Annotated in this window: 39 protein-coding genes (1 of these 39 running past the window's edge); 14 read left to right on the top strand and 25 right to left on the bottom strand. The window is 45.1% G+C overall.

All coding sequences use genetic code 11. The features are described 5' to 3' along the window. Together gyrB and JGK20_RS07360 are read right to left on the bottom strand one after the other, a co-directional pair. On the bottom strand, positions 1 to 1,561 hold the 5' end (the start) of the coding sequence (gene gyrB / locus JGK20_RS07365; RefSeq protein WP_293184901.1) for a DNA topoisomerase (ATP-hydrolyzing) subunit B. Its footprint begins 1,685 nt before the window's first position; the window shows 1,561 of its 3,246 coding nt (coding positions 1–1,561); its start codon is at positions 1,559 to 1,561; the stop codon falls past the left edge of the window. A gap of 236 nt (positions 1,562 to 1,797) precedes the next feature. Beyond that, a complete protein-coding gene (locus JGK20_RS07360; protein WP_293184900.1) occupies positions 1,798 to 3,033 on the bottom strand; it encodes an ATP-binding protein in 1,236 nt (411 codons plus the stop codon). Positions 3,034 to 3,320: 287 nt separating this feature from the next. Here JGK20_RS07360 and miaA point away from each other — a divergent pair, with 287 nt between their 5' ends. Next, positions 3,321 to 4,232, top strand: coding sequence for a tRNA (adenosine(37)-N6)-dimethylallyltransferase MiaA (gene miaA / locus JGK20_RS07355; protein WP_293229929.1), 912 nt, complete (start codon positions 3,321 to 3,323; stop codon positions 4,230 to 4,232). A 277-nt stretch (positions 4,233 to 4,509) separates the two neighbouring features. Here miaA and JGK20_RS07350 read toward each other — a convergent pair whose 3' ends face one another. Both JGK20_RS07350 and msrP read right to left on the bottom strand, forming a co-directional pair. Next, the gene (locus JGK20_RS07350) at positions 4,510 to 10,689 is read right to left on the bottom strand and encodes an AAA family ATPase (RefSeq protein WP_293229927.1); all 6,180 of its coding nucleotides are present in this window, start codon (positions 10,687 to 10,689) and stop codon (positions 4,510 to 4,512) included. Positions 10,690 to 10,968: 279 nt separating this feature from the next. Then, positions 10,969 to 11,952, bottom strand: a complete 984-nt coding sequence (gene msrP, locus JGK20_RS07345) for a protein-methionine-sulfoxide reductase catalytic subunit MsrP (protein ID WP_293196646.1) — start codon at positions 11,950 to 11,952, stop codon at positions 10,969 to 10,971. Between the two features lie 483 nt (positions 11,953 to 12,435). Between msrP and JGK20_RS07340 the strand changes: the two genes are divergently transcribed. Beyond that, positions 12,436 to 13,752, top strand: coding sequence for a transposase (locus JGK20_RS07340; protein WP_293229924.1), 1,317 nt, complete (start codon positions 12,436 to 12,438; stop codon positions 13,750 to 13,752). 112 nt (positions 13,753 to 13,864) lie between these two features. Continuing rightward, positions 13,865 to 15,904 (top strand): protein kinase, encoded by a 2,040-nt coding sequence (locus JGK20_RS07335; protein ID WP_293229921.1) that lies wholly within the window; start codon positions 13,865 to 13,867, stop codon positions 15,902 to 15,904. A gap of 124 nt (positions 15,905 to 16,028) precedes the next feature. Here the strand turns inward: JGK20_RS07335 and JGK20_RS07330 are convergent, their stop codons facing one another. Then, positions 16,029 to 17,012 (bottom strand): NADPH:quinone reductase, encoded by a 984-nt coding sequence (locus JGK20_RS07330; RefSeq protein WP_293184893.1) that lies wholly within the window; start codon positions 17,010 to 17,012, stop codon positions 16,029 to 16,031. 179 nt (positions 17,013 to 17,191) lie between these two features. Then, the gene (locus tag JGK20_RS07325) at positions 17,192 to 17,932 is read right to left on the bottom strand and encodes an SDR family oxidoreductase (RefSeq protein WP_293206177.1); all 741 of its coding nucleotides are present in this window, start codon (positions 17,930 to 17,932) and stop codon (positions 17,192 to 17,194) included. A gap of 278 nt (positions 17,933 to 18,210) precedes the next feature. Here JGK20_RS07325 and JGK20_RS07320 point away from each other — a divergent pair, with 278 nt between their 5' ends. Both JGK20_RS07320 and JGK20_RS07315 read left to right on the top strand, forming a co-directional pair. Next, positions 18,211 to 18,759: a tetratricopeptide repeat protein gene (locus tag JGK20_RS07320; RefSeq protein ID WP_293184891.1), complete on the top strand. Its 549-nt coding sequence runs from the start codon at positions 18,211 to 18,213 to the stop codon at positions 18,757 to 18,759. 163 nt (positions 18,760 to 18,922) lie between these two features. Further along, positions 18,923 to 19,216, top strand: a complete 294-nt coding sequence (locus JGK20_RS07315) for a DUF3288 family protein (RefSeq protein WP_293184890.1) — start codon at positions 18,923 to 18,925, stop codon at positions 19,214 to 19,216. 239 nt (positions 19,217 to 19,455) lie between these two features. On the opposite strand, the gene secA is transcribed toward JGK20_RS07315, so the two are convergent. From secA to JGK20_RS07300, 3 genes are all read right to left on the bottom strand, one after another. Continuing rightward, the gene (secA, locus tag JGK20_RS07310) at positions 19,456 to 22,272 is read right to left on the bottom strand and encodes a preprotein translocase subunit SecA (RefSeq protein WP_293206179.1); all 2,817 of its coding nucleotides are present in this window, start codon (positions 22,270 to 22,272) and stop codon (positions 19,456 to 19,458) included. A gap of 573 nt (positions 22,273 to 22,845) precedes the next feature. Next, positions 22,846 to 24,228 (bottom strand): IS66 family transposase, encoded by a 1,383-nt coding sequence (locus tag JGK20_RS07305; RefSeq protein WP_293221021.1) that lies wholly within the window; start codon positions 24,226 to 24,228, stop codon positions 22,846 to 22,848. Between the two features lie 48 nt (positions 24,229 to 24,276). Then, the gene (locus tag JGK20_RS07300; RefSeq protein WP_293207637.1) at positions 24,277 to 24,510 is read right to left on the bottom strand and encodes a LuxR C-terminal-related transcriptional regulator; all 234 of its coding nucleotides are present in this window, start codon (positions 24,508 to 24,510) and stop codon (positions 24,277 to 24,279) included. A 377-nt stretch (positions 24,511 to 24,887) separates the two neighbouring features. Here JGK20_RS07300 and JGK20_RS07295 point away from each other — a divergent pair, with 377 nt between their 5' ends. The 3 genes from JGK20_RS07295 (at position 24,888) to JGK20_RS07285 (ending at position 29,634) form a co-directional block, all read left to right on the top strand. Further along, positions 24,888 to 27,155: a dynamin family protein gene (locus JGK20_RS07295; RefSeq protein ID WP_293207635.1), complete on the top strand. Its 2,268-nt coding sequence runs from the start codon at positions 24,888 to 24,890 to the stop codon at positions 27,153 to 27,155. Between the two features lie 116 nt (positions 27,156 to 27,271). Next, entirely contained in the window at positions 27,272 to 29,149 is a 1,878-nt protein-coding gene (locus JGK20_RS07290; protein WP_293207633.1) for an ABC transporter substrate-binding protein, read from the top strand. 98 nt (positions 29,150 to 29,247) lie between these two features. Next, a complete protein-coding gene (locus JGK20_RS07285) occupies positions 29,248 to 29,634 on the top strand; it encodes a hypothetical protein (RefSeq protein WP_293229918.1) in 387 nt (128 codons plus the stop codon). Between the two features lie 117 nt (positions 29,635 to 29,751). Here JGK20_RS07285 and JGK20_RS07280 read toward each other — a convergent pair whose 3' ends face one another. The 3 genes from JGK20_RS07280 to JGK20_RS07270 all read right to left on the bottom strand — a co-directional run bounded on the left by JGK20_RS07280 (position 29,752) and on the right by JGK20_RS07270 (position 31,583). Then, positions 29,752 to 30,123, bottom strand: a complete 372-nt coding sequence (locus JGK20_RS07280) for a XisI protein (protein ID WP_293207629.1) — start codon at positions 30,121 to 30,123, stop codon at positions 29,752 to 29,754. Then, positions 30,111 to 30,530 carry an element excision factor XisH family protein gene (locus tag JGK20_RS07275; protein WP_293207627.1) on the bottom strand — a complete coding sequence of 140 codons (420 nt, stop codon included), beginning with the start codon at positions 30,528 to 30,530 and terminating at the stop codon, positions 30,111 to 30,113. The genes JGK20_RS07280 and JGK20_RS07275 overlap by 13 nt, the downstream gene beginning before the upstream one ends. Before the next feature lie 120 nt (positions 30,531 to 30,650). Beyond that, the gene (locus JGK20_RS07270; RefSeq protein WP_293207625.1) at positions 30,651 to 31,583 is read right to left on the bottom strand and encodes a ribonuclease Z; all 933 of its coding nucleotides are present in this window, start codon (positions 31,581 to 31,583) and stop codon (positions 30,651 to 30,653) included. Between the two features lie 264 nt (positions 31,584 to 31,847). Here JGK20_RS07270 and JGK20_RS07265 point away from each other — a divergent pair, with 264 nt between their 5' ends. Continuing rightward, positions 31,848 to 33,023, top strand: coding sequence for a SpoIID/LytB domain-containing protein (locus JGK20_RS07265; RefSeq protein WP_293190498.1), 1,176 nt, complete (start codon positions 31,848 to 31,850; stop codon positions 33,021 to 33,023). Positions 33,024 to 33,195: 172 nt separating this feature from the next. Beyond that, positions 33,196 to 33,462, top strand: a complete 267-nt coding sequence (locus JGK20_RS07260) for a hypothetical protein (protein ID WP_293183330.1) — start codon at positions 33,196 to 33,198, stop codon at positions 33,460 to 33,462. A gap of 319 nt (positions 33,463 to 33,781) precedes the next feature. On the opposite strand, the gene JGK20_RS07255 is transcribed toward JGK20_RS07260, so the two are convergent. The 5 genes from JGK20_RS07255 to JGK20_RS07235 all read right to left on the bottom strand — a co-directional run bounded on the left by JGK20_RS07255 (position 33,782) and on the right by JGK20_RS07235 (position 37,492). Beyond that, a complete protein-coding gene (locus tag JGK20_RS07255) occupies positions 33,782 to 35,095 on the bottom strand; it encodes a hypothetical protein (RefSeq protein ID WP_293190497.1) in 1,314 nt (437 codons plus the stop codon). Positions 35,096 to 35,219: 124 nt separating this feature from the next. Beyond that, complete coding sequence (locus tag JGK20_RS07250) at positions 35,220 to 35,381, bottom strand: hypothetical protein (protein WP_293183326.1); 162 nt, start codon at positions 35,379 to 35,381, stop codon at positions 35,220 to 35,222. A 177-nt stretch (positions 35,382 to 35,558) separates the two neighbouring features. Further along, positions 35,559 to 36,248, bottom strand: coding sequence for a class I SAM-dependent methyltransferase (locus JGK20_RS07245; RefSeq protein WP_293152513.1), 690 nt, complete (start codon positions 36,246 to 36,248; stop codon positions 35,559 to 35,561). Between the two features lie 170 nt (positions 36,249 to 36,418). After that, positions 36,419 to 36,550: a hypothetical protein gene (locus JGK20_RS07240; RefSeq protein WP_293152510.1), complete on the bottom strand. Its 132-nt coding sequence runs from the start codon at positions 36,548 to 36,550 to the stop codon at positions 36,419 to 36,421. 9 nt (positions 36,551 to 36,559) lie between these two features. Beyond that, positions 36,560 to 37,492 (bottom strand): glycosyltransferase, encoded by a 933-nt coding sequence (locus JGK20_RS07235; RefSeq protein ID WP_293183324.1) that lies wholly within the window; start codon positions 37,490 to 37,492, stop codon positions 36,560 to 36,562. Between the two features lie 674 nt (positions 37,493 to 38,166). Between JGK20_RS07235 and JGK20_RS07230 the strand changes: the two genes are divergently transcribed. Together JGK20_RS07230 and gatC are read left to right on the top strand one after the other, a co-directional pair. Next, positions 38,167 to 38,688: a photosystem I assembly protein Ycf3 gene (locus JGK20_RS07230; protein WP_293183322.1), complete on the top strand. Its 522-nt coding sequence runs from the start codon at positions 38,167 to 38,169 to the stop codon at positions 38,686 to 38,688. A 229-nt stretch (positions 38,689 to 38,917) separates the two neighbouring features. Further along, positions 38,918 to 39,199: an Asp-tRNA(Asn)/Glu-tRNA(Gln) amidotransferase subunit GatC gene (gene gatC, locus JGK20_RS07225; protein WP_293128462.1), complete on the top strand. Its 282-nt coding sequence runs from the start codon at positions 38,918 to 38,920 to the stop codon at positions 39,197 to 39,199. A 178-nt stretch (positions 39,200 to 39,377) separates the two neighbouring features. On the opposite strand, the gene JGK20_RS07220 is transcribed toward gatC, so the two are convergent. The 7 genes from JGK20_RS07220 to JGK20_RS07190 all read right to left on the bottom strand — a co-directional run bounded on the left by JGK20_RS07220 (position 39,378) and on the right by JGK20_RS07190 (position 52,260). Further along, a complete protein-coding gene (locus JGK20_RS07220; protein WP_293183320.1) occupies positions 39,378 to 40,658 on the bottom strand; it encodes a glycosyltransferase family 4 protein in 1,281 nt (426 codons plus the stop codon). A gap of 128 nt (positions 40,659 to 40,786) precedes the next feature. Further along, on the bottom strand, positions 40,787 to 41,512 hold the full coding sequence (locus JGK20_RS07215) for a class I SAM-dependent methyltransferase (protein WP_293183318.1): 726 nt from the start codon (positions 41,510 to 41,512) through the stop codon (positions 40,787 to 40,789). Between the two features lie 278 nt (positions 41,513 to 41,790). After that, on the bottom strand, positions 41,791 to 47,154 hold the full coding sequence (locus tag JGK20_RS07210) for a glycosyltransferase (RefSeq protein ID WP_293229947.1): 5,364 nt from the start codon (positions 47,152 to 47,154) through the stop codon (positions 41,791 to 41,793). A gap of 176 nt (positions 47,155 to 47,330) precedes the next feature. After that, on the bottom strand, positions 47,331 to 48,851 hold the full coding sequence (locus JGK20_RS07205) for a class I SAM-dependent methyltransferase (RefSeq protein ID WP_293183316.1): 1,521 nt from the start codon (positions 48,849 to 48,851) through the stop codon (positions 47,331 to 47,333). Positions 48,852 to 48,866: 15 nt separating this feature from the next. Then, the gene (locus JGK20_RS07200; protein ID WP_293183314.1) at positions 48,867 to 50,279 is read right to left on the bottom strand and encodes an ABC transporter ATP-binding protein; all 1,413 of its coding nucleotides are present in this window, start codon (positions 50,277 to 50,279) and stop codon (positions 48,867 to 48,869) included. A gap of 308 nt (positions 50,280 to 50,587) precedes the next feature. Further along, positions 50,588 to 51,394 carry an ABC transporter permease gene (locus JGK20_RS07195; protein ID WP_293183358.1) on the bottom strand — a complete coding sequence of 269 codons (807 nt, stop codon included), beginning with the start codon at positions 51,392 to 51,394 and terminating at the stop codon, positions 50,588 to 50,590. Positions 51,395 to 51,720: 326 nt separating this feature from the next. Further along, a complete protein-coding gene (locus tag JGK20_RS07190) occupies positions 51,721 to 52,260 on the bottom strand; it encodes a hypothetical protein (RefSeq protein WP_293229915.1) in 540 nt (179 codons plus the stop codon). A gap of 71 nt (positions 52,261 to 52,331) precedes the next feature. Between JGK20_RS07190 and ruvB the strand changes: the two genes are divergently transcribed. After that, positions 52,332 to 53,432 carry a Holliday junction branch migration DNA helicase RuvB gene (gene ruvB / locus JGK20_RS07185; protein ID WP_293196652.1) on the top strand — a complete coding sequence of 367 codons (1,101 nt, stop codon included), beginning with the start codon at positions 52,332 to 52,334 and terminating at the stop codon, positions 53,430 to 53,432. A 540-nt stretch (positions 53,433 to 53,972) separates the two neighbouring features. On the opposite strand, the gene JGK20_RS07180 is transcribed toward ruvB, so the two are convergent. Further along, positions 53,973 to 55,445 (bottom strand): TAXI family TRAP transporter solute-binding subunit, encoded by a 1,473-nt coding sequence (locus JGK20_RS07180; RefSeq protein ID WP_293183308.1) that lies wholly within the window; start codon positions 55,443 to 55,445, stop codon positions 53,973 to 53,975. Positions 55,446 to 55,457: 12 nt separating this feature from the next. Between JGK20_RS07180 and recN the strand changes: the two genes are divergently transcribed. Then, a complete protein-coding gene (gene recN / locus JGK20_RS07175; protein WP_293211783.1) occupies positions 55,458 to 57,215 on the top strand; it encodes a DNA repair protein RecN in 1,758 nt (585 codons plus the stop codon). The last annotated feature ends 456 nt before the right edge of the window (positions 57,216 to 57,671 follow it).

The raw sequence follows: 57,671 nt of genomic DNA, 5'->3' as shown, positions 1-57,671 counted from the left end.
CATCCCGCAACATGAACCGATGATCTGGAGTACAAGTAATTGTCTCCCCATTGTCTAATGTCAATTTGATAACCTCAGCATTTGCTTTAGTCATGCGAGCGTTGGTTATCCGCTCAAACCCGATGTTTCCACTCTCGCGAATGGTGTAGCAAAAGTGTTCTTTACCTTCTGCTTGTTCGTCAACTATCTCTTTGAAGGTTTTTGTTGTGCCATCAGCTAATAATATTTTCTCCGAAGAGAGAAAACAGCCGCCGGCTGAATCGCCCTCGACCAGGTATATCTCAGACAGGGCGGGGTCTCTGGAGCTACAGTCCGCTAATTTTCCGGGCAAAGGAGACGATTCTAGGACGGATTTTCGGCGGACTAAATCGCGGGCACGACGGGCGGCTTCTGCGGCTTTAAATGCCTGAATTGCTTTTTCCAAAATAGCGTCTGCTACTTGGGGCCGAAATTCCAAATATTCGGTTAATACTTCGCCTACGAGGGAATCAACAATTCCTCTGACTTCGGTATTTCCTAGCTTTGTTTTGGTTTGGCCTTCAAATTCTGGGTCTGGAACTTTGACCGAAATCACGGCTGTTAAACCTTCGCGGACGTTTTCGCCGGCGAGGTTGGGCTCGTGTTCTTTGATTTTGTTGCGCTTGCGGGCGATCGAGTTCATCGTCCGCGTCAAAACAGCCTTTAAGCCTTCTAAGTGTGTACCGCCGTCGATCGTCCGAATGTTGTTGGCAAAACCCAGAACGTTGTCGCTAAAAGCATCGACGCACCACTGCAAAGACACTTCTACATACACGTTGTTGCGTTCTCCTTGTACGTAGATCACCTCTTCGTGCAGTGGCTGCTTCTCGCGGTTCATGTACATGACATATTCCTTGATGCCACCTTCGTAACAATAGGTTTCGACGCGCGGTTCGCTACTTTTGAGCAATTCCAAGCGACGATCGCCAAAAGTAATTTTCGCACCCGCATTCAGATAAGCCAACTCTCGCAAACGTCCAGAAACCGTAGCGTAATCAAACTCAATCCCAGTGCTAAATATCTGAGTGTCTGGAAGGAAACTAACTGAAGTACCGGTGCGATTTCCTTTGCAGGGCTTGGCCACAAGTTCGCTGACGGGAAAGCCTCTTTCGTAGCGCTGCAAATGTTCTTTTTGGTCGCGCCAAACAGTAACCTCTACCCACTCGGAAAGCGCGTTAACCACGGAAATACCTACACCGTGCAAACCTCCAGAAACTTTGTAACCGCCACCGCCAAACTTACCGCCGGCGTGCAGTACAGTCATTACTGTTTCGATTCCCGATTTGCCAGTCTTGGCAACGATCCCGGTAGGAATACCGCGGCCGTCATCTGTGACAGTGACTGAACCGTCGGCGTTGAAGTCAACCTCGATGTGAGTGCAGTGGCCAGCCAGCGCCTCATCGATGGAATTGTCCACAACCTCGTAAACTAGATGGTGGAGTCCTCGCGGGCCGGTGGTACCGATGTACATCCCCGGTCGTTTGCGGACTGCTTCGAGACCTTCGAGAACTTGAATCTGGTCGGCGCTGTAGCTGCTGGTCATACAAAAATAGCTCCAATAATGAGGCCTAAAGCCCCAAAAGCTTCTAAAATGGGAAAACTCCTAAAATTATAGCACAAAACCGTTAATGGCGATGCTAGGGCTTTCTGAAGGGAAATTTATCGGGGGGACGTACCCGGCATAGTAGTTTTACTTGGGGAGCTATTGACATTTGGTTGCGGGGCTGTTAGCCGGAAGGTTGAGAAGCGCGATCGCCCGCGGCAGTCTACTGCAAGTCATTAATATTTTTGTAATTCTTGCTTTCGGCGCAATGCCCGCGCTTTGAGTGTTTCTGCTTCTGCGTCGCGGGCCTCGATCGCCTGTTGCGCGATCGCCCCTGCAACTTCCCGGCGGGCGGTCAAATATTCCATCAACTCTTTTTCCACCAAAGATTTAACGATTTCTTGTACTTCCGGGTTGACCAGCCGAGTTTTTGTTGGGCCTTCAAACTCCGGATTCGGTAGTTTAACGGCAATGACTGCGGTGAAGCCACACTCTAAAACCTCATTCCCCATTAAAACTGGGTCTGTATTTTTGAGTTTGCCCTGTTGGCGGCCGATCGCACTCACCACCCGCCTCACTGCCAATTGAAAGGCGTTAAGATAAGTGCCGCCATCGATATTCCGGACGCAGTTGGCAAAACCTAACAGTCGGCTGTAAGAATTATCTTGATTCAGAAAGTGCCACTGACAGGCTATTTCTACTTGTACGCCATCTCGATCGCCCTGAATGTAAATGATATCTTCGTGCAGCGGTTCCACATTGGAGTTCAGGTAAGCGACATATTCCCGGATGCCACCAGGGAAGCAGTAGGTTTCGATGCAGGGAGAACTGCTGCCGAGTATTTGCAAGCGGTTGTCAGTCAAAATTATTTTCAAACCGGGATTGAGGTAAGCAAGCTGTCGCAGGTGAAGGGCAAAAGTGTCGCGATCGAACTGGATGCCATTCTTGAAAATCTCCGCATCTGGTTTGAAACAAATCGACGTACCCGTAGGGTTTTCGGGACTCGGTTTAGCTGTCAGCGACGTAACCGCGATGCCTTTCTCAAAACGCTGGCTGTAAATTTGCTCCTGGCGCCGAACAGTCACCTGCAACCATTCAGACAAAGCATTGACAACTGCTAGCCCAACTCCGTGGATACCTCCAGAAACCTTGTAGCCGTCGCTGCTTCTGCCAACAAAGCAGAGAACGGTCAAAACTGCTTCCAGGAATGATGTACCAGTTTTGGGATGAATCTTGGTGGGAATTCCCCGGCCGTTGTCTGTAACAGTAACGGAACCGTCAGCGTTGAGGTCAACTTCGATGCGAGTGCAGTAACCTGCCAGCGCTTCGTCGATCGCATTATCCACAATCTCGTAAACTAGATGGTGCAATCCTCGCGGGCTAGTGCTACCGATGTACATCCGCGGTCGTTTGCGGACTGCTTCGAGACCTTGGAGAACTTGAATTTGGTCGGCGCTGTAGGTGTTAGTCATGCCACAATAGCTCCAATAATGAGGCTGAAGACCCCAAAACTTAATAAAATGCAAAAACTCCTAAAATTATAGTACAAAACCGTTAAGGGCGATGCTAGGGCTTTCTAAATGGAAATTTATCGGGGGGACGGAGGGGAATAGTTTTGAGATTGCTTCGCGATTTCCCAGGCCCAGGGCGGTGAATGAGTGGAGCCAGAGAAGGGAAAGTAGGGATGAAGAGAATCTGGGAAAGGATTTGAGGGTTTTTCTTGGGAAATGCAATATGTTTTTTAAGTGTGCGACGGCTTATGTTTAGATTGATTACGATTTGCGGGGCGACGGCGACGGGGAAGTCTGGAGTGGCTGTGTCGGTGGCCGATCGACTGAAATCTTCGATCTTGAGCGCAGACTCCCGTCAAGTGTACCGCGAATTTGACATCGGAACGGCAAAACCGACAAAGAGCGATCGCGCTTCTGTACCGCATCACTTAATTGACATTTGCGAGCCGACAGAAACTCTAACACTCGCAGAATACCAGCAGCAAGCTCAAAAAATAATTGCTGATGTCGATTTTCCCGTTTCTCCTCCGCTGTTGTTGGTGGGAGGGACAGGCTTATATATCAAATCGATTGTCAAGGGTTTGAAAATTCCGAGGGTGGCGCCCATGCCCGAATTGCGATCGCAACTTGCGGATCTGGGGCAATCTCAATGTTATGCGATGTTGCAGCAGGTCGATCGTCCGGCCGCCGAGAAAATTCACCTCAACGATTCATTCAGAACCTTACGGGCACTGGAAGTATTTTATGTCACCGGGCGCTCTATTTCCCAACAGCAAGGCGAAAATCCTCCCAATTATCCTATTCTACAGATTGGGTTGGACTGCGAGATGGATGTTTTGGGCGATCGTATCCAACAGCGCACCGAACAAATGTTAGAACGCGGTTGGCTGGCTGAAGTAGAATATTTATGCAAAAAATACGGCTGCGACTTACCGTTGTTGAACACCTTGGGATATCAGGAAATCAAACGATATCTAGCTGGCGACATTACGCTTGAGGAAGCTAGGAATTTGACTGTTTTGCACACGAGGCAATTTGCCAAGAGACAACGGACATGGTTTAGAGCATATCCTGAAATTGAATGGTTTGATGTTAGCGCGCCAGATTTACTGGAACGAGTTTGGCAAAGAATACAAGATTTTCTTATCATAGGTTCGTAGTGAGGACTTTAGTCCGCATCAAAGAAAGGACTATTAATGTAAAGAAGTCATCACACAGGTTCATAGTGAAATACCGTTCACTTAAGACAGATCTCCCTAACCCCCTAAAAAAAGGGGAGTAGGGGGTGGGACAAGAATGCTCTCTTTCGTCCCCGCAACAATGCGTGGGATGCGAGGGAGATCTCCAGCGAATAAAGAGTGTTAAGTGAACCGTATAGGTTCGTAGTGAGGACTTTAGTCCGCAGAAAAGAAAGGACTGAAGTCCGAACGATCAAACCTAAGAAATTTCAATTAAAGAAACTATCTGAGCATAATCAAAATCATTAGCCAAGAAAGCTAAAGCCTCAGCCACATATTCATCTATCTCGCGAATTTGATCTATGCAAGTGTCAACTTTATTCATATCACAAAGGCTGGAAGCTGCCAATAAATCAGCCAACAATTCAGCAGGCAAATCCGCCAAAGCTGACCGACTCAAAGCAGATTGAATCTCCATTTTAGTCAAATCATTGTTGGTAGTAGGTTCCTCATAGATAAAATTCACCCCAATATGTTTTTTAAGCGCATCAAATATATCTGCTTCCTGGAACGGTTTGCGGATAAAATCATCGCATCCTGCCGAAGAAACAACCGCTCTTTCTTCTTCTAAAACACTAGCAGTTACAGCAATAATAGCAGTAGCTTGACCTTTAACAGTGCCTTTAATTTGTTTAGTCGCTTCGTACCCGTCCATCACTGGCATTCTCATATCCATCAAAATTAAATGCGGTTCCCAATAATTCCAAATCTCAACAGCTTCTTGGCCGTTACAAGCTTCTTTGAGTTCAAAACCTAGGGGAGAAAGCAGTTTGAGCAGCAGCAAATTATTGCTGGGTTTGTCATCAACAATCAAAATGCGATACTTAGGTTGATTCGGTGCGAGGCAAATCACTTGTACCGCCGTCTTTTTGCCTTCTATTTCCCTGGGATCTATCACACTAATTTTAGTATCGAATACAAAATTTGTTCCGACTCCCAATTCTGAAGAGACACTCATCTTGCCACCCATTAACTCTACAAAATTGCGGCTAATTGGCAGTCCCAAACCAGTGCCTTCTTGGGAGTTTTTACCAGTTTGTGTTTGCACAAAAGCTTCAAAAAGACTATCTAATTCATCGGCAGCAATACCGGGGCCTGTGTCAGAGATTGTAAAATTCAGGAAGCACAAAGATGCAGAATCTAAATCGTTAGGATTTTGTGGCGGGCTAATTTTACATTTTTCAATACTCTGATTGGCTGGAATATTTAAATTTTCCCTATTCTCCACAACATTAACAATTTTAGGTGGCTTTAGCCTGCTTGCTTCTGGTTTGAGATTAACTTTTACTGAAACTCCTCCTTCTTGAGTAAATTTGAGAGCGTTGCCGATCAAATTCATTAAAACTTGTCGCAATTTGACTTCATCTGTGCGCACGTATCTGGGAACATCTGGACTATATTCTACTACTAATTGCAGTTGTTTGTCGTCAGATTTGATATGGAACATATCTTCGAGATCGTCCATAAACTGATACAAATCAAAATTTTTATAGTTGAGAATAGTCCGACCAGCTTCAATTTTTGATAAATCTAAAACCTGGTTGATTAAAGTTAGTAAATGGTCGCCGCTGCGAGTAATAATGGCGACATTCTCTTGATGTTCTTTAGGTAGATTTTTGCTGCGGAACATGATTTGAGAAAAGCCGAGGATGGCGTTGAGGGGAGAGCGCAATTCGTGGCTCATGTTGGCTAAAAAACTGCTCTTCGCTTCGTTGGCTACTTCGGCTTTTTTCTTGGCAAGAGCGAGTTCTGATGTGCGTTCTTCTACTTTTGTTTCTAAGGTGCGATTGGAATCTGCTAGATTAGTATAAAGTCTAGCATTTTCAATGGAGATGGCTGCCGAAGCCGATAAGACTTTCAGCAGTTCTAATCTGTCTGATGTAAATGCTCCAGCAATCAGGTTGTTTTCTAAGTAAATTATGCCGATAAGTTGACCTTGGTTCAGGAGTGGCGCGCACAATATTGATTTGTTTTGATGCTGTTTGATATAGGGGTCGCTGTTAAAATTTTTGCTGGCAAATGCTTGGCTTAAAACTACTGTCTCTCCTGTACGGGCAACATAATTAACAATCGATACTGGTAGGTTATTATCTATAGAAATTGACTGCAATACCGCAATACTCTCCGAATCGATCGCACCCGCAGCTTCGATTAGCAATTCCCCGGAATTGTTGTTGGCAGAATCTGAGGGGGAATGGAAAATTAAATAGCCTCGTTGTGCTCCGGCATTTTCAATCAGTATTTTCATCAAAGAAGCCAGCAACTTATCCAAGAGTATTTCGCCAGAAATGGCTTGGCTGGCTTTCACTACCGCAGCCAAATCTAAAGCTGAACTTCCTAAGCCAGGGGTGTTTAATTGGCTGGCTATAGTTACTGTACTGGCATCATGAAATTGAGTTTCTGATGTGGATTTTATTAATAATTTTGGGTGAGTTGCTTCTAACTTTTCTTGTTTGCGTTTGGCGCCCCAAATTAGATAGTTGTAGTGCGCTTTTTTTAGGTAAATTTCGGCAAATTCTGCTTTACCTTTGCTCAGCCAGAAATTGGCTGCTAATTCTGCGGCTAATGCTTCATTTTGGATAAAATAGCCGTCTCTGGCTGAAGTAATCGATCGATCGTACAAATCGATCGCCTCCATCTCCTTACCCACAATCCGCGCCATCTCCCCAGCTACCAATAAGTATTTATGCTCAAAGGTCTCCGGACAGCTATCAGCCCAGATTTTCATCTGTTTTTGGTTGGCTTTGAGCTTTCTCAGATATTTTTGGCGATCGCCCTTGGAAGCTTGCGGGTAAAGCGCAGTTAAAATTAGAGAATAATAAAAATTATGTTCGGCTACAATAATTGTGCCGATCGCCAAACTCAATTTTTTCTCAGCTTCCACAGCATAGCTGAAAGCTGCTGCATACTCTCCGTACAAATACAAAACCTGGCATTTCAAAATTTGATAGCCGCAGATTGCCAAAAAACTGCCGCGATCGGCACACCGCTCTAAATATTGTCCTTCGCTAATTTCGCCATTAGAAAATACCTCACAATTAGAAGTTTCTCCCAGTAAATTAAACAAAGCTATCTGACAGCCTAGTAAGTAATCAGTAGCAATTTGATTGTTAGTTTTAAAGTTAAATAGCAAAAAATTCCACACTTCTACACGCAGAGATTCGAGATTTTTGCCCTGGGGGATAGAATACATCAATTTGTAAAGCTGAATGTAACCTGCAAATTGCAATTCGCCGGATTCTAAGCCAGCTTGATAGCCATTATGGCTAATCGAATCCGACAGTTTCAGAGGCTGTATCCAGTGATTTAAATGAGCGACAAGCATTTCCGATGCCTTGCATTTTTGCGTCAAATCGTGAAAGCGATCGCTCAAATTGAGAGCTAACATCCCAAACTCGTATCCCGAGCGATAATCAGCCATCGCAGCCGACAAAACCAAGCCGTAGCAAGCATAGCTGTAAGATGATTCCGGCACCGGGCCGTATTTCAGAGAAAGATTGACAGATTTTGTAACAACTAATTGGTAAAGTATCGGATTGGAAAATAAACTCGCGGGAATAATTTTATCCAGAAGTTTCATCGCGGTTCTTTTTTCCGAAATCTTCATTTCCGGTACGTGCAGCAAAGCACCAATTGCCCGATCGCCCAATTGCGCTGTTGCTTCAGCAAATTCGGCTTTGCAAGCTTGCTGCAACTGCTTTTGGGGCAACTCAACCCCCAACAAACGCAAGCCCTGGCGCCCAAATTTAATAGCTTCCTCGTATTCCCCCAACATGGTATGCAGCGTAATTAGGCGATCGAAAAATTCCGCTTTTTCCACCGCCAATTGCAACTGCGATAGTGCCGAATGAATCAAAAATTGCGATTGCTCGAAATTGCCAATCAGATAATTCAATTCCGCAGCTTCCAGGTACAACTCTCGCGTCAAATTATATTCAGTTTCCCAGCTATCCGCAGCCAAAAGTTCGATCCCAAAACAGACATACTTGACAGCAGCCGCATAAGCTGTAGCAGCTTTGGCTTTTTTCCCAGCCAAAAGATTGAGTTTGGCAATTTTATCTCTTTCCGTGCGATCGATCGCCAAGGGCAGCTCCCCTGCTGTCGCCATTTCTATCGCCCCTATCGCCTTTCCTGCCGCCAGATTTAACTGATCGACAATTTCAAAAAGCTCCTCCGACAAATCTTCACCATCGCTATTATCCAATAACAAGCGACCGATTTGCAAATGAACCGCTTTTTTCTGCCCTTCGTCAATCAAAGCATAAGCAGCTTGTTGGACGCGATCGTGCAAAAACTTGTACTCTTCAAACAACAGTTCAATATCCAACTCAGACACCGGAAAAATCAAACCAGCTTCCAGTGCGGGCTTCAAATCTGAGAACACCAAATCCGGAGATCTTTCACAAATTTTTGATAAAGTAGTTAAGTCAAAAGATGCCCCAGCACAAGCTGCGAAACGCAAAATATTTTGAGTTATTTCCGGCAATATTTTTATTTTTTTTACCATCAAATCAACCACATTATCAGTGATATCCCTTGCTTCAATTTGAGCAATATCCCACTGCCAAAATCCTCCACAACCTCTATTTTTTAGAGCCTTTGGTTCCCGAATCGATAGCTCGGAAGATTCCAGAAAACTAAAATTAATCAATTTCTCAGAATGCAGCATTTTGAGAAATTGATTGACAAAAAACGGATTTCCATTAGTTTTGCATAACACCAAGTCAGCCAAAGATTGCACAGACATAGCATCGCTATGCACAGTGTCAGCTATTAAATTACTAACATCTTGGATGGTTAAATTAGCTAAATAAATAAAATCAATTGTAGCGCCTTCTTTTTGCATTTCATCCACAGTAATCATTAAGGGATGATGGGCGCTAACTTCATTGTCTCGATAGGCTCCAATCAGCAATAAATATTGTGTATCACTATCCACTACCATCAATTGAATTAAATTGAGAGTAGCTGCATCTACCCACTGTAAATCGTCAAGAAAAATTACCAGTGGATGTTCCGCCGAACAAAACACGCGAATAAATTTTTCAAACACAAAATAGAAACGAATTTGCGCTTCATTTGGTCTCAACTCTGCTACCTGGGGCTGTTTGCCGATAATTAATTCTATTTCGGGAATTACCTCAATAATTACTTGACCGTTTGCACCCAATGCAATTAAAAGTTTAGTGCGCCACTCATCGAGTTTTGCGGAACTTTCGGTTAGCAGTTGTCGCGCCAATCCCGAGAAAGCGCTAATAATCCCTGAATAGGGAATATCGCGCTGAAATTGGTCAAATTTGCCGGAAATAAAATAGCCGCGTTTTTCAGTAATTGGTTTGTAAATTTCTTGTACCAGCGATGATTTCCCCATGCCCGAATAACCGGCAACTAGCATCATTTCGCTTCCAGAAAAACTATGTTGTGGGTTCGCAACTCGCTCGAATGCTGCTAGCAAAGCCTGGACTGGCGCCGCCCGCCCGTATAGTTTTTGAGGGATTTGAAATCGATCGGAAATATCTTCTTTAGCTAAAGCAAACTCTAAAATAGTTCCTGTTGTCTGTAATTGACGCAGACATTCTTCTAAGTCTGCTTGAATTCCCCAAACACTTTGGTAACGGTTTTCAGCAGTTTTTTCTAAAAGTTTCATGACTATTGCTGACACAGCCGGAGGAATTTGTGGATTGATTTTGTTGATGGGCAATGGCTGTTTTGCAATGTGACAGTGTACCAATTCCATTGCATCTTTGGTCTCAAAAGGCAATTGGTTGGTTAGCAGTTCGTAAAAAGTAATGCCGAGGGAATAAAAATCTGTACGGTAATCTAGAGAACGGTTCATTCTCCCTGTTTGTTCTGGTGAAATGTAGGCTAAAGTTCCTTCTAAAATATTGGGATTTTTTATGGTAGGAGTTTCGCGGGTTAACAGGGTGGAAATTCCGAAGTCAATAATTTGGATTTTTCCTGTGGCTGGGTTGAGAATAATGTTGCCGGGGTTGATGTCTTTGTGGATGATGTTTGCTGCGTGAATTTGTCCTAATATTGCGGCGGCTTGAATGCCGATATTGAGAAATTCAAACAGGCTAAAGCTTTGCTGTTCCTGCATTTGTTTCAATGAGAAACCGCCAAAATCTTCTAAGATTAGAAGGAGAGTGTTGCGATATTTTTGTAAGTCGTAAGCTTTGATGACTCCTGGCAGGTTGAGGATTTGAAGAATTTTGTATTCCTGTCGGTAGCGGACTATTTCGCCGGGAGTTGGATAGTCTTCGTTGAGCAGTTTGAGAATAATTGGCTGTTGATTTTGTTCTCTAATACCTCGATAAACTGTTGAAATAGAATTTTCGTGTATTTTATTTAATGTTTGAATGCCGGGAATTTCAAGCATTGCATATTTTCCTTTTTTATTAACTGGAAATTAACTTAGAATAAGACCGGGCATAGGGCATAGGGCATAGGGCATGGGGCATATCTCACCATGCTTGAGAACCGCTATAGAATAAGATCGGGCGGTTGAAATCGCGTCTATACAGGCAAAACTCGGATGGTGCGCGGGTTGAAGAGTCGGCGGTTGAAATTAGGTTTTTTCTTCTGTCCGCGCACCATCCGGACATCGTTTGTGTAGACGCGGTTTCAACCATACGTCCTATCTGAGTGTGAAATTTCGCTAACTGTAAAGGCTTGCGACATATTCGCCGTAACCGTTATAGGGCAAAGTTGGGCGAGTTTCCCACGACCAACTGTTACCGGGCCCGACTACCCGTTCGCTGGCTTGCGACCATCTGGGGTGCGGTTTGTCGGGTTCGACATTGGCTTCAAATGCGTATTCGTTGGGGCCGATGGTATTCCAAAAAGTGGCGGGCTGTTTTTCGACAAATTCAATTTTAACGATCGACTTTGCGCCCTTAAAACCGTATTTCCACGGAATCACCTGCCGCAGGGGCGCCCCATTTTGCTTGGGTAGCCGCCGCCCGTACAGCCCTGTGGCAAAAAATGCTAAATCGTTGGCCATTTCCTCGATTCGCATACCTTCGGTGTAAGGCCAGGGATAAAATTGGGACATTAAACCGGGGCCGGGAGTGATTTTGGAATCGTAAAATGAGGTGAAGCGAACAAATTTAGCATTCGATTGCGGTTCGACATCAGCCATGAGTAATTTCATGGGAAATCCGACCCAAGGAACTACCATCGACCAGGCTTCTACGCAGCGAAATCGATAAACTCGTTCTTCGATGGGGAATTTTTTCTGGAGGTCGTCTATATCGTAGGTGCGGGGATTTTTGACTAAACCAGTTACTTCTACTTTCCAGTTTTCGGTTGGTAAAGCTTGGGCGGCTTGCCAAATAGATTTTGTGCCTCCGTATTCGTAAAAGTTGTTATATTTGGTAGCTAGGGCTTCGTCGGTAATTGCCCGATCGACTTTCGCAAAGGTAGGATTCCGGGTCAATCCAGCGTAGGCTTGGGTTGAGCCTTTATCCAGAGCAGTTTTTGAGCCTGTATTGCTTTGACAGCCTGTCAGTGGTAGCAGCGAAGCAGTGACGCCGGCGCCGATTAAATTGGTCATGAAACGGCGGCGGTTGAGAAAGGCTGTTTCTGAGGTAATTTGTGAGTTGGAAATTTCCCAAGGTTTGGGAACGCGAATTAAGGGCATAGTTCAGTTGACAGTTGACAGTTGACAGTTGACAGTTGACAGTTGACAGTTGACAGTTGACCGCTTGAGGGCTACCTCTCCATAAAAGGAAGAGGATTGAAACAGTGAATAATTTGGTTTTATTTCCCCCGTTTAGGAGGAGGCTTTAAACCATTATTCTTCGTAATAGTTAAAAGTTAGTAGTTAGTTTGGCGAAAGTTGCCAAGAGACAGTATACCGTAATTCGTTGACAGCGAGTCCAGCCGAGCAATCAAGTTCGGTGCGATCGACTTATTCAACTAAATGAGCAGGAGTCCCGGGTTCTACTTCCAGGTGAGCGTGGGGAGGAATGCGCGTGAGTGAAGAGATCCGCCCCGAACCAAAACGATAGCTTTAGACGCCGGAAGGTGAGGGGCGGCCGACTCACTGTGTAAATTATTTTGCATCACTACTTGCATCTTCTGTGTTCACGAGATACAATCTTATCAGAGTTTGTGAAGAATAATGCCCCAAGTAATCACTGCCAAACTAAAGTTAAACTTGAACGCCGAACAAAAAGCTTTGGTATCGATGACTACTTTGGCTTATCGTGATGCCTTGAATTATACTTCACAAATTGCTTTTGATGCAGGCAAAACCAGTAATGGTCTTAGGTTGCAAAAAGCAGTCTATAACGAATTGCGATCTCGATTTGGACTCGGTGCTCAGATGGCTTGCAACGTACCAAGACAAGTGTCGGCAACCTACAAAACCCTCTGGACTAAAGTCAAGCAATCTAACGATGCTATTGCCAAAGGATACACCAAGAAACGATACAAAGGACTAGACAAAGTTCCTAAGTATGTTTCTAGAACCTGCACCTTGAACTATCAGCGTGACTACTCCTTTAAGGCCGAGCAACGTGTAAGTATTATCACCCTACAAGGTCGAGTTGTAGTTTCGTATGACGGCTATAACAAGCACTTGGCATTGATTGCCGGCGGTGCCAAGATTGGGGCGGCAAAGATTGTTTATCAGCGCTCTTCCAAGACTTACTATTTAATGGTGAGTATTGAAGTAGCAGCCCCGGAAATTGACCCATTGAAAATGACTAGAGTTTCTGGTGTAGATGTGGGGATGCGCTACCTTGCGGTAGAAACAGACTTGCAAAATAAGTCGAAGTTCTATTCAGGGAAAAATGCTAGGCATAAAGCTAACCGCTATCACAAGGCTAGACAAACTCTTCAGCGTAAAGGCACTCGCTCGGCAAAGCGCAGATTAATCGCTTTGTCAGGAAGAGAAAGACGGTTTATCGCTGACGTGAACCACCAAATTAGCAAGGAAATTGCTAAGCCTAACAGTTTGATCGGGCTGGAAAACTTGACCGGAATCCGGGAGAGAACCAAGTCTAAGTCTGGCAAAAAGGCGAGCAAAAAACAGCGGAAAGCTAATCGGAACAAAGCTAAATGGTCTTTTGCCGAATTGCATGGCTATATTGACTACAAAGCTAATCTGAATGGTTCTTTGGCTACTAAAGTGCCAGCGCATTATACTTCGCAAAGTTGTCCGAAATGCGGGCATACTTCGACAGATAATAGACCGAAGAAAGGACTATTGTTTCGTTGTGAATGTTGCGGACACGAGCTTCATGCTGACTTGGTAGGTGCGCGAAATATTGCCATGAGAACGTTGCTTGTTCGGCAAGACTGGACGAGTACGGGGAGCGTGTCAGCATCCCCTGATGTGTCGGGCTGTGAAACTAAAGCTGAGATTCTCCAGAGATTCTCGGAATTGCGGTGGAGCTCAGATACAAGCCCACATCTCGTGCGGTACTCCGCTTGATGCTGGGTAGTTGACATTATTTAATTTGTCCACAGGAAGCGGCACGCACCGCCCCGCTTTCCTCCCCCACTCCTCCCTTTAAATCGGACGGGGGTCTCCAGCGGCAAGACAAATGAGTTACTGTATCAATCCGAATTGCCAGAATCCCAAAAATCTCGATCGCGCGACAGCCTGCACAAATTGCGAGTCGAACTTGCTGCTCAAAGGGCGCTACCGAGTCTTTCACACCCTCGGTCAAAGTATCGCTTGCCGCACCTTCCTAGCAGCCGATGAAGACCAACCAGCGCAACCCCGCTGCGTCATTCAACAGTTCTGCGGCCCCATGCCGTCAATCGCCGACGGTCAAAACCAGTTCAACCGGACATTTTTGGGTTCTGCCTCAGTTCTCGACAAGTTGGGCAAACACCAGCAAATACCGAAACTGCTGGCATCTTTTGAAGTCGAAGGCTGCCAGTATTTAGTGCAAGAATACATTGAAGGGCGCAATTTAGCCGATCGGCTTTCGGAAAAAGGCGTTTTTAAAGAAATTCACATTTGGTATCTGCTGAGCGAGTTGTTACCAGTGCTGGAATTTGTCCACGAAAATCAACTGATTCACCGAGATATCAAACCGTCCAATATTGTTCACCGCAAATCTTCCCAAACGTCGGCAGCAATAGTCGGGAAAGAGCATCTGGATTCTTGGGAGGAGGAATCCGGGCTAGTTTTAGTCGATTTCGGCTCCGCAATTCCTGCCAACAGCGGGCCGCTGAAAACAGAAACAGTGACGGGTTCTGCCGAATACGCGGCGCCGGAACAAATTAAAGGTGAAGCAATTAAGAGCAGCGACATCTACAGTTTGGGCGTCACCTGCATTCACTTGTTAACGGGAATGTCGCCCTTTGATTTGTTTGACATCAAAGCCGACGCTTGGGCCTGGAGGGATTATTTGAAAGTACCAGTTTCGGCCAGACTCGGCCGCATCCTGGATAAAATGGTGGAGCGAGAACCATCAAAACGCTATCGATCGATCGAAGCAATTCTCACAGACATGAAATACGGCCCGACACCGATAGAGGTGATTGTCAGCAAACCCAAGTGGACTTTAGCTATGTGGGGGGGAGCCGCAGTTGCTCTGATTTCATTGGTGCTCGGTTCTCGCTTGCCATCTCCGGTATCGGAGGCTTTCACTTCCAATGAGCCTGTTTCTAGCATTCCCGACATTCGGTTCGACCCGCCCCCCATGCAGAATTTCAGCAGCGAGCCATCGCTGTCACACCCCGCAGTGCGGACTTTGACAGAGCAAGACAAAAATCCGGTGTGGGCGGTAGCAGTCACTCCCAACGGCCGCGTGATAGTTAGTGGCAACAACGATGGGACAATTCACCTGCTGCACAAGCGTCACGGTAAAGTGCTCAAGGTTTTGGCGGCACATTTGGGGCCCGTGTGGTCAGTGGCAGTGAGTCCCGATGGCAGGACGATCGCCAGCGGTGGCGCTGACGGTACGATTAAACTGTGGAATTTCTATTCTGGCCAGTTAATTCGGACATTGGACGGACACACAGACGGCGTGTTCTCGGTGGTGTTCAGTCCCGACGGCAAAGCCCTCGCCAGTGTAGGCAAAGATAATGCTTTGAAGTTGTGGCAAGTCGAAGGCGGGGCCGAGTTGCAAACACTCAAAGGGATAACCGACGAAGTGCATTCGGTAGCTTTCAGTGCCTATAAAGACACTTTGTTTGCTGGCAAAGGCGACGGTAGGATCGAGATGTGGAATTGGAAAACAGGGGCATTCCAAGCCACTCTGACTGGTCATGTTGATGCTGTTTCGGCGCTTACGATCAGCCCCGACGGTACAATTTTGGGCAGCGGTGGCTGGGACAATACCGTGAGGATTTGGGATATCACCACGGATCACGGGCCCGAACCGTCCGGTGAGGTGACTTTTGCCGGTCATACCGATCGAATTCAGTCTGTAGCTTTCAGTCCCGACGGGGCGACGCTAGCCAGCAGCGATTTGAGCGGAACTATCAAGCTGTGGGCGATGGATGGCGGGGAGCAAGGCACGCTGAAAGGTCATTCTACTTGGGTGGAATTGGCTTTTAATCCTCAGGACAAAACTCTGATCAGCGGCAGTTATGACGACACGATCAAGGTGTGGCAACTGTCTCCTTGATTGTGGCGATCGATTCTCGGTGCGATCGAATTAAATCAAGGTATGTAGTTGCGCTTAAGCGCTCTTTCTTAGCGCTTTTGAACAAATCGAAGAGCGAAGACAGCGCAACTACGTGCCTAAAAATCTACCTCAATAAAACCAAATTGCCGATCGCACTACCGCTTTCCTGCAATTCATGAGCGGCCGCAATCTCGTCTAAACCAAAGCGCCCAGCAATAACGTGTCGCAAAACTCCAGCTTTCAGACAAGTCGTAATATCTGCCGCCGCTTGTTGGTGCGCTGCTTTGTCCATAGCATAAACTAGGACGTAATGAACGGTAAGATTTTTGTAAATTAACGAGTACACAGGAATTTGAGGCGTTGCATTTGAATCAGAAGCATAGGTGGCGATCGTGCCGTTACGGGCGATCGCTTTGAGATTAATTTCCAGATTTCCGGCAAAATCAACTTCAATTATGCGATCGACCCCTTTACCGCCCGCAATTTCCTTAATCCGCGCCACCACATCTTCAGCTTTATAATTAACAATATAATCAGCTCCCGCAGTTTTAGCAATTTCTGCTTTTTCCGCAGAACTTACCGTCGAAATAACCGTCGCGCCACCCCATTTTGCCAATTGGATCGCATAATTACCAACAGCGCCCGCCCCGCCCGCAACCAATACAATTTTCCCAGTAACAGCACCATCTTTAAAAACACAATGGTGTGCAGTCATAGCCGGAACTCCCAAACAAGCACCCGCTGCAAAATCTGTATTTTCCGGTAGAAAAACCGCTTGTTCGCTGGGAACAACAACATACTCCGCCGCCGTACCAAACTGGCGGGGCAAAGTGGCTTCATAAATCCAAACACGTTCCCCAATTCGAGACTGTGGCACGCCTTCTCCTGCTGCTTCAATTATGCCCGCACCGTCGTTGTGGGGAATGACTCGCGGGTATCGCATTGTGAGTCCGCCCCAACCGCTGCGCTGCTTAACATCGGATGGGTTAATTCCGGATGCGCGTACTTTAACCAGCACATCATTTGCGCCCAATTCTGGAACATCGATTTCGCCAATTTTGAGGACATCTTTCGCGTTGCCGAGTTGTTCGTAGTAAGCAGCTTTCACGGTTTTTTTCTCCTGATGTTTTCAATCTCGATCGCTCCGCCCCGCGTTACTTTATCACAAATAATTGCTTTAAAGCCGGAACCTTTTTTGGAAGAAATAAAAAAAAATATTCATTACTCCAATCCTCTTCCTTCCTTTGTCAAGTGCTGTCAACTGTCAACTGTCAACTGTCAACTGAATCAAGCACTTCCGCCGTTAACGCGGATATTTTGTCCGGTAATCCATCGGGCTTCTTCACTGCACACAAACGCCGTCACATCGGCAATATCTTCAACTTTTCCGAGTCTTCCGAAAGCAGTCATTTGCGTAAATCTTTGAATTTGTTCGGGGGTTTTGCCGACAGTGAAAAGTTCTGTATCCGTGGGGCCCGGAGAAATGACATTGACTGTAATTTGCCGATCGCCCAATTCCTTCGCCAGCGATCGAGTTAGCTGTTCCACCGCGCCTTTTGTCGCCACGTAAGCCCCGTAAGTTGGCATCATTATCGCCGTTGTCGAACTAGAAAAGTTGACAATTCTGCCTCCATCTGCCATGCGTTTAGCAGCTTCTTGACAAGCAAAAAATGTGCCTTTGACGTTAACTGCAAACAGATTATCAAACTCTGCTTCGGTAACTTCTGCTACAGGTTTGTAAAGAATTACTCCCGCATTGTTGACTAAAATATCGATTTGTGAATAGGTTTCGAGAGTGCGATCGAACAAATCGCGAATTTCTGCGGTTTTGCTGACATCGGCTTGTACGGCTAATGCTGTGCCGCCTGAGAGTGCGATCGCGGATACAACCTCTTGAGCGGCTTCTGTTCCTCTGGCGTAGTTGACGACAACCGATGCGCCTTCTTGGGATAATCGGAGGGCGATCGCGCGTCCAATTCCCCGCGATGCACCAGTCACAATTGCAACCTTTCCTGCTAGTGATGCCATGAGATTTACTCCCCAATTAGCGTTGATGCTGCTTCTAAACAATCATACTATTTTTTTAGGAAGCCGATACAGACTGACCTCAGAAATCGGGTTTCTGCGGAGATTTCTCGTAACTCAATTCAAAATTCGTAGAAACCGGGTTTCTAGCCCCCATGCGTAGTTTCAGATTCAGGTACAGAAACAAATTTAAAATCTCAAACAGTCAGAATATCTGTAGGAATTGCACTTGCTAGCCAACACCTGTGGTAAAGTAAACTCGGCTGTTAAACTAAAAATATATGACCGTAAATTCCGAGTTAACAGAGCAGTATTTGTCAGCGGGCGAGAAACTCCAGCAATCAGGAAAATTTGAGGAGGCGATCGCCCAATACCAAAAAATACTAGCACTCGAACCGGATGTGGCGGTGGCACGCAGCAAGATAGCCGAAGTTTATTATACGCAACAGAGATATGTAGAGGCGATCGCCCAGTGCTACCAAACCCTGCGCCAGCAACCCAATTTCGCCCCCGCCTACAAAACTCTCGGGAATATCCTGCAAGCCCAAGGGAAGACAGACGCAGCGGTGCGGGCGTACTCAAAGGCGATCGAATGCGAGCCTAGATTTGTCGCAGCCTATGTTAACTTAGGCAGTATGTGTTACAAACAAGGCTTGCTGGATGAAGCGATAACATACTACCAAAAGGCGATCGCCATGCAGCCAGACTTAGCAGCCGCTTACTGGAACTTAGGCAAAGTATTAGAACAGCAAGGGCGAACCAATGAAGGTTTAATTTATCAACAAAAAGCTTTAAACTTACAGCCAAATTTAGAAAAACCAGGCACATAAATCAATAGCCAAAAACGAGCAACAAAACAACTTCTAAATCTCTCTTTTCTCTGACTCTGCGCCCTCTGCGCCCTCTGCGGTTAAAAAGCATTCTCTTTATTATAAAAATTATAAAATAAGATTGTTCAAGCAAAATTTCAGTAGATATACCAGGACAAACAATATGGATTTAGACACAAAAAATCAAGACCAACAGCACCCGCAATACAAACGCGATCGAGCCACAGTCGATAGTTTATTAGGCAAAGAACCAACCGACAACAATTTATCAGAATTAGCAAGATTAATCATTCGCTATAAAGGATTTCCCGGCGCTAGAGATATCCAAGCAGACTTAAAAAAAGCCCTGCAACAATGGAATCATACCGAAGAAACTCTGTACGAACAAACCCGCAAAATTCACGCTAATGGTGAAGTTTACAGGAAACAAAAAAGCGATCAAGAAGATTGGGCTTAATACAGTCTTCAACCCGCGGAGGCGGGTTTTGTTTGTGTAGACGCGGTTTCAACCGCCGTCTTATCTTAGTCTAGATCCCCCTAAATCCCCCTTAAAAAGGGGGACTTTGAGTGCTTCTTGTCCCCCCCGACCTAAGGGGGGCTAGGGGGGATCTGGTCTAGTCACAAAACAGCAGTTTGTGACTGCGTTTGACGTTTGTTTGGCACCAACGAACATTGTTGTGTCCCCACAAAATCCCTCTAAACCATCTCAGCCGAAACAGGCATTGCAGGCTGCGGCTGGAACTGGAACAGCGAATAAACCACGTTGCGGCGAATATCCGTCATCATGTCCAAAAACAGCTCGTAACCTTCAGTTTTGTACTCGATCAGCGGGTCTTTTTGTCCGTAACCGCGCAATCCCACAGACTCGCGCAAAGCATCCATTTGTTGCAAGTGTTCCCGCCACAAAGTATCAATTTGCTGCAAGATAAAGAACCGTTCCGCATCTCGCATCAAATCGGCACGGATGGCATTAACTTCCGCTTCCTTCATGTCGTAAGCATTGCGGACTTGTTCGTGGAGGAAAGTTTTAATTTCTTCAACTGACAAATCTTCTAATTGATCCGGAGTCATGTCAGCTAACAGATAAACAAATTCCTTCACCTTGCTGACAAGTTTGTCGAGTTCCCATTCTTCCGAAGGTAAATCGGGATTGATGTATGCTCCCACGATGTCGTCCATCGTTTGTTCGGCATACTTAATTACCTGTTCCTTCGAGTCCAAACCTTCCAAGACTCGGCGGCGTTCCGCATAGATGGCTCGACGCTGATTGTTCATCACTTCGTCGTATTCAAATACCTGCTTGCGGATGTCGTAATAGTAGGTTTCGACTTTTTTCTGAGCGCCTTCGAGCGATCGAGTCAGCATTCCAGATTCGATCGGCATATCTTCCTCAACACCGAACATTTTCATCAAACTCGACACCCGTTCGCCCCCGAAAATCCTGAGCAAATTGTCTTCCAAACTCAAGAAAAACCGCGTAGAACCGGGGTCTCCTTGTCGTCCCGCGCGGCCGCGCAACTGATTGTCAATCCGGCGCGATTCGTGACGTTCAGTACCGATAACGTGCAAGCCACCCAACTGCACAACTTCATCGTGTTCGGTGCTGGTAAAGGCATCGTATTCGCTGCGAGTTAGATTGTAAGCTTCCCGCAATTTTTGAATTACGATGTCTTTGGTGGGCGCTTTTTCCGACGCTACAGCCACGATGTCATCGGCTTGCAATTCCGAGAGCGATCGCTCCCCGTACTCCTTCACCGCCAATTCAACCGACCCTTTCAGCAGTTGCTCGGCCTCTTTCGATAGCTGTGTCGGGAAAATCTGCGCCGAAGCTTTCCAAGACTTGACTTTTTTAGCAGTTTGACCAAAACCTTGAGCTGCGGGGCGGCCGCCCATACCGGGCGCTTGTACCAGGGAAAACCCGTCTTCATCATCGGGGCGCACGATCCGGGGCATCAAATACTCGCGCAACTTCAGGCGTCCCATGTACTCGGAATTACCGCCCAGAATGATGTCGGTACCCCGTCCGGCCATGTTTGTGGCGATCGTCACAGCGCCTTTGCGTCCGGCTTGAGCGATAATTTCCGACTCCCGTTCCACATTTTCCGGTTTCGCATTCAGCAAATTGTGAGGAATCTTGAGTTCCCGAAGCAGCCGCGACAGCAACTCGGATTTTTCCACACTGGTAGTACCCACCAGCACCGGCCTACCAATTTCGTGCATTTCGGCGCATTCTTGGGCGATCGCCTTCCACTTGCCGGCCTCTGCCTTGTAAACCATATCCGAAAGGTCGCCACGGCTGGGAATCCGGTTAGTCGGAATCAGCGTCACTTCCAGACTGTAAATCTTCTCAAATTCCGTTTCCTCAGTCTTCGCCGTCCCAGTCATCCCCGACAGCTTCGGATATAGCAAAAAGAAATTTTGATAAGTAATCGTCGCCAGCGTCTGAGTTTCTGGCTGAATTTCCGCGTGTTCTTTCGCTTCGATGGCTTGGTGCAAACCGTCACTCCAGCGTCGTCCCGGCATCACCCGCCCTGTAAACTCATCGACAATCACCACTTCGCGATCGAGATTGACGATGTAGTTAATATCCTTAATAAACAATTCCTTCGCCTTAATCGCATTAAAAATGTAATGCGCCCAAGGGTCAGCCGGATCGTATAAATCCTTCACTCCCAACAAATCCTCAGCTTCACCAAACCCTTCATCGGTCAACAGCACATTCCGCGCCTTTTCGTCAACCTCGTAGTGTTCCTCATTTTCCTTTCTCAGGGAAGCAGCCACCTCAGCCGCCCGGATGTACTTCTCGCTGGGGCGTTCGACTTGGCCGGAAATAATTAGAGGTGTGCGGGCTTCATCAATCAGCACCGAGTCAACCTCGTCAATCACGCAGAAATTAAAAGGACGCTGCACCACATCTTCCATGACAGTAGCCATGTTATCGCGCAAATAGTCGAAGCCGACTTCGCTGTTGGTGGCGTAGGTAATATCGCAGTTATAATTTTTCTTGCGTTCCACCTGATCCATGCCCTGCTGGATCAGTCCCACAGTCAGTCCCAGGAAGCGGTGCACCTGTCCCATCCATTCCGCGTCCCGCCGTGCGAGATAATCGTTGACGGTGATGATGTGCACGCCTTTGCCGTTGAGGGCGTTGAGGTAAGCCGGCAGTGTAGCTACGAGTGTTTTGCCCTCACCGGTTTTCATTTCGGCAATTTGGCCTTTGTGCAGGATGATGCCGCCGAGGAGTTGGACATCAAAGTGGCGCATTCCCAAAACTCGCTGTCCCGCTTCCCGCACCACTGCAAAAGCTTCGGGCAAGATTTCGTCGAGGATTTCTTTCTCTTCGTTGAGAGATTTAGCTTTGGCCAGACGTTCTTTAAACTCCGCTGTTTTGCCTCTGAGGGCGTCGTCTGAGAGGGCGCGTAAGTCTTCTTCCAAGATATTGATATCAGCTACCCAAGGCTGAAATTTTCTCAGTTTGCGAGCGTTGGGGTCGCCTAGCAGATTTTTAAACATGGCAGGAGAGGCAGATTTTTAATAATTTAGCTATTAGCTTTCAGGGTTACAGGCTGTAGTATTAGCCACAGAGTTTACCTTTCCCGATTGTAGCAAGCATTGGTCTTGCTCAGGAGTCGTTGGGGGCGATCGCCCGATTTTGGATTTGCCGCTGGTGAGGAAAGCGCTGCACTCCTAGCTTCGACTTCAGGTGGCAAAACTATATTGCATGGCGTTTGAGAATATGAGTGTTGATTCTATTGTAGGCGATCGGCCTTTAGTTAGATTGGTTGGTGTCGGGGCGATCTTTTGTATCCATGTCTTCTGTGATGGTTTGCTCTGAAAGCGAAGGTAATGTTAGTTGAAGGTGAATGTCAATTGTTATTGTATGAGTTTGATTATTCAAACCTATGTTAACTATATTTACTAATGGAACTTGGGGTAAATAATTGCTTGAGTTAGATTTAACAGACGGGATAGTTTTATATCCAGCTTCCTCTAGGCAGTTGTGAATATTTCTCCAGTTGCTTACCTTTTCGTTAGGTACATCTGTAATTTTTTTAAAGTATTGATATAAAGTTTTAGAGTAATTGCTCAACTAGGGGAAAAAATGGAGCCATCAGTAGAGAGAGCTTGTTGAATAGATTGATAAGCAGTTAAACCCTGACGCTTGCCAGTATTGACAACGGAACGAACGGCAGCAAACAAATCTCTGCCCCATTCCGAACGAAATCCATTAGTCACACGGCGAAATATCACACTCATCCTAATCGCCTGTTCACTACTATTATTTGTTGGTGGAATCGCCGCATCTTCCAGAAATAGAAATAAATTGTCAATTAGCCCACCATAGCGTTTTCGTAACCGGATACCATCCGGATGATGTGGCGCTAAACTCAAAATCCCGGTTAATCTTTCCTGTAAATTGTCTCGATATCGATTGAGTCTGGCATCGTCGATTTTTGATCGTCGTCGATGGATGATAAAAGCTCTTAATAATAACCTCTTCATCGCTGGGGCAAAAATCCTGTCCCCAGCATCAATTGCATATTGGCAATCCCGCAGTTGATGGGCTAAACACACTTGCCATTGTGGTGCTGGGTGATTTTTTTGAGCGCTAAATAAATCTGACACCCAGATATCGGGACGATGTTCTGCGAGAACTTCGTTAATTACCCCAGTCCCTCGACTCGGACGGATGACGTGTAAACAAACATCCTGGTTCTGAAACACCCACTCCCACTGATTCTGTCCGTTAACTCTCGCACTCGTTTCATCTGAACAAATTAATTTTGCCCGCCGCAACCGTTGTAGTATTTGACTTACTTGGTCGTCTAAACTGGTTTTGACTTTTGCCAACAGGTTTGCGATTGCTCCTTCGGATATCTTGAGTCCAAAGACTTCTCCAAATATAGACGATAGCCGTTCGTAACTGATGGCATGAGTGTAACGGAGATATGTAACTAAGCTTTGAATTGAACTGCCAAACGGTGAACCTGGTTCCATTCCCAATGGTACAGGTGCAACATACTTGGTTTGACAGCACGCACACTGACCACCATAACGTTCACGGAGGGTGATAATGGGGCGAATTGGGGGTAGTTCGATTTTTTCGTAGACGGATTGCAATTTTTGGGTGGCGGCGGTGACTTTCTCTCCACACTGGGGACAATTTTTGAGTTGGGCGATGATTGTTTGGTCGGGATGAGGATGTAGTTCTCTTCCCCCTCCCGCTCTTCCTAGGCTTTTTTGTCTTTTGCTCCCCTCTATTTTCGAGGGCTTAATGTTGGGCTTGAATCCTTTGGACGGTGGAGTGCTGGAATTTTTGCTCGTTTTTTTAGGAGATGGCTCTGGCTCTAATTTTGGTTCGTAGGTGGCTAATATTGCGCTGAGTTTTTGGATTTTCTCCCATAGCTCTACTATCAAGGCTTCTTTTGCCTCGTTCGATAGTTGTTTTAAGTCGGGGAGTTTTTCCATTCCTTTATCTAATGTCTATCTCGTCTTCTTGTCAAGGGGGTTGAGCAATTACGTTTTAGATATATAAACCTCAACACCTTTACGACTTTGATGGAGTTGGCTAGCTATTTCCGCAGGACTGTGGCCGCAGAGCAAACCTCGGAGAAACAGCTTTTCGCGTTCTGTCAGTCCCTTTCTGGCACGGGGAGATACTTGCCATTTGGCTTCTGCCATAGCTTTGTAGAGCCTTTCCAAGTCCCAGTTATTCGCAGCTTCAGCAAACATCTCGTCGCTGGATGTCATGGCAGTATGTCTCGCTTAGTTGATAGCTAAAGCCTAACTAAAATTATAGCTTTGGCTAGTTGCTATCTGAGTATACTTAGTTTATCATTCCAGAAACGGATGTGGCGATCGCTCTGCTTTAAAAAAATAGAGCTGTTTGTCAAGAGCTGAGGGTGCAGATACAGCAGCGGTTAGTGGGTAAGTGTAAAGATTTGTAACAATAAGCTAGATTTTGCGTAAAAATTCGGGATTGAAACCGAATACATATATAGGAGCAAGACGTTGCTTGGTGCGGGAGCGAGTTGGTACTGGATGCTGAGGTGTTGCGGTATCTGTTTGCGGTAGGTGCGAGCGATCCCTCTAACCATGCGAAGCGATCGCATCAGCACACAAACACTATGGAAAACAGAAAAATTATGAATGCGGACTTTTTAGGAAGAGATAGAGCCACGCAAATCGCTGACATAATCAAGCAGCGTCAAGGACTAATTAAAAACATTACAACGGCTGAAGAAAAGATAAAAAATCTTCTCTCATCTCTGCACGAACTTGAAGTAAAACGCCAGGAAATCATACCGCAGGTCAGGGAAGCTGGAGCGTCAGTTAGCTTAGAAACAATTAAATTGGAAAGTCTGATAAACAAGCTTGAAGCAGAGTATGAAAAACTTAAAAATCTTAAAACACGATTTTCTAACTCTACTCTCAATATTGGAGTTGTTGGGCGGATGGGTCAGGGTAAAAGCACCCTGCTACAGAGTTTGACAGGACTTTCTGATGATGTAATTCCGGCACGTCAAGGAAAAGCTTGTACTGCTGCCCGTAGCACAATATGCCATCGGTCTCAAAGAGAGATTGAAGCAGTAGTCACATTTCACACAGAAAAGTCTTTTTTAAAAGAAGTTATTCTTCCTTATTTTCAAAAGCTAAATCTAACTCGAAAGCTAGATAATATTGATGATTTTGCAAATTATAAATTTACTGAAATTAGTAATACTTTGGTAGAAGGAGCTACATATGAAACAATGTATGAGCGACTATACAAAGATTATTACCGAGGATTAGGTGGTTATAAAAGACTACTCAATCAACCACCTCAAACTGTGACAAGAGAGGAAATCCAAAAATATGTTTCTCAAGACAGAGATCCCAAAAACAATTTAATAGATTATGAGCATCTGGCAGTACGCAATGTAAGAATTTCTTGTAATTTTCCAAAAGCAGATATAGGACAAATAGCACTGGTTGATGTACCAGGAATGGGAGACTTTAAACTGGGTGATGAAAAGTTGATGCTAGAAACTTTGGGAAAAGAAGTTGATGTTGTTCTTTTTGTAAGCCAACCAGGCAACGATCGTTATGGGTGGGAAACCCAGGATACCGATTTGTATGATAAGGCTGCTACGGCATTAAATGACTTAGCCGATAGAGCTTTCATGGTTCTCAACTTACATAGCACTGGTAACAATCTAAACGGCTGTGATAGTCAAAAAGCAGATGTAGATAAGAGAAATGTTAGGATGGAGTTTGCTAAACCCTGCATAATTGCCAACTGTGCCAGCGACAACGCAAATAACAAGGTTTTTGAGCCTGTTTTAAAGTATCTGGAAACCGAGATTACTGAATTAGACAAAAAATATGCTCACACTTGTCAACAGCGCATTCTTGAATTACACGAGCAGGTTAAAAACGAATTAAATAAAGCTGGTGAGGTTCTGCAACAGTTTGCTAACGAGAGAAAACAGTTTGATGAATACTTTACGGGAAAAAGTGGAGACAGTGGACTTTGGCTAGAAATCCAAAAGGGTCTTGGAAAACTACTCTATAAACTTAGAGATAAACGCGAAACTGAAGACCCTACATTTAAAGAGCGAGTCGAACAGACTATTGCTAGTTGTAGGTCAGATACAGGCATTCCCTTAGTTCAAGAAATAGAGGATAGGCAGACTGTAAAAGGTCGTGAACAAGGCTTGTACTTCCGATACCTTGAAGAGGTTCGTGCACATCTATCACGACACTTTCTGTCTCTGGATTGTGATTTACAGCAGTCTTTAGAAGCTGTTAAATCTGAAGTAAAAAAGGTGCTGGCTGAAGATGGAAGACTTAAAAATTTATCCAACTCTGAAGGCTCTGTATTTTTTATGGAAATAGCAACACAATTGCCTGATATAAGTGAGAGTAATCTGAGGCTAGGATTTAAAAAAATCGGAGAGCTTAACTTATCATTTTCTGGCAGAATTCAGCGATTAATTCGTCCTCATTTAGATATCCTTGTCCCCAAGAGGAATACTTCTGTGACATCTTCTATAGTCCAGGAAGAAGTTAAAAATTTAGGAACTACTTCTAATACTTCTGAATCTCAAGAAGTATATAACCGACTAAAACATACTCATGAGCAAGTTGTTAAGGCTTGTGAAACTGAGTTCAATAAATTGTATTTTGAGCCAAATCAAGTTGCTTACTATATGGTGGAGGATTTTCTCGATCGGGTGTTATATGCTAAAGGCATCGAGAAAGAATGGGATTATTTTCTTTGGGAAAAGCGACAGCAGGTGTGGCATGAATTTAAACTTTTGGGAGAGCGCATTAAAGTCAAAGAAGAGTGCAAAAATTTAATCGAACAAGCCAAGTCAGCCAATCAGTTACACCTACTACGATTCCTAGACTGACAAAGTACAATTTAAATGCACGACAGCTTATCAACATGATAGCAAGTAGTAACAATACTCTCCAATCTTTTTTATAATTACATTACACTATCTAAATACACTGAAGATTAGATGATATGGATGTTAATGAATTTCAACAACAGTATACCACAGGGAAAAGGAATTTCTTTCAAGTCAATCTGAGTGGTGCGAACCTAAGTGGAATTAATCTGAGTGATGCTAATCTTGATAGCGCAGACTTGACAGGAGCTAACCTCAGCGAAGCTAACCTCAGTCATGTAAATTTGCGTCTTGCAAAGTTGAGTCAAGCCGATCTAAGAGGAACTGATCTAAGTGAAGCTCAGTTGGCTAATGCCGATCTCCGTGAAGCTTTATATGATGAAAAAACAAAGTTTCCTGACAAGTTTGATCCGGTTGTAGCCAATCTTAAGTTAGCTCCCAAAACACCAACTATATCTCCTGTTATAGAGGTACAAACTCCTGACTTACCAATGCTGCCTCTGCCTCATCCAAGTTCAACTAATCCAACCAGAAAAAAAAGACCTACTTTGAAGAGAAATATAAAAATCAGCAAAAAGTATTTGATTCCTGTGATTGCTGCTATTCTGGCTTTAGTAGCGGTGATTGTATTCGCAAATCTATTGCCTCAATCGCTTATGGAGGATAAAACAAGTCCAAGCAATTCACCTCTAACATTTAACCCCAGAATAAGTTCAGGAGATAAAGTTTTAATTGAAAATGAAGAAGGAGTAAGTAAATCATTCAAGCTTTTAAAACAAGCCGGAGTCAAAGCAATTGCTGAAGCTAAGTACAATGAAGCTATTTCTTATTTAGATGGTGTAATTCAGGAAAGTCGCAACTCACCGGAAAGTCTAATCTATCTTAATAATGCAAAAATAGGGAAAAAAAAAGCTGAAACAATTGCAGTAGTAGCTCCAATTGGCAGTGACTTAAAAGGGGCTCTTGAGATTTTGCGCGGCGTAGCTTCTGCTCAGTATGAATCTAATCAGCAGATGGGAACTACACCTATTAAGATAGTAATTGTCAACGATGATGATAAAGAAGAGGTAGCTAAACAGGTTGCCTCGGTTTTGATTCAAGAGCCAGCAGTTTTAGGAGTGGTGGGTCATTGGGCCAGTCAGGTATCTTTAGCAGCAAAAGATATTTATAACTCTGGAAAGCTTGTTGCTATTTCTCCAGTCAGCACGGCTGTAACGCTTTCAAATTCTAGTTCTTATTTTTTCCGCACTGTTCCTAGCGATTCTGTTGCAGCCAAAGCGTTAGCCGATTACATGGTCACTAAGTTAAATAAGAAGCAAGCAGCGGTCTTTTTTAACTCTCAGAGTACATACAGTCAATCTCTGAAAAACGAGTTTATTAAGGCTCTTTCACAAAAAGGGGGAGAAGTTTCTAGTAACAATACTTTCGACTTTTATGATCCTGGCTTCAGTGCCAAACGCAGGGTAGAACAAGCAATACAGCAGGGAGCAGAGGTGATTTTGTTAGCACCCAACACGGGTTCACTAGATAAGGCATTAGTAGTTGCTCAAGCTAATGACAAGAGATTGCCTCTTTTGGGAGGAGATGATGTTTATGGAGAGAGGACTTTGCAAGACGGCGGAGCTGCAACAGAGGGGATGGTAGTAGCTATTGCTTGGCACGTTGATGGTACTCTAACATCAGCAGACTTTCGCAATCAGTCAATACAACTTTGGGGCACTGCTGGTGTCAACTGGCGCACTGCTATGTCCTACGATGCAGCAAAAGCGTTGATTGCCGCGATTCAACGTCAGTCTCAGCCCACAAGAACAGGAACGCAACAAGTTCTTTCCTCCACAGACTTTTTTACTAAAGGAGCATCTGGTACAATTCAGTTTGAGAGTTCAGGCGATCGTCGTAACCCTCCTATTCAACTGGTGAAAGTTGTTAAAGCTCAACCCCCAAGAACTTACTACTATTTTGCACCTCTGGAAATACCTGTATCTGGCAAATGATCTTTGTAAGCACGATATCGCCCATAATCTGCCTCCCATCGAAGGAAACATCTAGTTAACCACTCAATCGCCTAATGTGGAAAACTTTAAGGAAACTTATGAAAATTCGAGAATCAGTTGGTCAAAGTGTCTGGAACCATTCTGAGGGTTGGTGCTGCGAATCTCTTGACCCCATACCGCCCGGTCATATTGCCCTAGCCGTTGAAGCGATAGATATTAATCTTGTAGACTGGGATATCGAAGAAATTGGCGAAAAAGCAGGTTTTGATATTCAGTACAGATACACGGGAGTCAATGACCCGAAAGATGAATCTTTAGCTTGCGTAACTCAGTTTGTGGGCATCTATGAGGACTTCTCAAAGCTCGATCGCGATTTGGAAACTTTGATTGCAGCAGGCATCCCCTGGCATTTATTCAAAATACTGACTGACAACGATGACATCGATTTGAAGCCTGTAACGCAATACCTCAAAGCTGTCTCATAATGCTTTGAGTGTAGCGCAATTGTTGCTTTTTTAAAGAGCGATCGTCCTTATTTTCCGAAAGTGCGATCGCTCTTTTTCCCCCAATAACCAAAAGGGCAATCGCCCTTTTTTTCCAAATTAACCCACTTGCAATAATTCTTGAGACTGTATTGAATTTGGTACGCCATAAGCTGTATAAGCTCTTACTTCAGGCGGTTGAAGTCCTAAAACAATTAACTTAGGGGGAATTCCTGCTGCTACTAATTCTTCAGCGATCGAGCGATCGGTATTATTCGCTTGAATCCAAACTTGACCGTCGATAATATCCATGTGTATGACGCAATCGTGAATTCTTCTCCCCTGAAACCATCCCATCGAAAGTAACATATAGCGATCGTTTTCTAAATCGAAAATTACTTGACTTTGTACCTCAATTTCAGAATTTAAAAAACCTGAATATTCATTAAGAATTCCTTTGACAATCTGGCGGCAATCTGCTATGGTATCCATTTCACAATCTCCTCCATTTGTGGATTAAAAACAATCAACTTTAAATGATTATCTACCAATAAAATATCGGCAAATTTATCTTCAATAAAAAGCTCCTCAAAAGACATCACCGGCATAGCAAGATAGAGCGTTCTTTCCGGTTCAGTTTGTTCTAAAATTTTCTGATAAAGAATGTATTGTCCCAAAGCCTTCTCTAAATCTAAAATTTTAGAATCACTGATAAAACTTTTAACTTCAACAGCTATCTTAGACTGATTATTTTCAGCAGCAATCAGTTTTTCTGCTCCGAGATCCACAAATAGTTTTCGCTTGGCCCATTTCACTAACAATGGGTCATGAGTAATTTTCCAGCCAGCTTTAACAAGCGCCTGTTTCACAACTGGATGATAGTAATCTTTTGCTGACACTGTTGCTCCTTTTGAACGATGTGAATATTAGAGATTTGGGTAGTTTCATTATAACTCCTGCTCACCCCCTAATTAGTCTCAGTTTTTACGTGAATATTTCAGCCCAGATCAACCCTAGTTTTAAACAGGTCGCGGCACTTCGTAAGTCAAAAAGTCATAGGCCATTTTCGTATTCGGAAAAATAGCCTGGGCTTCCTTGAGCAAGTCATCCAGGACGATCGCATTTCCGGGAGCATAGCGCGGGCTAAAATGCGTCATGATCAACTGTTTCGCCCCAGCGAGCAAAGCTACTTGAGCCGCCATCGTCGAAGTTGAATGCAGGCGATCGAACGCCATTTGAGCATCTTGATGGGCAAAAGTCGCTTCATGCACTAACAAATCGGCATCCTTTGCTAAGTCCACCGCGCTGTCACAAAAAACCGTGTCTGTACAGTAAACAAACTTCCGCCCGACTTGATCCGGGCCGCAAAAATCACTACCTTTAAACTGTCGCCCGTCCGATAATTTTACCGTCTTTCCTTGTTTTAATTCACCGTAAACTGGCCCCGACGGAATACCCACAGCCTTCGCTTTTTCTACATCGAAATGTCCCGGACGGTCTTTCTCAGTTACTCGATAACCAAAAGCAGTAACTCGATGCTTTAAAGGAGCGCAGCTAACAATATATTCGTCATCTTCATAGACAACTCCCTCGTGACTTTTGTGCACCTTCACCGGGTAAGAAAAATGAGTTTGAGAATAGCGAACGCCAGCTTGCAAATATTCTTCAAGTCCCGGAGGCCCGTAAAGATCGATGCGCTTGACATTCCCCGCCAAACCGCAGCTAGCCAGCAAGCCCATTAAGCCGAAAATGTGGTCGCCGTGCAGGTGAGTGATGAAAATCCGGCTCAGTTGGCTGACTTTTAGCTCGCTACGGAGGAATTGGTGCTGGGTTCCTTCGCCGCAGTCAAACAGCCAGAGTTCCGCTCGCTGGGGCAAGCGCAGGGCGATGCTGGATACGTTGCGCGATCGCGTGGGGACGCCAGAGCTAGTTCCGAGAAATGTAATCTGCAAGAGTTAAATCACCTCAATTAAATGTTAAAAAATATGTTACAAATATCCAGGTGCGGCGAATCCGACATAAAGGAAATATTCGCAGGCAGGAACCGGGATAAATCGCTGTTCCTGCGAGCATCTAGTCGTTCCAATCATTGCGGCGCACAAAGTGCCAAACCTAATTCTAACGTTTTCTTTCTGCCGTTCTCCTTCCTTTTTCCCGAACCTTCCCGAACTCTTAAAAATTCTCAAACTCATACAGCACAGGAGGAAAATTTTAAAATGCAGTCAGGAGTGTTCTTTACTTCCGTTGTTTCGACATTAAAAAAACGCTACTTTTGGATTTCGCTGTTGTTTTGGCTGGTAATGGTAGCCCCAGCACAGGCGGCGCTGATTTTGCGAGTTGCGGTACAAGACGGGACGAGTCAGATCAAAGTCGGCAGTTCTACTAAGGCTGCAATCCGCGACAGCAGCGGGCGCAATTTGGGCGAATTGCCGGCAAATAGTTCTCAGTCGGCTCAATTTCGATCGGGAACTGTGGCAATTGGCCGCTGGGCTGCCAATCAAATTTGGATCGAGCCGACCGGAAACGGTTATGTTTGGATTGGCGATCGATGGTATCGGGGACGCACGCTTCTAGTTCCCGAAAAAGGAGCCTTGACCGCCGTCAACTACGTCGATATCGAACAGTATCTCTACAGCGTTCTCGGCGCCGAAATGAGTGGCAATTGGCCTCAAGAGGCTTTGAAAGCCCAAGCAGTCGCCGCCCGTTCCTACGCTCTCCACAAGCGCCTCAAAAGCGAAACCGACCTTTACGATGTGGATGACACTCAGTCTTCCCAGGTTTACAAAGGATTGCAAACAGAATCTTCGGGTACTTATGCCGCAGTGGATGCCACCGCCGGTCAAGTTCTGACTTACAACGGTCAGATTATTTTAGCCGTTTTCCACTCTGCCTCTGGCGGACATACGGAAAATGTCGAGGATGTTTGGACGGAACCCCTGCCTTATTTGCGGGCTGTTCCTGACTTCGACCAAGGGGCGCCGGTTTACCAATGGAAAGAAAATTTTTCCCGCGCTCAAATCAGCAGCAAGATTTCTGGTGTGGGTAATGTAATCTCGATGAAGCCAGAACGTACTACCGCTTACGGCAGCGTTTTGTCCATGAAAGTAGTCGGGGATGGCGGTTCTAGGGTGATGACTGGCGCGGATTTGCGTCGGGTTCTAAATTTAAGGAGTACCCGCTTTACTGTGATTCCTCAGTACGGCGGGATTTTTAGCGGCCAAAATAGGGGGAAGCCTCCTACGGGTTTTCAAGTTGCTGGCAAAGGTTTCGGTCACGCTGTGGGCATGAGTCAGTGGGGGGCTTACAATTTGGCTAGGCAGGGATACGGCTACCAGCAGATTTTGTTGCACTATTACCGGGGTGCTGCTTTGGCTAGAATTGCTGTGCAGTAACTGTTGGGAATGGGGGATGGGGCATGGGGCATGGGGCATGGGGCATGGGGCATGGGGCATTGGTAAGAAATAACAAATAACCAATAACAAGTAATAACGAATAACTAACTAACTGTCCACTGCCAACTGCCAACTGCCAACTGACTACTGACTAACTAAATTAAGGATTGCTATGCAAAAGTGGGAGTATTTATTTGTGGATGCGAATATGTATCCTTTTGGAAATAAGCTAATTAGTTTATATGTAAATGGTGAGGAGCTGCGAGATTGGAAACAAGGCTCGCTACATCTATTTGTCAATCAATTGGGGGAGGATGGGTGGGAACTTGTGGCTCTGCGACATGACTCGAAATACGACCAAAATTGTTTGATTTTTAAACGCCCTAAGATTGTTAAAAAGATGAGAAAAACAACAGATTCTAGTATTCAAAATAAATGATTTTGGCGTTGTTTAATCAGGGGATGAAAATGGGTAACTTGAAAATTCAGCTATATTGACTGACTGGTTTGTTTCATTTTTTCACATTGAGTCGTTCATACTGTTGCAGCAGCAACGCCAATAGAAGGTATGTAGTTGCACTTGGGCGCTCTTTCCTAATATAAGCTAAGAGCGCTGAAGCGCAACTACGTACCTAAGATCAATTCTCAGAAGACTTCTCGTCTCCGGCGGTTAGAAACCGCGACTACAAAAACAAAGTCCACCTCCGTGGACTAAGAAAAAATCTGTGTGCTGCATTCCTGATTCTTCGGGTTATAAATTAATTGTCCGATCGCCCAATTCGCCGCTGCCATTCAGCATCTATTTTTGCTGACTGTTCTAGTTCTTGTTGAGTTAATTCGCTTTCTGTGGTATAAGCTAAGTCTTCTCCACTCAGAACGTTTTCGCCTGCAAATTCCTGGGCGTAGGCCAGTTTTTGCTGCAAGTTGGCATCGGGTTGGTTTAATAACATGGCTCGCTGCTGCCGATCGTGATTCCGAGCTTCTATCCTGCTATTTTTCCACTGAATCCAGAAGTACCTGATTAAGGGAATTGTCAGAAATCCGACGCCGTAAATCAGCAGCAGTGGATAAATACCGCTGACGAAGCCGATGAATCCACCTGCGATCGCACTTTTCGTTAATAAATTCCCCAAAACCAGCGCACCGACAAGATTGACGGCTCCTAAACCTGCTGCGAGCATGATTTGGCCGGAGTCGGCGTGACTGAAACGCCACAGCATTTCTCGCAAATAAGTTCCTGTTGGTTGAGGATTTTGCAGGAGGGCTGTGGTTTGCAATTGCGGAAAATGATAGATGATTTGCCCTTCGGGACTGACTTCGGGGCGGCCGTCAAAACGGGCCAGGGCTGGTAACATATATTCTTCGTATTCTCGGGCGTATCCCTGTCCGAGATTGTCGAGATAGGGCGCAATTTGTTCGGCTGCGACTGCGCCTCGGTTGTTGCGAATTGCGGTGGCTATATCGCTCCACTTGCGCTCTTCTAGATTTTTATTGGGATTCCCGTCTCCAAATATAAATGAGAAAACTGCTTCCAGAAAACTCATTTGGGGTTTTTGACCGCGATCGCGCGATCGCTGCTGGTAGTATGGTTCATCATGGTTCCAGTAAAAGATCCAGATTAAGTCGTTCCAGAAGTAGGGAAAAAAGAAAAAGCCTCCGCCGCCACCTCCACTTTCGCCTCCGCTTCCGCCTCCTCCACCGTTATTGTCGCTGTTCATGCTGGAGAGTAAAAGCGTAATAGCAACAACAATTAAAAGGATGGAAGCTACCAGCACTAAGCCAAAAGATATTCTAATCAAGTAAAATAGAACTCGCCAGATTTTTTGCCACCATTCCTGCAACTGCAAGCGCAAGAATTTGTTTCGCAAAATATCTCGAAAGTTGTTGGGAAATATGTAGGCAATGTCGCCGGATTCTGCTACTTGCAGGTTGCCGCCTGCTTCGGAGGCCAGCGTTAACAGTTCTCGCTGGGCAAAATTGACATCTAGTCCAGCTTTTGCCGCCACGTCTCCAACCGTAACGCGGTAGCCAAGTTGCTCGACGGCTTGCATAATCCCGGGATTTGGAGCCATGTGTTTCTCTTTGTGAAAATTACGCGGTTATTTTTAATTATAGGTTGCGGGCATTAAAGCTGGTTTAGACCTGGAGAATTTAGGCTTTTTTTGTGGCTGACCTTGATTTTGGGGCAAAACATTGCTACTTTTGGCATGGTTCAAAAATGGCAGTTTTAAGGTAGCACTGCACGGCAAATTCTGCCATCATTAAAGGTACATCAAAGCTGATAGCGATTGCTGTCAGCTTTGGGTCGAGAATACCGGCGATCGCCAGTAATTCGTCGCGTCGATCAATTGAAAACATCTACTTGATTCTCATTTGTTTCTGAGTGGTATTTGTATTCTTGGATCAGAGTCAAAATTGAACTAGATACAGGGGGTGTCGGAATATAACCACCTGCGACGAATGCCATCTTAATAAAAAATATCAGCTTGCATAATTAAATTAGTGAATAGTGAGTAGTGGATAGTGGATAGTGAATTAGATTGTTTCTAAGAACTCAAACAAATAGTTTTCATCTTTTAAGTTAAGAAAATTTTCTTTACCATTGAGAACATCTTCATAAGTCATTTTATCCAATTCATCTTTGCTCAGGTTGAGATCGATATCAGGCTTTCCTTTCATAACTATGCCTAAGCCAAAATCGCAATCCAACACAAAGACTCGCAAATCTTTGCGATTACTTCTTAGATAACAAATCGTTTTCCAGACATCACCACACCAGTTGCCATCCCATCCAGGTAAATTCATGTCGATCGCAGCTTGCAGAGACTGAGCTGGACAGGCTGCGAGGACATGGGGTGGTTTGCAATCATGCATGACTATTACGCCATTTTCATTGAGGTTGTCCAAGGTATTCAGGACATCTTGCAATGATTGTTCGTAGGTATGCAATCCATCGATAAATGCTACATCAAACCGTTCGATCGGATTGGCACTTGCAAAAAAAGCATCGCTAGTGGCGTCTATATATTCCGCTGTTGCATTACATAGATTTTTACTAGCCCATTCCAATTTACGTTCTTCAGAAAATGCAAAACTAGGATCTACTCCCACCTTTTGAGCGATCTCGATCGGGAAAAAACTATCGCCATTATTTACGCCGATTTCTAAATACCTCAGGGCTTTTTTCTTGTCGATTATTTTTTGAATTACATCGGTTCTGAGCATTTCGGTTTCCTGAGATAATAGACAACAATTTGAAACCTAACTATTTAGGCTGACTGTTTACTATAACATATCTCACGCATTGCCCCACGTATTTTTGTTACTGCTGTTGGGGGAAGGGGGAAGGGGTAAAGAGTACAGGACTTACGCAAAGAATCTATCTGTAGGGTGCGTTACCTCTGGTAACCGATCGCCAACGCTACTAATAGTGTGGGTGCGTACTTTGTCTTTGCCAATATCACGATCGCTATTTTCTGGCGAGCATCAAGCGGTAAACTGGCTGCGACTGATTGGCTCGGACTCATTCTTGTAGATTATACCCAGGTTTTTCCTAAGTTCCCTCTGAAACCATCATAAGTTCCGCGCAGACAAGCCCAAATTTTCAATCTTCTTGATAGGTTTTCTAATAGCAAGATTTTAATAACTAAATTAATCATAATTTTAATTCTATGAATACTAAACATAATCAATAGTTTGTTCTCCATAGCGAGACTAAGTTCGACAAAGGTGTTATTCCTGCATCGGTAGTAGTAACGCAACGGAGAACAATTCAATCGCATTATTTTTATTTTAGGATAAAATAAATTAACTTCTTGAGTCTCTCCAAATCGTTGTTTTAGAACAATATTTCTATTGACAAATATAGAATAATTTTGTTTCTTTAATTTTAGACAATATTCCCAATCAACTGCTTCAATAAATAAATTTTCATTAGGAAAGGGAGTATTGTAAGCGGCTTGAATGGAAATAAGAGAACCTGCTGTAATAACGGCATCACATTTATAAATTTCAGGGATTTGATCGTTTATAAGAAATTGTTTTAGTTGATACTTATCTAAGATCATTCCATTCCATTGTTGTCCTGTGACTCTATCAACAGGAAGTGGAGCAATAATTCCAATTTTTTGATGAGCTTCTTTGAGATTATCATAGGTTTCAATTAATCTTTTTAAAGCATCTGGTGAAGGTTCAGTATCTTGATCGAAAGTCCAAATAAAATCAAATTCATTTTTAATAGACCATTCAATACCCACTCGTAAACCGCCAGAAATGCCGATGTTTTGGGGATAAGATTTGACGATAATAGATTCGTCTAATTCTTCAGGAGACAACAACACATGAGGCGAGTTATCGACTATTAAGATTTTCTCGATCGAATAAGTTTGACACTTAAGAGAAGCGATACACCGCTCAAGGGCAGTTTTATCTGAATAGGCAGTGATATAAGCAACAATACGATACGACATTACCTAATTAATACTTCCAACTTATTTTTACTACAAATGAATACAATTACCCCGACTGCTTAGTCCTGCTTGAAAAATTAACATTTTTTACGCTGGAATAGTCTGACATTACCATGCTAATTAGCAATTGTCAACAACTGTCTCAAATTGTTGTTGGAGCTGAAAAATATCTCCATGACAAGGAGTATCAGGCAGGACTTCTTTCTGACCTGCTCTCAATCCCGTCCCGACATCAGCAATGGTGAAATCTGGCTGAAACCCCTGCGCCATCGCATCTAGCAAATGCCAACCCCAAGACTGATTGGCTCGGACTCATGCTTTGGGGGGCGAATTAGGACTAAGGCGACAGCCTTCACCTTACACCGATCGCTCGCAAACTGTTACCCTCAATTGAACCGTACCCTACTTTTTTCCCAAAAGCTTTTCAGTGTTGGCTGAACTTTGAAAACTTAATAAAAGTTTAAATATGTAAAAAAAATATGTTTTTTTTGCAAGTCTTGCAATAGTTATCTACAATAGATAGGACTTGCGCGTGTTGTCAAGTTTGTCCTTGTGTCTCACAAGTCTTTTTCGCATTCTCAGCACAACTCTAAACTAAAATTGTTGTGCAAGTATTCATAGGAAAACTTTACCCGCTAATTTTTGAGATTAGCCACTAACGAAAAGAATCGCATATGCCAAGAACTCAACGCAACGATAACTTTATTGACAAAAGTTTCACGGTAATGGCTGATATCATCCTGAAGATTATGCCCGCGAAAAAGAAGGCGAAGGAAGCTTTTGCTTATTATCGGGATGGTATGTCGGCTCAAGCTGATGGCGAATATGCTGAAGCGCTGGACAATTATACTGAAGCGCTGAAGCTGGAAGAAGATCCTTACGATCGCAGTTATGTATTGTACAATATGGGTCTGATCCATACTAGCAACGGCGAACACGATAAAGCTTTGGAGTATTACAGCGAAGCGCTTGAACTGAATCCCAGAATGCCGCAAGCGCTGAACAATATTGCTGTGATTTACCACTATCAAGGGGAAAGGGAAAAGGAAGCTGGCAATGTTGAAGGGGCGGAAGGGCTGTTTGATAAAGCTGCGGATTACTGGAAGGAGGCTATTCGTTTGGCGCCGAACAATTACATTGAGGTGCAGAATTGGCTGAAGACGACAGGGCGATCGCAAATTGATGTGTATTTTTAACTATGATGGGAATGGGGAATAGGGAATGGGGAATAGGGAATGGGGCATCGGGCATAGTTAATAGTTAGTAGTTAATAGTTAGTAGTTTCTCTAATAACAAATAACAAATAACAAATAACACATAACTTGTTTGGCCTCTTTGCCCCATGCCCCATGCCCCATGCCCCATGCCCTATGCCCAATTCCCAATTCCCTATGCCCAATTCCCAATTCCCAATTCCCAATTTTTATGATTGACAAAGAAGAAGTTCGGAAAGTAGCGAATTTAGCCCGATTGGAATTAACGCCGGAAGAAGAAGAGCAGTTTACTGGTCAACTGAACGGTATTTTGGATTATTTTGAGCAGTTGAGCGAACTGGATACGAGTAAGGTAAAACCGACAACTCGGGCGATCGATGTTAGCAATGTTATGCGATCGGACGATTTGCAACCGTTTGCTAACGGCGAGAGTATTTTGGCGGGTGCTCCCGATCGCGATGGGGAGTTTTTTAAAGTGCCTAAGATTATGTAGAATTTCCGCTGTGTACCTGACTCGATCGCCCTAACCCCCCTTAATCAGCAGGGTGGTTTTATTGTCGTCAGACAAATTAGGTACGTAGTTGCGCTTCAGCGCTCTTTATAATATTAGGAAAGAGGGCTGAAGCCCAACAACGTACCTAAGGGTGCTTGTGGCGTACCTTACGATCGCACTAAATTCTCACTCCAAAAGATGCGGCCAATTCCCGTTCTGGCTGCATACCAACTGTCGGCGGCATCGATCGACTTGCAACCTGCTCGATTAGTTGTAATTGCTGCGGTAACATATTAGCTAAACTGTAGCGTTCTAGGGCGGTTTGACGGGCCTTGACCCGAATTTCTGCCATGCGGGTAGGATGGTCTAAAACTTCGTCAATGCGATCGGCTACTTGTTTCGGCGAGAAGTAATCGACGATTAAACCGTTTTCTCCATCGCGGATAACTTCTCTCACCGGGCCCGTATCGGAACCGATTACTAAACATCCTGCCGATAGAGATTCAATCATCGACCAAGATAGCACGAAAGGTCTGGTTAAATAAACGTGTACGTCGGATGCTTGAATTACTTTTAAATACAGTCCGTAAGGTAGCGGCCCGACAAAGTGTACTCGCGACATATCTAGCGGCACTTTTTTGAGCATATGGTCTTTGTAAGACTCGCCATTTGGTAAAGAACGGCCGTAACAAACTCTGTCTGAACCAACAATTACAACGTGACAGTTGGGGCGGCGTTCTTGCACGTAGGCGATCGACTCAATGAACTCTGGAAAACCACGGTAAGGTTCCATTCCCCGCGATACGTAGGTGACAATTTCATCAACGCCGGACAAATCTAAGTTCGGTAAAATTAGTTTAGCACCGGGATCTGGTTTAAAATAATCGGTGTCTACGCCGTCGTGGAGTACGGATAATTTTTGTTGTAATTCTGGCGGAAATTGCGATCGCTGCCAATAAGTCGGCGACAAACCCCAATCGCAAGAATATAAATCGATCAGAATCGGCGCATTTTTGATTCTAATTCTCGCCATATCGTCAACACTTAAAGGTTCCGCCGGATCGAAATCTGCGTCGGAACCAATGGCGTGATAAAACCACTCGAAATAACACAAAAGTGGCGTATTTGGAAAAGCTTCTTTGACAAATAGTGTCGGCCCCCAACCTGAATGTCCGCAGATTACATCGGGTACAAAACCGTCAGCTTTGAGTTGTTCGGCCATTCTAAATACGGCTTGTCCGTAGATGACGGCACTTTCTAAAGGGCGCACGTATTGGTGAGTCTGGGCGTGGGGTTCGCGGCTGGGGGTAAATGCTGCTTTGCGAACTCCGGGAATGTCCCATTCTGGACGCTCGTTTTTAGTGCCGAAAACAATTTGATTTTTGGGATTGGCGCCTAAAGCCGTGATAATGTGGCGGTATTGGGCGGGGAAGTTGGGGTGGAGAAATAATGCTTTCATTTTAGAAGGAAGAAGGAAAAAGGAAGGAAGATGAACAGGATTTACATGATGTTCGATCGATTAGTTATAATTCCAGCAGGTGTGAGACTGCTTTAAAAACATCGCTGTCAACTGTCAACTGTCAACTGTCAACTGTTTAATGGTGCTTTGCAAATCCAGACGCAATCTCGCGGTACTGAAGATGTATTTTTCAGGAGGATTTCATAGTTTAAATGGTTGAGAAATTTTTCCATAATTGTATCTGTCATTATTGAGAATGCAGTGCCATCTCTGCGTCCCAGCAAGTTTTTGTCCCACTCGCCGGCGAATTTTTGCCACCCTAATTCGCTGAGAATATTGCCGTGGTGGAAGACGCAAATGCGATCGCCCCGCAGCAGTTTGGGAATGCGAGTTAGGTAGTTGAATATGTCTACGGCTTCTACGTGTACCATTGTATCGTAGCAAAAGCAGACATCGGCTGCACCCTGGGCGATGCCGTCTAATGTTAAACCGTCGAGTTTGACGTAGGAAACGCGATCGACTCCCAAGCGCGATCGCGCGGCTTGCAGCATTTGACTGGAAATATCGGCGCAAATTAGGCGATCGCAATATTTCAGCAACAGCGAACCAGTTTTTCCGCCACCGATACCAATTTCTAAAACCGTATGTTCTTTTTTGATGTACGGTGCAACAAATTCCTGTTCTATCAGTGCTTCGTATTCGGCTAAGGAGTTGGCCGCACCAGCAGCTTTACCTATCCATTCGTCCCCAATATGGGAAAGTTCGGGATTAGTTTCTTCCCACTGTTGGGCGTAACTGTCCCAGGCAGTTTCATAATCTACTCTTGGGCGATCGGTCATTTTTTCATCGTTCATTTTTGATTATTTTATAGTATAGATGTCTGGATTTTGAATATGTTCCGCAAGTCTTCGTTTCTCCTTGCCCTGTGCTACCAATTATATCAAATCCGGTCTTCATTGGAATGATTCATCTCTCCATTCTCTTCCTCTGTGTCCTCTGTGTTCTCTGCGGTTTAATAATTCCGGTACAGCCAGATTTGATATTACCAATTACCTGTTCTACCAATGCCCTGTTTGCCCAATGACCTGTTTGGCCAATGACCTGTTTGGCCAATGACCTGTTTTGCCCATGATTAATGACTGCTGAAATATGCTTCGCAGAAAATGTCTGCATAAGCTTGAGTCATCTCCTCAAAAGTATTGAGTGAATCCAAGACATATTTAGCATTTCCAGCTAACTGCTGGCGCAAAGATTTATCCTCCAACAAACTAATCAAAGCTGCAAGTAATTGATCCGGACGATCGGGCGTATAAAACAAACCGTTAATTCCCGGCCTCACTTGTTCCTTAATTCCAAAGACTGGCGATGTAATAATTGGTAAATCGCAGGCCATCGCTTCCAAAATCACTCGCGGAAAACTTTCGACACGAGAAGTGCAAACAAAAATATCCGCCGCTTTGTAATATTTTCCTGGTTCCCCGGTTTCCGGGACTACTGTCACCCTTTGTCGCAACTCTTCCGGCAATGCGTTCACCATATCGGCTAATTTATTGCTGTAAATACTCGGCCGATCGCCCACAATGAAACACCTAATCTTATTGTGCCATTTTTCAGGCAAAAGTGAAAGTGCTTGAACTAAATCTTGCTGGCCTTTACGTTCGCAGACGGTTCCCAGCAGCAACAATACCACATCTTCCGCTGCCACACCTAAAGTGTTTCTAGCGTCTTCAGAATTCTCGGAATTTTCCAGTTTGCTCAAATCTAAGCCGTTGTGAATCACTGTAAAATTGTGGTGGCTGTTGAGAGGCAAATACCTGTCACGCGTTGCATCCGCCACAAAAATCACCTTGTAAGGAAAGCGGAAACACTCCAAAGCTCTCGCCGCAATCTCCGAGCCAAACCTGTTAAAATAAGTTTGCCAAGGTTCGCTTTCGTGCACGTTCCACACCGCCGGAACTCCGATTTCTCGCGCCGCATCAACTACAAAGAAGTTTTCTAAAGTATTGGCATAAATTGCATCTACTTTTAAACTTTCAATTTCCTTACTAAAACTCCGGATAGCTTCATCGTAAGCATCGCGCTGGTAGATGTGTTCGAGGGGATTGTCGCGTACAATGACTTCAATTCCCTGTTGTTCGTAAGCTTGGCGCAGGGGGCCGTCTGTCGTGCAAAGTACGATCGGCAAAATCACACCCTCAGCCGCCAATTTCACCGCAATCTCATACTGATGCAGCGGCGCGCCCGTAAAATCCAGCGAATTGCTGCACATCAAAACCTTAAGAGGATGAATAGAATTGTTTGTATTGGCTACCAACAAACCAGAATCCGAAACTTCCAATGTATAACCCTCTTCCTTTTTCCCTCTTTCTTCTTCCTTCTTCCCTCTTCCTTCTTCCTTCTTCTTTCCCTCTCCTTTCATAAAAACCCGTCGGGGTTGAATATGAAAATACTCATCTTCTAAAGACAAATGAGGACTGTAAAAGCTGTCATTTTTCCCCGCATACTTGCGCCGAAAAGCCGCAACTTCTTGAGGATTGTCAGTAAAACCTCTCGAAGTTCCCTCCTTGTGCAACAACTCCGCATCGGGACAATACACGCACCGATAACCCCGTTCTAACAATCGATATCCGTAATCGACATCATTGTAAGCAACAGCAAAATCATCCTCATCAAAGCCGCCCAATTCTAAGAACAATTGACGGGGAGTAATCGTGCAAGCAGCAGTTACCGCCGAGTAATTTCGCGTTACCATCGCTTGAGAAAGATAGCCTCGATTCTCCTTATCCATCAGCTTAAAAGCGTGACCGGCCAAACCGTGATGGAGGCCGTGAATTACTCCCGCGTGCTGAATTCTACCGTCGGGATATAACAGTCGCGCGCCGACTGCACCAACGCCGCGAATTTGAGCGTATCCCACCATTTGACTCAGCCAGCGCGGGTTGATTGCTTCAGTATCGTTGTTCAAAAACAATACATATTCGCTGTCAACTTTCTCGACGGCGCGGTTGTTGATTGCTGCAAAACTAAACTTGCCACCAGGATTTTTGATTCGCAAAACTTGGCAAGTTAATTGCTTTAAATATTCTAGAGTTTTCGGATCGTCGCTTTCATTATCTATGACAGCAATTTGAAAGTTTTTGTAGGTTGTAGTTTCCAGAGAATCTAGACAGGCTTTCAGCAATTTCACCTGATTTTTAGTAGGAATAATTACCGTTACTGACGGGCCGTCATCCGGGAAATCTTGGGCAAAGATGCCCAAATTTTCTTTGGTAGCCCAGGCGTGCTGAGCGACATTGCCATTAATTTGTCGGCGGTTTAGTGCATCTTGGATTGCTTTTTGACCTGCGCCAAAACTGGCGGGTTTTGCGGCCCCAGATATGGCTGTAGAACCGGGTGCAGTTCGCCAATGATACAGCACTAAAGGCAGGTGCGCGACGTGGCGACAAATTTCGGTTGCTCTTAAGGCAAAATCGTAATCTTGCGAGCCTTCAAAACCGAGGCGCAAGCCACCTATTTCTTCAAAAATCTGTTTTCTGACGGCGCACAAATGACCGAGATACATATAGGAAAGCAGCAGTTCTGGCGACCATTGCGGTTTGAATTGTGGGGCGAAACGGCGACCTTTGGTGTCGATTTTGTCGTCGTCTGAGTAGAGAAAATCGGTGGTTGGATGGGTGGCAAAATATAGCGCTACTTCGCCTAGGGCGTCGGGAGTTAGTTCGTCGTCGTTGTCTAAAAATAGGATGATGTCGCCTGTGGCGAGGGCGGCTGCGCTGTTAGTTGCGGCGCTGATGTTGCCGTTTTCTGTGCGAAATTGTATGCAGATACGATCGTCCTTTTCGGCCCAATTTTTCAAGGTGTCAGCAACTGTGGCGTCGGTACTGCGATCGTCAGCGATGCAGAGTTCCCAGTTTTGATAGACTTGATTGATTACACTGTCGATCGCACTTTCGAGAAAATCTATCTGCGGATTGTACACTGGCATGACCACCGAAATCTTGGGCAGCGCTTCCCCACAGGATTTTAACCGAGAAATCAAGTAATCGCGCGATCGACTATTCCACTGATTCACCTCCAACCAAGCGTCATACCTATCAATCGGTTTCGGCACCACAAAACCCGCAGGCGGTAGCAAATCCCCCGGCGCAGTCAACTGTTTTTGCTGTTGGTAAATCTTCCCCAACTGGCGCATCACCTTGACAATTTCCCAAGGCATCGGCACAATTCTGCCCAGACGCTGTTTTCTCTCCCTAGCCCGCTGCCGGATTGCCTCTACAAAACTCGAAAACTCCTCAAATTTATCAGCACTTCGCTGCCAAATATGGTAGCGCCGCACAGTCAATATTTGTGGCGCTTGAAAATACAAAATTTCCTCGGTATCTAACTCAGCTTGCAGCGAAACTTGCCATTCCCCTGGCGGCAAATCGACAAGTGCCTCAAAGCCACTTTCCGAACTGTTAACCCAGTCGGGAAACACTTCGCCGACATCTTTTCTCCGCAAACCGTAGGCGCATTCTACAGAAATATCTCCGCACACAAAGCTTAATTTAGCAATTTTGCGATCGTGGTGACAGCACCAACCTGCGAACAAAATTTGACCCTGACGCTGTTCCCACACCACGGGTACATCTAACGATGCTTGAATTGTTGAAACCAACAGCGGATAAGTTGCCAAGAGATGCCAATTTCCGCCTGCTTCTTGGGCTTCTAGTACCACTTCGTGCCGTCCGGCAGGCGCTTGCAATTCAATAGTAAAACCCGCTTTCCTCGCAGCCGGAATATTAGAATGTGCTATCGCTATATCGCTTCTTTCTATGCCGTAAACGCCCGAAAATATTTTGTCATCAATTCGGGCGCGCACTGCTTTAATCTCAATTTTTGTGTTAAATACCCAGCCCACGATTAGTAAATTAGAATCGCTAATTTGCCAAGTAGTGGGTTGGTCTAACGAAAAAATATATTTCGGGAAGAGGTCACGGATTCGGCGCCTAAAACCCCACAAATTTTCTCGGATTTGCCACCAGTCAGAAGACTTGATTGCCTCAATTTCTGCCCGCACTCTTTCTGTTTCCTGGCGCGATTTTTCTAAGTCTTCCCGACTTTCATTTAATTTTTCCTGAGTTTGACTCTGTATTGTTTCCAACCACAGTAACTCAGCTAACTTTTGCTCCAATTTGAATTCTTTTTCTTCGTATTTTACCTGACTCTTCCCTAATTCTGCTTCTAATTCCAAGACTTTTGCTAAAGCTGTTTGAAATTGCGATTCTTTGCCGGCAAGCTGTACCTGAGTTTGTCCTAATTCTGTTTCTAATCCGAGCAGTTTTACTAAAGCTTCTTGAAATTGTGATTCTTTGCCTGCAAGTTGTACCTGAGTTTGTCCTAATTCTGTTTCTAACTTCAGGACTTTTGCTAAAGCTTCTTGAAATTGCGATTCTTGACCGGCAAGCTGTGCCTGAGTTTGTCCTAATTCTGTTTCTAATCCGAGCAGTTTTGCTAAAGCTTCTTGAAAATTTGATTCTTTGCCTGCAAGTTGTACTTGAGTTTCTCCTAATTCTGCCTCCAATCCCAACACTTTCGCCTGGGCTTGGTGAAATTCTTCTTGCCACTGTTTGATTTCGGAATTGCTGGTTTTTTGCTGTTTTTCCAGCAAGCGGATTTTTAGCCAATCTTCAAAAGGCCCGACAGAAGATGCTGGAAAATGAATAATTTTATCGCTGGCAGAATTCGATTCGCTGCCCAGATTGCCAGCTTGGGTTTCCAAAACTTGATATAGTTCTAAGGCTTCGGGAAAATATTGTTCTATTAAACTCGGCCTATGACTTTTGACAATATCGTTGACTAATAAAGATTCTTCAAAATTGTCGGCAGGTATCGCACCTAAGTTAACGTTAAATTTGTCGTTGACTCGATCGATAAAAAATTCCGGAGTGTTGCCGATCGGGTAAACGTTGGCCAACAGACAGCGATCGGGAAAACGTTCGGACAATTCTAAGACTTTTTGGTTGTAGTGAATCCACATTTTTACTGCCATTTCGGGGTTTTGCAGCAAGCTGACATCGGTTCCGCGGCGGTACAGCGAATCCACGACTTCCCAGGGCGATCGATAAACGCAGATGAAATTGGCTGTGGGAAGCAAATTTAGCCAAAAATCCCAAAACAGGGCGGTTCGCGGGTCTTTCCAGCCCCAATGGTTGTCAGTTTGTTGGTTTTGCGCGATCGCCCGTTTGGCAATTTCCACATATTCCGCTGCTACCGGAATCGTTTGTTCAAACGTACAGCCGAGTTCATCTATGCCGTGCGATCGTAAAACACTCTTGTGAAACTCAACAAAATCAACATTCTCGAAATGACCTTTCACATTTCCCACCGCCGGGCCCACCAACTGTTTGCCAATATCAACTCCGACTTTCTGAAACAAAGAAGCCGTTAAAGATGTACCGGAACGGTGCATTCCAGTAACAATAAAAACCGACGGTTTGCTGTCATTCATATTCACAATTTCTCTCCCTCGCCCTAATTCCCACACCATTTTTACTCGCTACACGATTTAGCCCAAAATGCAACTTATAGGTAATATCCCAACACTTAGTCCCTCATCTCTCCCAATCTCCAATCTCCAATCCACAATCTAAAATCCAAAATCCAAAATCCAAAATCTAAAATGGTCTTGTCTTATTCTCCCGCTAAACCGAGCGCTCGCCTGACTTGAAACCACGTGCTTCTCAGCTTCCAGAACTTGCTACTTTCCATCGCCACAACTCGACATTGCGATTTCTCTAGTTCTTGCTTGACATTCATCAACTGATTTTCAGTCTTCTCCAACTGCATTTGCAGAGACACTAACTGACTTTGAGTTTGTTCCAACTGCGAGTGAACTGAAATTAATTGATTTTGAGTTTCTTCCAACTTAGTATGAGATTCTTCTAACTGAGTTTCAGTAATCATTAACTTACTTTGACTTTGCTCCCATTCTATCTTAGCCCCAGCTAGCTGAGTTTCAACCAATTGAAGTTTGAGTTGAGTAGACCCCAACAAAGACCGCGATTGCTTTTGCCTTACCAGCGATTGCACAGTGCAAGTTTCCAAAATCCATGTCAAACCGTAGTTATTGATTGCTTTAACGGTTAACACATCCTGCGGCGCCACAGAGTTTTTCGGTAAATAACAGTTCCAACCCGACTGCAAAGCCACATCAGTTTCAAAGTGTCCGGCCACATCCGGGCGATCGTAAAAAGGCTCGCACCTCTGCACAAACTCACCGTTTACCAGCACTTGCAAATCCTCAATTTTACCGCCGCCATTCAGATCTGCCGCCCATCCTTCCAGATACAAATTCTCCTTATTTGTAAAAGCAGCAACATCAACATATCCTTCCGGGTGCTGATTGAATTTCAACTCCGAAAAATCTCTAGATAGTTGATTTGTGACAACATACAAATCCTGAAACCTGCATATACCTTTTTCGATGCGGTGAACAAAAGCCTTACCTGCGCTAACTTTATCGACAACTTCTCTGACAAACTTTTCAGTTACATAAGTTGTGCCGTATTCCTCCTTATCTAAAGACTGACTTTCGCTGAGGGCGCTGAACAGAATACCATTAGCAGGCATTTCTACATTAGGAGCACGCAAACACTCATCGTGAACGCTGAACATCAAAATACCGTTAGGAGTCAACAAATCGTACAAATTTTGCAACCAACTTGTAAAAGTTCTTTCCGGCATATGGCTGAAAAAAGAATTAGCCAGAATGCAGTCAAATTTGCGATCGATTAAATAATTTTCTGGTTTTCCAGTCGAAACAATACCGCTAACGCCGAAGTATTCAGTTTGAAACTTAACCGCATTAGCATAAATATCAGAAACCCAAACTTGTTCCGGCGGTATTTCCTGAATCAAAAACCGTGTAAATCTACCGTAACCGCAGGCAAAATCTAGAAAAGACGGTACATTCTCAAAACTGCCAAAATGCCAATCCACAACCTGTTTAACAGTATCCAAGATGCGGCGCCCCAGCGAATAATAGCGCACCAAAGCCCGATCGCGATCGTCCTTGACATTGCTCAACGCAAACAAATACATTTCATCGTTTTCGCAGATATTTAGTTTAAAATCTTCGGGAAACTTAGTTTGCTCTCGAATAAATGCTTCGATTACCGGATTTTGGACTAAATCTAAATTGCTCTCGCTCATTGTTTTCACAGAATTTTAGATGACTTCGGTTGACGCCTTTTTCACCAGAGAATCAGAATTAACAACAGTTAAACACGGTTCGATCAGCAAGTCAACGATGCCGTTACCGCAGGACTCAGTACAAGACTGAACTCTAAACATCGCCACATCAACGCAGCGATCCAGATAAGTTAAATCCTCATCTACCGTTCCCACAACCCCCGCATTCAAAAAATAAACCCCAGGATTTAGCAAACATTTAAACTGAAACTTCACGACAATTGTCGTTCCCGCTTCCACATACCTAACGGACTGACTGGAAGCCTTTAAAGAAGCACCAGCTAACTCAAAACCGCTAATCGTTTTAATCAACATTCCAAACCTCACCTTGGAAGTTGACCGCGAGAAAGTGACAGAGTAAGTGTAAACATAATCTTGACGACCAATCAAGTGATTTACCACAGTTCCCGACCGAGTCTCGATGTGGGGGTTGATAATTTCCGCTCCGCGAGACGGATACCTCACCGTATTCGACGGTATCATCCCCGGATCGTAAAATTCATCATAATGTTCCTGGGATTTCGAGTGATATTGCTCGGGTTTCACCTCCGTCTTTGTGCTTTCTAAATTAGCATCCTGAAGATTGTTGTCACTTTCTTGCTTTGTGAGTTGATTTAGCGATCGAATATCTGACTTCAGCCCCAATACTTTATCTGGATCTGCATAGATCAACTTTTGATACTTAGAAATTACCACCTTCGGCGTGTGAGCGAGCAGCAATTCTCCGCTATCCATTAAAATTGCTGACGTACAAAGTTGCACCACCGAAGTAGCAGCGTGAGAGACAAATAAAATCGTGCCGCCACCTTCTTGAATGCTTTGCAAGCGGGCAAAACACTTGCGCTGAAAAGCTTCGTCGCCTACCGAAAGTGCTTCGTCAACCACCAAAATATCCGGTTCGACGCTAGTCGCAACAGCAAAAGCCAGCCTGACAAACATACCGCTGGAATAAGTTTTGACTGGCTGTTCGATGAAATCTCCAATATCAGCAAAAGCAGCTATTTCGTCAAACTTTGCTTCAGTTTCTTTTTGACTGAATCCCAGTATTTGAGCGTTGAAGAATACATTTTGCCGCCCGGTAAATTCCGGGTTAAATCCGCTTCCAAGTTCCAACAAAGCGGAAATTCGTCCTTTCACATCCACGCTGCCGGTGGTGGGCGTCAAAGTCCCCACAATTATTTGCAAAAGAGTGCTTTTTCCCGAACCGTTGCGGCCGACAATTCCTAGAGTTTGTCCTTGAGGAATTTCCAGATTGATGTCGTGGAGAGCCCAAAATTCGTCAGCGAGTTTTTTGCTGGGGTAAATAATTTCTTTTAAGCGGTCTCCTGGACGATCGTATCGCTTAAAGCATTTAGAAACATTTTTTAGTGAAATTACATTTTCTGTCATCCGATTTTAGATTTTAGATTTTAGATTTTAGATTGATATTATGTCCGATCTCACTAAAAATAGGTTTGTAGTGAGGACTTTAGTCCTCAGATTTTTATGAGGAATGCGAGTCCTCACTACAAACCTTTATTGGAATTTTAGATTTTAGATTGACTTGCGATCTCAAATAAGTTTACCAGGAGAAATTGGTTTAAAGCCGGAACCCTTGTAGGGAGAAATCAAAAAAAGACGATTCATTACTCGAATCCTCGGACTTCCAGGTAGAGGTCGCCCTCAACTGTCAACTGTCAACTGTCAACTGTCAACTGTCAAAGCACGTCAGCAAAAGCGGGGCGCAAACGGCGGTAAACTGCAAAACCTGCACAAAATATAGCAGCAGAAATCAGGGTGGCGACACCCCATTCACCCCAATGCTTGACTTCTCCAAGCAGTATCAGATCTCGGTAAATCTCGGAGATGGCGGCCATTGGATTGAGCCAAAATATCCACGCTCGCCATTCTTCGGGGATGATTGATGCTGGATAGACGATCGGCGTCAAATAAAACCAAAAATTTAGAATAACACCTAATGTCTGAGGAATGTCTCGCAAAAACACTGTCAAGCCCGCTGTCAAATATCCCAAGCCCGCTGTTAGCAGCAACTGAGGCGCCCAAACCAGTGGTAGCAAGAATAAAGTAGCGTTGAGCTTTTGCGTGGACACTGCTACGATCAAAATCAAAGCTGCTAAACCGAGAGAACTTTCAATAAAAGCGGTCAAAATCGGCACTAGCGGCAGCAAACCGAGGGGAAATACCACTTTTTTGACTAAATTTGGCTGCCCAACCACGGATACTCCCGATTTAATCAAACCGCTGGTGAAGGCACTCCAAGGCAATAAACCTGCAAACAGCCAGACTCCAAAGGTAATGTCACTGTTTTCGGGGAACCCTGCAAGTTGGAGCTTGACCTTGAGGACGATCGAGAATACATAAGTGTAAATCACCAATTGCGATAGCTGATTCAGCAGCGGCCACAAATTGCCCAGAATCGAACCTTTGTATTGAGCTTCCAAGTCCCGGCGCACCAATGTTGTCAGTAGATGCAGCTTCGTCCACCGTTGGCTGCTTGCGGGCATCCTGCCGCGAGCCGATCGGGCTTTTTGGGCAACTCCTTTCACCGTTCTCAGCAATTTTTTCGCCCTCGTTCACTAACCTTCACACCTAAATCAACTCCAGCTACGATTGTGCAGCTTTTGCTAAACCGCAATTATTCCACAGCCCCGCCGCTTTGATCAAGCATCTGCTGGCAAAGATCGGACTCGGCGGTTGAAACCGCGTCTAGACAAACGAAGTCTGCCTCCGCAGACTGAAGAAAATAAGAGACAAAATTGCAAAAGTCCTTTTAATCAATTTTTTGAGCGGGACTGTAGCCCATCCTAGCTATTTTTGCTAGAGGTCTACTTTACCCGATCGCCTGACTCACTGCTGAACGTATCGCCAGTTTTTGCTCGTCGTCGTAGCCCCACCGTTCAAAAAATTCCTCGTACTCGCCGCTAGCATTCTGCAAACTTTCCAGCATTTCGGACGCTACAGCTTTACAGGCGGGCATTTGCAGGATTTGAATCAAATTGTGCGATCGCCCCTGCACTCTAGCAGAACCCGCGGCTCTTTCCTCGCTTTGATGGCGCGAATGATACACAACCATCGCCGACGACATCGCTAAATTTTTCACCAGCAGTTCTGCTACGATCTCAGGAGCCGATCGCAGCGCCTCGATAACTCCGGGTGAAGGCCTGTCTGCCACCTGTCCCTCGTCCGTCAGATAAGTAACAAAAAAACCCCGAGCACCGTTCTTAGTTTTCACCAGAGAGGCCACTGCTTGCTCGATCTGGGCCTCTGAAAGTCTATCGGCTTCAATTTGGGCTAGTAAAGATTGAGTCAGCTCGATCGCCCCCTCAAAAGTTATGCTTTCCGACGCTAATAAAGAAGATGGAATACTCATAGCGAACTCAATACTGGTAATGATTCCGCTCACAATTGTAAACAATTCCCATTGCCCGATCGCAAATAACTATGGCAATTATCTCCTCCAAACAACAACCACCCGACCCAAATCTACCCGAAGACATAGCCCCGGCACCCCGGAAAAAAGCCGCCAAACCCGAGACGGAATCGCTACTAGAATCGCAAGAACTACCCGACGAAATCAACAGCAAACAAGAAGACAAAATCCGGCCCCAGCGGTTAGCTGAATATATCGGGCAAAAAGACTTGAGAGAAGTTTTGGCGATCGCAATTGCAGCAGCCAAATCCCGCGGCGAACCGATGGATCACCTGTTACTCTACGGCCCGCCGGGATTGGGCAAAACCACAATGTCGCTAATTTTAGCAGCAGAAATGGAAGTAGAATGCAAAATCACCACAGCCCCAGCCCTAGAAAAACCGCGAGATATTGTCGGATTGCTAATCAACCTGAAAGCAGGCGACGTGCTGTTTATCGACGAAATTCACCGATTATCGAAAGTTACAGAAGAAATCCTGTATCCGGCGATGGAAGACTGCCGCTTAGATATTACGATCGGTCAAGGAAAAAGCGCCAAAATCCGCAGCATTCCGCTGAAACCCTTTACCTTAGTAGGCGCCACCACCAAAGTTGGGTCGCTGACATCTCCATTGCGCGATCGCTTCGGCTTGATCCAAAGACTGCGATATTACGAAATAGACGAACTTAGTCTAATTGTCCAAAGAACCGCCCAAGTTCTTGACACTCAAATCACCCCAGAAGGAGCCGAAGAAATTGCCCGCCGCGCTCGCGGAACACCCCGGATTGCCAACCGTTTGCTGCGCCGAGTCAGAGACTACAGCGAAGTCAAAAATTTAAAGCCAATCAACGCCGAAGTTGCCTCCGTCGCCCTCGAATTGTTCAACGTCGATCCGCTAGGTTTGGATTGGACAGATCGGTCTCTTTTGACAGCAATGATCGAAAACTTTAACGGCGGCCCCGTGGGTTTAGAAACCCTCGCAGCTTCTACAGGAGAAGACACTCAAACAATTGAGGATGTGTACGAACCTTATTTAATGCAAATCGGATTTTTGCAGCGAACAAGTCGGGGTAGAATTGCCACAGCCGCTGCTTGGAAACACCTAGGTTTTGTCTCACCTAAATTATTGTAAGGTGCGTTAGATGGAGCGTGCTTAAATAATTGCGATGGAACAGTCGTAGGGTGCGTCGCCCTCGAAAATTCCCAAAGAAATATCGATAATCTTACAGCGACGCACCTGACAAACAGCGCTACAGTGCATCAGGAAAGGCAATTCTCAATCATCACTGAAAATTCTATCACAAAGCCCTGCACGAAACTCGTCATGTTGTTGATTGATACATTATATCGTTTCCGGTTGCATCGGTATTCTTTAAACCGTAAACAATTAGCAGTCAACAGTTAACATTCAACATCACCTGACAGTACAACCGAAATTGATATAACTTGCTATCTAACAAATTTTAAGAGGGCTTAAGCCCAACAACATACCTTTCTTGGTACGTAGTTGCGCTTACCTTTCTTGGTACGTAGTTGCGCTTTAGCGCTCTTGGGGCTTAAGCCCAACAACATACCTTTCTTGGTACGTAGTTGCGCTTTAGCGCTCTTGGGGCTCGCATCCCAACAACATACCTCATCTTTTTGGTAAAGGCTATATGTCTATCACAATCAATTACACACTATCCGAAGCCAGACGCAACTCCCGCAACATCTTTTCTCGCTCGCGCGCAATTCTTATAGCAGTTTCCCAAGTAAAAGTAAAAGATTGAAAAGAATCAGAATCAATCCGATCTTCGTCCAAATCTACAATCACCTGGTTAAAAATCTCAAATAACTCTTCTTGCAAGAAATGAATTTCATGCGAAGTTTTCGCTTGACGAATTTTTTGAATCAAACTTAAAATCGCCAAATTAAACTGATCGGCTTGATTTTTTTGTTTTTCTACAAAGCGCGAGCGCAACTGCCAAACCCAAGAGGCGAAAAGCGTTCCGATAGATAAATATAAAGCCATAAGATCGGAATTAGCAGCCCAAAAATCCGGCTTTTCGCGATCGTAATAAGCCTGAGCGCCCTCATGTAGGGGCAAAGCCAAACCCCCATTTCCTCCAGGCTGACTAATCATTGCCGCCAGCGAATTAGCAGCTACCAAATTGCGGCGGTACTCGAACACAATCCGCGTAATTTCCCGCACGATCTCCGGATCGACATCCTTCCGGGCCAACAGAGTAGCCTGCACTCCCACGGTCGCCAAATCTGCATCGGGAACAGCCGGATCGGCTTTGTAAGTACCCTTAGGAATCATATCGGCTTCCAAATAAGGCAACTTTATTTTCATGGCAGATCCTTGGTCGATCTGTACTAGCTTTCCCTGCGTATTTTGCAGCAAGTTTCTAACCAGATCGCTGCCGGGAGGCAGTACCCTGAAAATAGCATCAACCTCGCCATTACTAAATAATTTACTAGCCTCTGTCCAAGAATTTGGAGTAAACATAAAATCGGTTTCTTTTAAACCATAATGTTCGCTCATCAACCAAAAAGAACTGTAAGAACCACTGCCTCTTGCCATCAGTGCAATATGTTTGCCTTTTAAATCCGAAATACTTTTAATTCCCGACTGTTCGGAAACAATTAAATGAAAAACTTCCTTAAACAACGAAGCTATTACCCGAGCAGAAGGTACCGCAGCCGTATCGTTTTGTACGATCGCTAACTGAGCCTCATTCGACTCAAGCTTCCGCATATTTTCCTCAGCACCTTGAGTTTCAATAACTTGAATGCGGATGCGCGGATTGTGTTTCACGACGACATCAGCAAGTGCCTGTCCGAAAGGGTAATAATTCCCAGTTTTTGTTCCCGTGGCCAGTGTTAATTGATAGACTCGCTCCTTGTCTTGGTGAAGCTTCCAGCCAAAAGCTCCAATCAGGACAAAGCTTAAGAGAGCAACGGGCAGCAGTAATTTACTTTGCATTGATGTTGAGACTCGATCGATAATGGCAAAATTACAAGTATTGTAGTTGAAAATCAAAAGAAGACTCGGGAAATTCGACGCGCCCGATAGGGGAGGAGTCAATGCCCTGCGCGGGCCCCATTCCCAATGCCCCATTCCCCATTCCCTATGCCCAATTCCCCATTCCCAATTCCCCATTCCCAATTCCCCATGTTACTATCCCTCAGAATAGAAAACTTTGCCCTAATTGACCGCCTGGATCTAGACTTTGGCCCGAGTTTGAACGTATTTACAGGGGAAACCGGGGCTGGAAAATCGATTATCTTAGATGCGATCGATGTAGTTTTGGGCGGGAAAGTCGATCGCCGATCGATTCGCACCGGAGCAACGCGGGCAATATTGGAAGCTACCTTTGAATTAGACTCATCCGCCACCAAGTGGCTCTTCGAGCAAGAAATCGAACCCATAGATGGCAATTTAGCCGTTTGCAGCCGGGAAATTAACGTATCTAGCGGTGCTTTGCGGAGTCGATCGCGTTTGAACGGAATTCTCGTCAACCGCCAGTTAATGGAGCAACTGCGCGATCGGCTTGTGGAAATTACGGCCCAAGGCCAAACCGTCCACCTCGGCCAAGAAACTCTCCAGCGAGAATGGCTGGATTTGTACGGTGGTAAAAAACTCACTCAAGCGCGATCGACAACCAGCACCGCGTGGCTGGGGGCTGCCAGCGCCAAAACAGCCCTCAACCGCAGGCGTCAGTCGGAACAACAGCGGCTGCAAAGACTGGATTTATTAGAATACCAAGTCCGAGAACTTAGCGAAGCCCACATCGAAGACGGCGGGGAACTCGAACAGCTAGAACAAGAATCAATCCGCCTCGGCCACGTCGTCGAATTGCAGCAGCAGAGTTACCGAGTTCACCAGGCCCTTTACCAAAACGACGGCGATAGCGCCTCAGCCGCCGACTTGTTGAGCAAAGCCGAGGAAATTTTAAACGACATGGTAGTCTACGATGTCCAGTTGCAACCAATTTTAGAAATGGTCAGCGACGCCCTAGCTCAAGCCACAGAAGCCAGCAGCCAAATTAGCAGCTACGGCGAACAATTAGAAGCAGATCCCGAAAGACTCGAAGAAGTAGAAGATCGGATTCGCGAACTCAAACAAATTTGCCGCAAATACGGGCAGCTCTCAGAAGCGATCGCCTACTACCACAGCATCCAAAACGAACTAAACGAACTTTTAGAAGGAGGCGAGTCAATGGAAGCCTTAGAACTCGCATATCAGACTGCTCTAGAGCAATTAAAAGACGCTTGCAGCCACCTCACCATCCTGCGGCGCTCCGCAGCCCTGAAACTCGAAACCCACCTCGTGGGAGAACTTAAGCCCTTAGCTATGGAAAAAGTCCAATTTCAAGTCGAGATCTCGCCCTGTAGCCCAACCGCCACCGGTGCTGACCAAATTGCCTTTTGTTTCAGCCCCAACCCGGGGGAACCGCTGCAACCTTTAGGGGCGATCGCCTCCGGGGGAGAAATGAGCCGCTTTCTACTCGCCATCAAAGCCTGTTTTTCCCAAATTGAAAGCGCCGGAACCCTAATTTTTGACGAAATCGATGCCGGAGTCTCCGGGAGAGTCGCCGGTGCGATCGCCAAAAAGCTCTATCAACTCTCCGACAAACACCAAGTTTTGTGCGTCACCCACCAGCCGCTAATCGCCGCGATGGCTGATTGTCATTTTCGCGTCAACAAACAGACGATCGCAGCAGAATCAAGTATCGGCGAAGCAGCCAACACCGAACCGGGCGAACGAACTGTAGTCAGAGTTGCAGTCCTCAACAGCCAGCAGCGCCGGGAAGAGCTCGCCCAACTCGCCAGCGGTCGATCGGCCCATGAGGCGATCGCCTTTGCCGAATCACTACTCGTCGAAGCCGCCGGATTGCGCCAAAGTCAGTCGGCCAAACCCTCAAAGTAGCAGCATTGCTCCCGAATCGCCAATCAAAAATAGTCTTGTCAGTAAATCCACCTAAACTTAACGTAAAATATGAATCGCGATCGAGCTTGCTGTGTATGTCTTCTGACTTCATCGCGATAGATAACGAAAGTCTTCTTGCTCTTCTTTTACTCACCGTTCCGAGTCTCCCAAACGGTTTGAAGGAAATATGGAGATTTAAAAAACCAGTTTCAATGCCCAAAACTGCAAAAAAACTGCAACTGACAACCGACGATCGAACGGCGTCAAACTCAGTTCTTCAAAGCCTAATCTGATCCTCCAGGCGATCGGGGGGTCAAAAGGCGGACTTTTTTTCCGAGTCGGAGGTTACACTGAAAATGACCGAAAAACGAGGCGCAAGCCCCGTCCTTTTAAGGCTGGGGTCTAGCCGATTAGCGACTTCAGTCGCCTTGGAGCGAGTGCGCGGCTTCAGCCACA

The sequence above is a fragment of the Microcoleus sp. PH2017_05_CCC_O_A genome (assembly GCF_020738785.1).
GTDB lineage: Bacteria > Cyanobacteriota > Cyanobacteriia > Cyanobacteriales > Microcoleaceae > Microcoleus.
This window is presented reverse-complemented; position numbering and strand designations above follow the sequence as displayed.

Excerpts from the sequence above, each read along its gene's own strand:
- JGK20_RS07360 (WP_293184900.1), bottom strand. The coding sequence starts at position 3,033 with ATGACTAACACCTACAGCGCCGACCAAATTCAAGTTCTCCAAGGTCTC.
- miaA (WP_293229929.1), top strand. The coding sequence starts at position 3,321 with ATGTTTAGATTGATTACGATTTGCGGGGCGACGGCGACGGGGAAGTCT.
- JGK20_RS07350 (WP_293229927.1), bottom strand. The coding sequence starts at position 10,689 with ATGCTTGAAATTCCCGGCATTCAAACATTAAATAAAATACACGAAAAT.
- msrP (WP_293196646.1), bottom strand. The coding sequence starts at position 11,952 with ATGCCCTTAATTCGCGTTCCCAAACCTTGGGAAATTTCCAACTCACAA.
- JGK20_RS07340 (WP_293229924.1), top strand. The coding sequence starts at position 12,436 with ATGCCCCAAGTAATCACTGCCAAACTAAAGTTAAACTTGAACGCCGAA.
- JGK20_RS07335 (WP_293229921.1), top strand. The coding sequence starts at position 13,865 with ATGAGTTACTGTATCAATCCGAATTGCCAGAATCCCAAAAATCTCGAT.
- JGK20_RS07325 (WP_293206177.1), bottom strand. The coding sequence starts at position 17,932 with ATGGCATCACTAGCAGGAAAGGTTGCAATTGTGACTGGTGCATCGCGG.
- JGK20_RS07320 (WP_293184891.1), top strand. The coding sequence starts at position 18,211 with ATGACCGTAAATTCCGAGTTAACAGAGCAGTATTTGTCAGCGGGCGAG.
- JGK20_RS07315 (WP_293184890.1), top strand. The coding sequence starts at position 18,923 with ATGGATTTAGACACAAAAAATCAAGACCAACAGCACCCGCAATACAAA.
- secA (WP_293206179.1), bottom strand. The coding sequence starts at position 22,272 with ATGTTTAAAAATCTGCTAGGCGACCCCAACGCTCGCAAACTGAGAAAA.
- JGK20_RS07305 (WP_293221021.1), bottom strand. The coding sequence starts at position 24,228 with ATGGAAAAACTCCCCGACTTAAAACAACTATCGAACGAGGCAAAAGAA.
- JGK20_RS07300 (WP_293207637.1), bottom strand. The coding sequence starts at position 24,510 with ATGACATCCAGCGACGAGATGTTTGCTGAAGCTGCGAATAACTGGGAC.
- JGK20_RS07295 (WP_293207635.1), top strand. The coding sequence starts at position 24,888 with ATGGAAAACAGAAAAATTATGAATGCGGACTTTTTAGGAAGAGATAGA.
- JGK20_RS07290 (WP_293207633.1), top strand. The coding sequence starts at position 27,272 with ATGGATGTTAATGAATTTCAACAACAGTATACCACAGGGAAAAGGAAT.
- JGK20_RS07285 (WP_293229918.1), top strand. The coding sequence starts at position 29,248 with ATGAAAATTCGAGAATCAGTTGGTCAAAGTGTCTGGAACCATTCTGAG.
- JGK20_RS07280 (WP_293207629.1), bottom strand. The coding sequence starts at position 30,123 with ATGGATACCATAGCAGATTGCCGCCAGATTGTCAAAGGAATTCTTAAT.
- JGK20_RS07265 (WP_293190498.1), top strand. The coding sequence starts at position 31,848 with ATGCAGTCAGGAGTGTTCTTTACTTCCGTTGTTTCGACATTAAAAAAA.
- JGK20_RS07260 (WP_293183330.1), top strand. The coding sequence starts at position 33,196 with ATGCAAAAGTGGGAGTATTTATTTGTGGATGCGAATATGTATCCTTTT.
- JGK20_RS07255 (WP_293190497.1), bottom strand. The coding sequence starts at position 35,095 with ATGGCTCCAAATCCCGGGATTATGCAAGCCGTCGAGCAACTTGGCTAC.
- JGK20_RS07250 (WP_293183326.1), bottom strand. The coding sequence starts at position 35,381 with ATGTTTTCAATTGATCGACGCGACGAATTACTGGCGATCGCCGGTATT.
- JGK20_RS07245 (WP_293152513.1), bottom strand. The coding sequence starts at position 36,248 with ATGCTCAGAACCGATGTAATTCAAAAAATAATCGACAAGAAAAAAGCC.
- JGK20_RS07240 (WP_293152510.1), bottom strand. The coding sequence starts at position 36,550 with ATGAGTCCGAGCCAATCAGTCGCAGCCAGTTTACCGCTTGATGCTCGC.
- JGK20_RS07235 (WP_293183324.1), bottom strand. The coding sequence starts at position 37,492 with ATGTCGTATCGTATTGTTGCTTATATCACTGCCTATTCAGATAAAACT.
- JGK20_RS07230 (WP_293183322.1), top strand. The coding sequence starts at position 38,167 with ATGCCAAGAACTCAACGCAACGATAACTTTATTGACAAAAGTTTCACG.
- gatC (WP_293128462.1), top strand. The coding sequence starts at position 38,918 with ATGATTGACAAAGAAGAAGTTCGGAAAGTAGCGAATTTAGCCCGATTG.
- JGK20_RS07220 (WP_293183320.1), bottom strand. The coding sequence starts at position 40,658 with ATGAAAGCATTATTTCTCCACCCCAACTTCCCCGCCCAATACCGCCAC.
- JGK20_RS07215 (WP_293183318.1), bottom strand. The coding sequence starts at position 41,512 with ATGAACGATGAAAAAATGACCGATCGCCCAAGAGTAGATTATGAAACT.
- JGK20_RS07205 (WP_293183316.1), bottom strand. The coding sequence starts at position 48,851 with ATGAGCGAGAGCAATTTAGATTTAGTCCAAAATCCGGTAATCGAAGCA.
- JGK20_RS07200 (WP_293183314.1), bottom strand. The coding sequence starts at position 50,279 with ATGACAGAAAATGTAATTTCACTAAAAAATGTTTCTAAATGCTTTAAG.
- JGK20_RS07195 (WP_293183358.1), bottom strand. The coding sequence starts at position 51,394 with ATGCCCGCAAGCAGCCAACGGTGGACGAAGCTGCATCTACTGACAACA.
- JGK20_RS07190 (WP_293229915.1), bottom strand. The coding sequence starts at position 52,260 with ATGAGTATTCCATCTTCTTTATTAGCGTCGGAAAGCATAACTTTTGAG.
- ruvB (WP_293196652.1), top strand. The coding sequence starts at position 52,332 with ATGGCAATTATCTCCTCCAAACAACAACCACCCGACCCAAATCTACCC.
- JGK20_RS07180 (WP_293183308.1), bottom strand. The coding sequence starts at position 55,445 with ATGGGGAATTGGGAATGGGGAATTGGGCATAGGGAATGGGGAATGGGG.
- recN (WP_293211783.1), top strand. The coding sequence starts at position 55,458 with ATGTTACTATCCCTCAGAATAGAAAACTTTGCCCTAATTGACCGCCTG.